General features: G+C 37.7%; 53 protein-coding genes and 1 tRNA gene (2 of these 54 cut by a window edge). 40 read left to right on the top strand and 14 right to left on the bottom strand.

The features are described 5' to 3' along the window. The 8 genes from AAA923_RS05160 to AAA923_RS05125 form a co-directional block, all read left to right on the top strand. Window positions 1-540 carry the 3' portion of a PTS transporter subunit EIIC gene (locus AAA923_RS05160; protein WP_338215167.1) on the top strand. Its footprint begins 909 nt before the window's first position, so the window shows 540 of its 1449 coding nt (coding positions 910-1449); its start codon lies beyond the left edge, outside the window; it ends in the stop codon at window positions 538-540. A gap of 12 nt (window positions 541-552) precedes the next feature. After that, entirely contained in the window at window positions 553-1608 is a 1056-nt protein-coding gene (locus AAA923_RS05155) for a MupG family TIM beta-alpha barrel fold protein (protein WP_338215165.1), read from the top strand. A 3-nt stretch (window positions 1609-1611) separates the two neighbouring features. Beyond that, window positions 1612-2511, top strand: coding sequence for an N-acetylmuramic acid 6-phosphate etherase (murQ, locus tag AAA923_RS05150; protein WP_338215163.1), 900 nt, complete (start codon window positions 1612-1614; stop codon window positions 2509-2511). Window positions 2512-2519: 8 nt separating this feature from the next. After that, window positions 2520-3392: a MurR/RpiR family transcriptional regulator gene (locus tag AAA923_RS05145; RefSeq protein ID WP_338215161.1), complete on the top strand. Its 873-nt coding sequence runs from the start codon at window positions 2520-2522 to the stop codon at window positions 3390-3392. 180 nt (window positions 3393-3572) lie between these two features. Then, a complete protein-coding gene (locus tag AAA923_RS05140; protein WP_338215159.1) occupies window positions 3573-4406 on the top strand; it encodes an ABC transporter ATP-binding protein in 834 nt (277 codons plus the stop codon). 1 nt (window position 4407) lies between these two features. Continuing rightward, window positions 4408-5280: an ABC transporter permease gene (locus AAA923_RS05135; protein ID WP_338215157.1), complete on the top strand. Its 873-nt coding sequence runs from the start codon at window positions 4408-4410 to the stop codon at window positions 5278-5280. An 18-nt stretch (window positions 5281-5298) separates the two neighbouring features. Continuing rightward, window positions 5299-5751, top strand: coding sequence for a LytTR family DNA-binding domain-containing protein (locus AAA923_RS05130; protein WP_338215155.1), 453 nt, complete (start codon window positions 5299-5301; stop codon window positions 5749-5751). 10 nt (window positions 5752-5761) lie between these two features. Continuing rightward, window positions 5762-6169 (top strand): DUF3021 family protein, encoded by a 408-nt coding sequence (locus AAA923_RS05125; protein ID WP_338215153.1) that lies wholly within the window; start codon window positions 5762-5764, stop codon window positions 6167-6169. A gap of 172 nt (window positions 6170-6341) precedes the next feature. Here AAA923_RS05125 and AAA923_RS05120 read toward each other — a convergent pair whose 3' ends face one another. Next, window positions 6342-6773: a MarR family winged helix-turn-helix transcriptional regulator gene (locus AAA923_RS05120; RefSeq protein WP_338215152.1), complete on the bottom strand. Its 432-nt coding sequence runs from the start codon at window positions 6771-6773 to the stop codon at window positions 6342-6344. Window positions 6774-6880: 107 nt separating this feature from the next. On the opposite strand from AAA923_RS05120, the gene AAA923_RS05115 reads away from it, so the two are divergent. From AAA923_RS05115 to AAA923_RS05080, 8 genes are all read left to right on the top strand, one after another. After that, entirely contained in the window at window positions 6881-7336 is a 456-nt protein-coding gene (locus tag AAA923_RS05115; RefSeq protein WP_338215150.1) for a hypothetical protein, read from the top strand. A gap of 159 nt (window positions 7337-7495) precedes the next feature. Continuing rightward, the gene (locus tag AAA923_RS05110) at window positions 7496-8191 is read left to right on the top strand and encodes a GntR family transcriptional regulator (RefSeq protein WP_338215147.1); all 696 of its coding nucleotides are present in this window, start codon (window positions 7496-7498) and stop codon (window positions 8189-8191) included. 283 nt (window positions 8192-8474) lie between these two features. Continuing rightward, window positions 8475-9752, top strand: a complete 1278-nt coding sequence (locus tag AAA923_RS05105) for a PTS sugar transporter subunit IIC (RefSeq protein WP_338215145.1) — start codon at window positions 8475-8477, stop codon at window positions 9750-9752. Window positions 9753-10021: 269 nt separating this feature from the next. Beyond that, the gene (locus AAA923_RS05100; RefSeq protein ID WP_338215143.1) at window positions 10022-11110 is read left to right on the top strand and encodes a DUF871 domain-containing protein; all 1089 of its coding nucleotides are present in this window, start codon (window positions 10022-10024) and stop codon (window positions 11108-11110) included. A gap of 4 nt (window positions 11111-11114) precedes the next feature. Continuing rightward, complete coding sequence (locus AAA923_RS05095; RefSeq protein ID WP_338215142.1) at window positions 11115-12227, top strand: amidohydrolase/deacetylase family metallohydrolase; 1113 nt, start codon at window positions 11115-11117, stop codon at window positions 12225-12227. A 1-nt stretch (window position 12228) separates the two neighbouring features. Then, the gene (locus tag AAA923_RS05090) at window positions 12229-13326 is read left to right on the top strand and encodes a DgaE family pyridoxal phosphate-dependent ammonia lyase (RefSeq protein WP_338215140.1); all 1098 of its coding nucleotides are present in this window, start codon (window positions 12229-12231) and stop codon (window positions 13324-13326) included. A 2-nt stretch (window positions 13327-13328) separates the two neighbouring features. Beyond that, a complete protein-coding gene (gene dagF / locus AAA923_RS05085; protein WP_338215138.1) occupies window positions 13329-14063 on the top strand; it encodes a 2-dehydro-3-deoxy-phosphogluconate aldolase in 735 nt (244 codons plus the stop codon). Window positions 14064-14073: 10 nt separating this feature from the next. After that, window positions 14074-15066: a sugar kinase gene (locus AAA923_RS05080; RefSeq protein ID WP_338215136.1), complete on the top strand. Its 993-nt coding sequence runs from the start codon at window positions 14074-14076 to the stop codon at window positions 15064-15066. Window positions 15067-15205: 139 nt separating this feature from the next. Here AAA923_RS05080 and AAA923_RS05075 read toward each other — a convergent pair whose 3' ends face one another. Beyond that, window positions 15206-16984: a glycerophosphoryl diester phosphodiesterase membrane domain-containing protein gene (locus AAA923_RS05075; RefSeq protein WP_338215134.1), complete on the bottom strand. Its 1779-nt coding sequence runs from the start codon at window positions 16982-16984 to the stop codon at window positions 15206-15208. Window positions 16985-17078: 94 nt separating this feature from the next. On the opposite strand from AAA923_RS05075, the gene AAA923_RS05070 reads away from it, so the two are divergent. After that, on the top strand, window positions 17079-17417 hold the full coding sequence (locus AAA923_RS05070) for an ASCH domain-containing protein (RefSeq protein ID WP_338215406.1): 339 nt from the start codon (window positions 17079-17081) through the stop codon (window positions 17415-17417). Between the two features lie 223 nt (window positions 17418-17640). Here AAA923_RS05070 and AAA923_RS05065 read toward each other — a convergent pair whose 3' ends face one another. The 5 genes from AAA923_RS05065 to AAA923_RS05045 form a co-directional block, all read right to left on the bottom strand. Further along, the gene (locus AAA923_RS05065) at window positions 17641-18630 is read right to left on the bottom strand and encodes a nucleoid-associated protein (protein ID WP_338215132.1); all 990 of its coding nucleotides are present in this window, start codon (window positions 18628-18630) and stop codon (window positions 17641-17643) included. A 146-nt stretch (window positions 18631-18776) separates the two neighbouring features. Next, window positions 18777-19382 (bottom strand): response regulator, encoded by a 606-nt coding sequence (locus tag AAA923_RS05060; protein WP_338215130.1) that lies wholly within the window; start codon window positions 19380-19382, stop codon window positions 18777-18779. A gap of 1 nt (window position 19383) precedes the next feature. Beyond that, window positions 19384-20481 (bottom strand): sensor histidine kinase, encoded by a 1098-nt coding sequence (locus AAA923_RS05055; RefSeq protein WP_338215128.1) that lies wholly within the window; start codon window positions 20479-20481, stop codon window positions 19384-19386. Beyond that, entirely contained in the window at window positions 20478-21239 is a 762-nt protein-coding gene (locus AAA923_RS05050; protein ID WP_338215126.1) for an ABC transporter permease, read from the bottom strand. The genes AAA923_RS05055 and AAA923_RS05050 overlap by 4 nt, the downstream gene beginning before the upstream one ends. Continuing rightward, window positions 21232-22116, bottom strand: coding sequence for an ABC transporter ATP-binding protein (locus tag AAA923_RS05045; protein ID WP_338215124.1), 885 nt, complete (start codon window positions 22114-22116; stop codon window positions 21232-21234). The genes AAA923_RS05050 and AAA923_RS05045 overlap by 8 nt, the downstream gene beginning before the upstream one ends. Window positions 22117-22345: 229 nt before the next feature. On the opposite strand from AAA923_RS05045, the gene AAA923_RS05040 reads away from it, so the two are divergent. From AAA923_RS05040 to AAA923_RS05030, 3 genes are all read left to right on the top strand, one after another. Next, the gene (locus AAA923_RS05040) at window positions 22346-22981 is read left to right on the top strand and encodes a pentapeptide repeat-containing protein (RefSeq protein ID WP_338215122.1); all 636 of its coding nucleotides are present in this window, start codon (window positions 22346-22348) and stop codon (window positions 22979-22981) included. 362 nt (window positions 22982-23343) lie between these two features. Next, window positions 23344-23715, top strand: coding sequence for a cupredoxin domain-containing protein (locus AAA923_RS05035; RefSeq protein ID WP_338215120.1), 372 nt, complete (start codon window positions 23344-23346; stop codon window positions 23713-23715). Window positions 23716-23740: 25 nt separating this feature from the next. Next, entirely contained in the window at window positions 23741-25666 is a 1926-nt protein-coding gene (locus AAA923_RS05030) for a copper-translocating P-type ATPase (protein WP_338215118.1), read from the top strand. Between the two features lie 217 nt (window positions 25667-25883). On the opposite strand, the gene AAA923_RS05025 is transcribed toward AAA923_RS05030, so the two are convergent. Continuing rightward, a complete protein-coding gene (locus AAA923_RS05025; protein ID WP_338215116.1) occupies window positions 25884-26390 on the bottom strand; it encodes a GtrA family protein in 507 nt (168 codons plus the stop codon). A gap of 92 nt (window positions 26391-26482) precedes the next feature. After that, entirely contained in the window at window positions 26483-27877 is a 1395-nt protein-coding gene (locus AAA923_RS05020; protein ID WP_338215115.1) for an amino acid permease, read from the bottom strand. A gap of 253 nt (window positions 27878-28130) precedes the next feature. Between AAA923_RS05020 and mmuM the strand changes: the two genes are divergently transcribed. The 4 genes from mmuM to AAA923_RS05000 all read left to right on the top strand — a co-directional run bounded on the left by mmuM (window position 28131) and on the right by AAA923_RS05000 (window position 33358). Continuing rightward, window positions 28131-29078, top strand: a complete 948-nt coding sequence (gene mmuM / locus AAA923_RS05015; RefSeq protein WP_338215114.1) for a homocysteine S-methyltransferase — start codon at window positions 28131-28133, stop codon at window positions 29076-29078. 325 nt (window positions 29079-29403) lie between these two features. Next, entirely contained in the window at window positions 29404-30993 is a 1590-nt protein-coding gene (locus AAA923_RS05010; RefSeq protein WP_338215113.1) for a cation:proton antiporter, read from the top strand. A 235-nt stretch (window positions 30994-31228) separates the two neighbouring features. Further along, complete coding sequence (locus tag AAA923_RS05005; RefSeq protein ID WP_338215112.1) at window positions 31229-31978, top strand: SLAP domain-containing protein; 750 nt, start codon at window positions 31229-31231, stop codon at window positions 31976-31978. Between the two features lie 822 nt (window positions 31979-32800). Beyond that, window positions 32801-33358, top strand: a complete 558-nt coding sequence (locus tag AAA923_RS05000; protein WP_338215110.1) for a 5-formyltetrahydrofolate cyclo-ligase — start codon at window positions 32801-32803, stop codon at window positions 33356-33358. Between the two features lie 270 nt (window positions 33359-33628). Here AAA923_RS05000 and AAA923_RS12320 read toward each other — a convergent pair whose 3' ends face one another. Next, a complete protein-coding gene (locus tag AAA923_RS12320; protein ID WP_366150647.1) occupies window positions 33629-33727 on the bottom strand; it encodes a putative holin-like toxin in 99 nt (32 codons plus the stop codon). A gap of 335 nt (window positions 33728-34062) precedes the next feature. Beyond that, a tRNA-Lys gene (locus AAA923_RS04995) sits at window positions 34063-34135 on the bottom strand. Window positions 34136-34658: 523 nt separating this feature from the next. On the opposite strand from AAA923_RS04995, the gene yycF reads away from it, so the two are divergent. The 7 genes from yycF (at window position 34659) to rlmH (ending at window position 43509) form a co-directional block, all read left to right on the top strand. Beyond that, on the top strand, window positions 34659-35360 hold the full coding sequence (gene yycF, locus AAA923_RS04990) for a response regulator YycF (protein WP_041501435.1): 702 nt from the start codon (window positions 34659-34661) through the stop codon (window positions 35358-35360). A gap of 660 nt (window positions 35361-36020) precedes the next feature. Further along, the gene (gene walK / locus AAA923_RS04985) at window positions 36021-37916 is read left to right on the top strand and encodes a cell wall metabolism sensor histidine kinase WalK (RefSeq protein WP_041499174.1); all 1896 of its coding nucleotides are present in this window, start codon (window positions 36021-36023) and stop codon (window positions 37914-37916) included. Further along, window positions 37906-39219, top strand: coding sequence for a YycH family regulatory protein (locus AAA923_RS04980; RefSeq protein WP_338215106.1), 1314 nt, complete (start codon window positions 37906-37908; stop codon window positions 39217-39219). The genes walK and AAA923_RS04980 overlap by 11 nt, the downstream gene beginning before the upstream one ends. Continuing rightward, the gene (locus AAA923_RS04975) at window positions 39220-40032 is read left to right on the top strand and encodes a two-component system regulatory protein YycI (RefSeq protein ID WP_338215105.1); all 813 of its coding nucleotides are present in this window, start codon (window positions 39220-39222) and stop codon (window positions 40030-40032) included. Beyond that, window positions 40022-40828 (top strand): MBL fold metallo-hydrolase, encoded by an 807-nt coding sequence (locus tag AAA923_RS04970; RefSeq protein WP_041499179.1) that lies wholly within the window; start codon window positions 40022-40024, stop codon window positions 40826-40828. Before AAA923_RS04975 ends, AAA923_RS04970 begins: the two co-directional genes overlap by 11 nt. Before the next feature lie 424 nt (window positions 40829-41252). After that, window positions 41253-42626: a S1C family serine protease gene (locus tag AAA923_RS04965; RefSeq protein WP_338215102.1), complete on the top strand. Its 1374-nt coding sequence runs from the start codon at window positions 41253-41255 to the stop codon at window positions 42624-42626. 403 nt (window positions 42627-43029) lie between these two features. Beyond that, window positions 43030-43509 carry a 23S rRNA (pseudouridine(1915)-N(3))-methyltransferase RlmH gene (rlmH, locus tag AAA923_RS04960; protein ID WP_041499182.1) on the top strand — a complete coding sequence of 160 codons (480 nt, stop codon included), beginning with the start codon at window positions 43030-43032 and terminating at the stop codon, window positions 43507-43509. Between the two features lie 303 nt (window positions 43510-43812). On the opposite strand, the gene AAA923_RS04955 is transcribed toward rlmH, so the two are convergent. Beyond that, the gene (locus AAA923_RS04955) at window positions 43813-44712 is read right to left on the bottom strand and encodes a PhzF family isomerase (RefSeq protein WP_338215099.1); all 900 of its coding nucleotides are present in this window, start codon (window positions 44710-44712) and stop codon (window positions 43813-43815) included. Between the two features lie 162 nt (window positions 44713-44874). Here AAA923_RS04955 and AAA923_RS04950 point away from each other — a divergent pair, with 162 nt between their 5' ends. The 5 genes from AAA923_RS04950 (at window position 44875) to argD (ending at window position 51149) form a co-directional block, all read left to right on the top strand. Next, window positions 44875-46215: an SLAP domain-containing protein gene (locus AAA923_RS04950; RefSeq protein WP_338215097.1), complete on the top strand. Its 1341-nt coding sequence runs from the start codon at window positions 44875-44877 to the stop codon at window positions 46213-46215. A gap of 743 nt (window positions 46216-46958) precedes the next feature. Then, on the top strand, window positions 46959-47984 hold the full coding sequence (gene argC, locus AAA923_RS04945; protein ID WP_338215095.1) for an N-acetyl-gamma-glutamyl-phosphate reductase: 1026 nt from the start codon (window positions 46959-46961) through the stop codon (window positions 47982-47984). Between the two features lie 17 nt (window positions 47985-48001). Further along, window positions 48002-49228 (top strand): bifunctional glutamate N-acetyltransferase/amino-acid acetyltransferase ArgJ, encoded by a 1227-nt coding sequence (gene argJ, locus AAA923_RS04940; RefSeq protein ID WP_338215093.1) that lies wholly within the window; start codon window positions 48002-48004, stop codon window positions 49226-49228. A gap of 27 nt (window positions 49229-49255) precedes the next feature. Further along, window positions 49256-49999 (top strand): acetylglutamate kinase, encoded by a 744-nt coding sequence (argB, locus tag AAA923_RS04935; RefSeq protein WP_338215091.1) that lies wholly within the window; start codon window positions 49256-49258, stop codon window positions 49997-49999. A 19-nt stretch (window positions 50000-50018) separates the two neighbouring features. Continuing rightward, entirely contained in the window at window positions 50019-51149 is a 1131-nt protein-coding gene (gene argD, locus AAA923_RS04930; RefSeq protein ID WP_338215089.1) for an acetylornithine transaminase, read from the top strand. 59 nt (window positions 51150-51208) lie between these two features. On the opposite strand, the gene AAA923_RS04925 is transcribed toward argD, so the two are convergent. Both AAA923_RS04925 and AAA923_RS04920 read right to left on the bottom strand, forming a co-directional pair. Next, complete coding sequence (locus AAA923_RS04925; protein WP_338215087.1) at window positions 51209-52147, bottom strand: nucleoside hydrolase; 939 nt, start codon at window positions 52145-52147, stop codon at window positions 51209-51211. 12 nt (window positions 52148-52159) lie between these two features. After that, window positions 52160-52582, bottom strand: coding sequence for a MarR family winged helix-turn-helix transcriptional regulator (locus tag AAA923_RS04920; protein ID WP_338215085.1), 423 nt, complete (start codon window positions 52580-52582; stop codon window positions 52160-52162). 830 nt (window positions 52583-53412) lie between these two features. Between AAA923_RS04920 and AAA923_RS04915 the strand changes: the two genes are divergently transcribed. From AAA923_RS04915 to AAA923_RS04900, 4 genes are all read left to right on the top strand, one after another. Continuing rightward, the gene (locus tag AAA923_RS04915) at window positions 53413-54057 is read left to right on the top strand and encodes an SDR family oxidoreductase (RefSeq protein ID WP_338215082.1); all 645 of its coding nucleotides are present in this window, start codon (window positions 53413-53415) and stop codon (window positions 54055-54057) included. A gap of 101 nt (window positions 54058-54158) precedes the next feature. Next, window positions 54159-55088, top strand: a complete 930-nt coding sequence (locus AAA923_RS04910; RefSeq protein ID WP_338215081.1) for a DUF7916 family protein — start codon at window positions 54159-54161, stop codon at window positions 55086-55088. Window positions 55089-55380: 292 nt separating this feature from the next. Next, window positions 55381-56244 carry a metallophosphoesterase gene (locus AAA923_RS04905; protein WP_338215079.1) on the top strand — a complete coding sequence of 288 codons (864 nt, stop codon included), beginning with the start codon at window positions 55381-55383 and terminating at the stop codon, window positions 56242-56244. Between the two features lie 629 nt (window positions 56245-56873). Then, on the top strand, window positions 56874-57671 hold the 5' portion of the coding sequence (locus AAA923_RS04900; RefSeq protein WP_338215078.1) for a DHA2 family efflux MFS transporter permease subunit. The gene runs 672 nt beyond the window's last position; the window shows 798 of its 1470 coding nt (coding positions 1-798); it begins with the start codon at window positions 56874-56876; the stop codon falls past the right edge of the window.

Below are 57671 nucleotides of genomic sequence, written 5' to 3'. Positions count from 1 at the left end.
ACAAAGTTGAGCGTCTTTGGTGGATTTATTCTATCATCAACATTCTTGGCTTTAGTATCTGTTGGTTTGCACCAAGCTTTAACTCCTATTCACGTTTTGCTAAACGATCCTGCTGGTCCTACACATGGTATTAACTACTTGCTACCAATCTTAATGATGGCCGGTGGTGGTCAGGTTGGTGCTGGATTTGCACTTTACTTCAAATCAAAGAACAAACGTTTTAAGAAAATGGTTATGAGTTCAATTCCTGTTGCTATCTTGGGTGTTGGTGAACCATTGATGTATGCTGTTACCTTGCCACTTGGTAGAGCCTTTATTACTGCCAGTATCGGTGCTGGTTTCGGTGGTGTCGTTGCTTCACTATTCCACTTGGGTGCTGTTTCTCAAGGTGTTTCCGGATTGTTCGGACTCTTGATTATGCAACCAGGTCAACAATTTACATACTTATTGGCACTACTAGTTGCCTATGTGGGTGGCTTTATCGTTACATGGTTCTTCGGTGTCGATGAGAACAGAATTGACGAAATTTATCCAGAATAAAGGAGTTTAATTATGTTAGGATTTTCGGCTTACTTGCACAGTTCATTGAAAAAAGCTGATTTAGTAATGTTTGATAAGTTTGTTAAAGCTGGCTTCAAGGGCGTCTTCACCTCCATAAATTTACCTGAAGATGATCCGAAAGTTTTGTTAGCAAATTTAAAATCTTTAGGTCAATTGTGTGCGGAGAATAAATTGGAATTGACATTGGATATTTCATCCAGTGCATTGAAGCGTCTCAATTTAGACTTACCACGCGATATTAAGACTTTCCAAGATTTGCACGTTACAATGTTACGAATCGACGACGGTATTTCAATTCAGGAAATGGCACAACTCTCTCAGAAAATGAAAATTGCTTTGAATGCTAGTACTATCGTCCAGTCAGAAATCGATGAACTCAAGTCAGATCAAGCCAATTTCGATAATTTAGAAGCCTGGCATAATTACTACCCACGTGAAAATACTGGATTAGATTTTAATTGGTTTAATGAAAAAAATCAGTGGCTGAAACAAAATGGTTTCAAAGTGATGGCATTTATTGCTGGCGATGAAAACCTGCGTGCCCCAGTGTACAAAGGTTTGCCAACTCTAGAAGAGAATCGCTATGAGAATCCACTTGTAGCAGCTTTAAATATGAATGAATTAGGTGTCGACCGGATTTATGTTGGTGATCCAGCAATTAAGTCGACTACCTTTGAACAATTTAGAAATTATTTCGTGGAAAATACTTTGCAAATTCGCGTCCATTTAAATCAGGCTCCCGATTATATTCAAAGTATTTTTCATCAACGAGCTGACGTTTCACGAGATGTTGTCAGATTGAAGGAAGGACGTTTGCTCAATAAAACTGAGGTTAAGCCGCTTAATAGTGGTATCAGACGTCGTGGCTCAATTACGCTTGATAACGTGTTAGCAGGTCGCTATCAAGGAGAATTACAATTAGTTAAATATCAATTGCCGGCCGATAATACTGTCAATGTCATTGGACAAATTGTTGACGCGGATATTGGTTTGATGAAATATTGCGTTGCTAATCAAGCAATTCAGCTGATTGATATTGAAAGTTAGGATATGAATGTTATGGACATAAAAAAATTATCAACCGAAGGTCGTAATCCCCAAACGACTGACTTGGATGAGATGAGTCCGTTAGAAATCGTCTCAGTCATGAATCAAGAAGATCAAAAAGTGCCAGCTGCCATTAAACCGGAGTTGCCACAAATAGCTACAGCCGTAGAGAAGATTTCGCAAGCCTTTAAAAAGGGTGGTCGTTTATTCTATGTCGGTGCTGGAACTAGTGGTCGACTAGGAGTTTTGGATGCTGCTGAATGTGTGCCAACTTTTGGAACTGAACCCGAAATGGTTCAAGGACTAATTGCTGGTGGTGGCAAAGCTATGACTTTGGCAGTTGAAGGTGCTGAAGATGATGTTGAACTCGGTGCCAGTGATTTGAAAGACCGTAATTTAACTAAAAATGATGTCGTGGTTGGAATTGCTGCTAGTGGTCGAACTCCTTACGTGGTAGGCGCTTTGGACTATGCCAAATCAGTTGGAGCTGATACAATTGCATTATCGTGCAATCAAGATTCAATCATCAGTCAACATGCGGAGACAAAAATTGAAGTTGTCGTTGGTCCCGAAGTTTTGTCCGGTTCAACTAGATTAAAATCTGGAACCGCTCAAAAGATGGTACTCAACATGCTGTCCACAGCCGCAATGGTCGGTGTCGGTAAAACTTATGGTAATTTGATGGTCGATGTTAAGCCAACTAATAAGAAGTTAGTTCAGCGCTCAATCAATATTATTGTGGAAGTTACTGGTGTGAAAGCGGATATAGCTCAAGCTACTTTAGAAGAAGCTAACTACTCAGTTAAAGATGCCATCGTGATGATTTCAAATAAGATGGATCAAGCTGAAGCCGAGCAAAAATTAACAGAGTCAGGTGGTTTCGTACGTCAAGCAATCAAGTGAGGTAGCACATGGTCAATACAATTTTATTAACAATTCGTTCGAAAATGGAGAACGCTAGTAAAGCTGAAAAAGTTCTAGGTGAGTACATTTTAAAAAATGTCCAATTGATTCCCGGGATGAGTGTGGCTGAATTGTCGAAGCAAAGTGGCGTTAGTCAGGCCACAATAGTTAGATTTGCCCAAAATTTAGGTGTGGACGGTTTTAAAGGTCTGAAAGTGGAATTGGCACGCTGTTCCATGGACGATGTAACTAATGGTCTATATGATGAAATTTCGCCAGATGATGGCATTGATGAACTGAAAGAAAAGCTAGTTATTCGGATTCAACATACGTTGGAAACAACTAGTCAGGGTCTGGATAAAGATATTTTGAAGAAGACTGTCGATTTACTTGTCAGTGTTAATGTCATTCAAGTTTACGGACTTGGTGCTTCTAATTTAGTTGCCGAAGACTTTACACAGAAGTTTTCTCGAATTGGTTTAAATGTGATCAATACACAAGATACTCACGAGTTGGCATCGAACTTTTTGACTCAACACAATAGTCAAGTTATCTTCTTGATTTCTGATTCAGGTGAAACTGTGGAGACTTTGACATTGGCTAAATTAGCTAGGAAAAAAGGCATTCCAGTTATCAGTTTGACGTCGAATACAAATAGTAGTTTGGCTAAGGTATCGGATATTCATGTTTTGACAAGTGATAGTGTGCCGAAGGATAAGGTTAGATCAGCTGCGACAACATCTCTTATCAGTCAGCTGTATGCTGTTGATTTGATATATTATCTCTACCTACAACGAGATTACGATAAAAATGTTCAAAGACTGAAAGAATCGAGTCTTTTAGTTGATGAATATTTTGCTAAGAAAACAAAGAAGCGTTAAAAAGGATTCAATCTCATTTACAGATTGAATCCTTTTTTGTGTCTCATCTCCGGAGACAACATCATACAATAGCTAAAAATAACCACTAATCCTCAAATATCGACCACTTATTGCAAAATCGAATACAAATGAGCCTTTCTGCATAAAATAATAATCATAAACACGAAAGAAGTGATTATTATGAAACTACTTCAAGCAATAAACCTAACTAAAAAATTTCCCAATAAATTAGCTGTAAATAATATCTCCTTAACAATCAATCAAGGTGAGCTGGTTGCCATACTAGGACCTAATGGTGCGGGTAAATCGACTACTCTCAATATGCTGATTGGTGTTAGCCAACCTACTAATGGACAAATAATTTTTGGTGAAAAATCTGCTAGTATCAAGGATTACAAAACTGAACTTGGTGTTGTTTTTCAGAGCAGCGTTCTAGATGTCAATCTAACTGTCAAAGATAACATTATGACACGAGCTAATATGTATGCAAAACCAGTACAACTAAATAGTTTGATTAAAAAATTTGAATTAGAAAGTATTTGGAAACAGCCTTACGGCAGTCTTTCAGGTGGACAAAGACGTCGAGTTGATATTGCCCGTGCTTTGGTCAGCAGTCCTAAACTATTGTTCTTAGATGAACCGTCAACTGGCTTGGATATTCAGACCAGAACTAAAATTTGGGAAGTACTGGAGCAATTACGAAAAGAAACCGGCTTGACCATTGTCTTTACAACGCATTACTTGGAAGAATCGGAAAACGCCGATTACATTTATATCATGGATCAAGGTCAGGTCATCGCTGAAGATACTGTGGCTGGTTTACAGAAAAAATATACTCAAAATGTTTTACAGCTGGATTATTTAAACGGCGAGTCAAAAATAGAAACACTTGATAATAAAGATGAGGCTATTAAGATTCTGACTGAAAATGCTAAATTACTAGCTGATTTTGAATATCGTCCGGGCACAATGGATGATGTCTTTATGAATTTGACAGGAAAGGAGATTCGTTAATATGAAAGGATTAATGTATCGTAACTTAAAAATTTATTTCTCTGATAAAAGTGGGGTCTTCTTTTCTTTGATGGGAGCGTTGATTTCCTTCGTCTTATATTTAATATTCTTGAGTCAAAATATGGTTAATAGTTGGAGCAGTGTGCCAGATACGAAGCTATTACTGGACCCATGGTTGATTGGAGGCACGATGACTATTACCGCTATCACCACTACCTTAAGTAGTCTGAGTCTAATGGTTCAAGACCGCGAGAAAAATATTTTGTCAGATCTCAGTTTGACTGATGTTAGTTATCTAGGCATCCAGTGTTCGTATTTACTAACTGCGATGATTGTCGGAACTATTATGCAGCTGGTGATGTATTTCATGATGGGCGGCTACTTTATGATTACCGACAAGAGTCCATTGAATATGGCATTTTTTCCACAAATCCTTGGTACAGCGGTATTGAGCAGTTTTATTTGGACGACTTTTAACTTACTTCTACTATCGTTTGTTAAAAAAATTGATACTTTGGGTAAAATTGGGACAATTGTCGGAACTGCATCTGGTTTTCTGGCAGGTGTTTATATGCCAATTGGAATTTTGCCAACCGGAGTTCAAGAATTTATGAAATACACGCCAGCACTGTATAATACAGCTATATACCGGAATATTTTGATGAATACTCAGTTGAAAAATTCGTTTAAAAATTTACCTGTTTCAATTGTAAATGAATTTAATGAAAAAATGGGCATCAGTGTTAAATGGGACAGTCAGATTCTGACAGTTCAACAAAATATCTGGGTAATTATTGGCTTTGCAATGGTAATCAGTTTGGTAGCAGTTCTTGTTTCCAAATTGAGTCAACGTGTGGTCATCAACAAAGCTTGATTTTAAGGGGAACTGAATATGAAAATAAACTTCAATCAAGATGATAAAATTCCCAAAAATGAAATAGATATAACGGTTAAAGCAGCTAATTTTTCGAATGAAGTTCAAGAGTTAATGCGAAAATTGGAAGAATTAAATGCCAAGTTTTCAGCTATTCCGTTGTCAGTCGATGATCGTGTAGTTATGGTCCAAATTGATCAAATCATTGCTGTAGAAGTATTTGAGAGTGAATTAACTGTTTATACGCATGAAAGGAATTATCGTTTGCGTGGTCAATTGAAGAAGATGACTGAACGAATCAATGACGGTAATTTTCTTCAAATATCCAAGAATACTGTGATCAATTTGAATCATTTGGATTCATTGGAAGCAGCTTTCTCAGGTAATATGACAGCTTTTTTAACCGATGATTTGAAATTTAGTGTCAGTCGAAAATATCTAACTGACCTGAAAAAACAATTGGGGATGTGAGGTGTTGAATATGGCTAATATATTAAAAGTTGTGAAGTATTTTGCGATTGGAGTTTTACTAGGTTCGTTCAGTTTCTTATTGATAATCCTGCTTGGTGGCGAGATGATAGTTAGTCCCAAGGGCGTTTTATCGTTGTTCTTTTTCAGTGGCTTAATTGGAATTGTTTCAATGATTTTTGAAGCCGAGTGGTTCAATTTTCCAATTAGATTATTAATACATTTACTAATTACGATAGTGATTGTTGGCATGATGATGTACTTTGCCGGTTGGTGGAATCAAGTCGTTGCAAAACACGTCGTCTCATTTCTAATTACTGTTGGTATAACATACATTGGCGTTTGGGTGATGTTATATTTGGCAGACGTTATTAATACTAAAAAAATGAATTCAGTGTTGCAGAAGAGAAAATCTAAATAGACAATAAAAAGGGACTATGGCATAGCTATCTTTTGTCCTAAATATGCAGCATAAACGTGCAACAAAACATAACTTTTTCCGCTTAAAACAAATATGGACTGTAATCTAAAATCGGATTACAGTCCATATTTGCCTTAATGCTCGAAAGTTGACCATGTTTTGTCGCACTCTCTTAATTAAAATTCTTTGCTGCTTCACTCCAGCTTTTCAATTGGTCGTAAACTGTCTTCAAATCAGTATCGGTAGTGTTGGTTTCTGTAAGTATTTGATCCCACAATTCCTCTTTAACTTTGCGAATTGTCTTACAAGCTGCCACTCCCTTAGGGGTGATAGTGATCCAAGTAGTTCGGTGGTCGCTGTCATCAGGTAATTTAGTTATATAACCAGCAGTTTCAAGATGTGTCATTTCACGACTAACCAAACCTTTATTGATAGCAAGTTCAGTCGTGATTTGTTTTGCGGTGATTTTGTCATGTTCACTGATTAGAAGTAGAAAATTAGCGTTACTAGCGTTGATTTCAGGTAGCGTAACTTCATGACTCATAGCAGTCTGAAAGCGACGATGTAGCGCTCCAATGAACTTTCCCAGTTTTATAATATCCAAGACAACGGCCTCCTTTTTGTTTTAGTATAGCATAAAATATAGTTGACAAATAAACTAAATGAGACTATATTCTACAATAGTTGCTTTATCAACTAATGGAGGACAAAATGGCTTTTAAACGACAAGTATTATTTATATTATTTATGTGTATCGGCATGGGTGGCAGTATGAGCTGGTTAAAATTGGCTACAAATCAAGGAATCAATAGCTCGATGTGGCGCATGTTTTTGATATCAGTTTTACCAACGATAGCATTTGCCTTTGTATTTAACTTTTTGATTGTCAGTAATGTAAGCAATTGGTTGGTTAAATTACTCACGAAGAATATAACCGATGAGAAAGTTATTGGTTTAAAAGCAGGGGCAATTCGTGGCTGGACAATGTTGATCATGATGAGTTTTACGATGAGTACGAGAGCTCTTTGGATCAGCGGAACACTTTCACATATGACAGTAGTGCAGTTTATCCTGGGATATTTTGGAACATTGACGATGGCATATTTTGTCCGTGATGTTGTTATCATGCCATTGGTTAGACGAATTCTATTTAGACCAGTAGTTTAAAAAATAATCAAGTTAAATAACTTACGGAAGGGCTGAATTCATAATAAAATTCGAGCCTTTTTGTTTAGTTTTCTGTTATCCGCTTACATAAATAACGAATTCTGTTAGTATAAGTATTGCTATAATAGATATAAATTACATTATTTGGAGAATTAGTTTATGGTTGCAGAAATTTTGTATCAAAAAGTGGCCGATGATATCAAGAAAAATATCTTGTCCGGTGTTTATGAACTAGATAGCTTGATTCCCACTGAAAATGACCTTGAAAAGAAGTATTCCGTCAGTAAAATAACCGTTCGTAAAGCAGTTGAACAGTTAGTTGCTGAAGGTTATTTGTTGAAGAAGAGTGGAATTGGGACAAGAGTTGTCAGTAATCACTTGTTCAATAAATTATCGAAGGCCAAGTCATATTCTACAATTGTCAGAGAAAATGATAAGTTGACGAAAAAAGTGCTAGAAGTTGCGAATGTGTCCGCTGAACAGACACCGATTGCGACTGAATTTGGTGACCAGAATATCGTTTATATCAAACTTTTATATTCCTTGGATAATAAACCTTTTATTATCGTGAACCATTATTTACCAAACGTAAAAGTTCCAACCGAAAAACACAATTTGAAAAACCAGTCATTGTACAAGTTTCTAAAAGACAGTGGTCAAGAAATCAACAATTTCAAAGATGAATTCAGCGCGGTCAACATCAGTGCTGCGGATCAAAAATTGTTAAACAAAGATGATACTTTAGCTTTGAAACGAATCAGACGAGGTTTTGATAATAAAGGTCATTTGATTGAATATACGGAATCCATCTATGACAGTAATAAAATGCCATACAAAATTGAATATGAAATTTAGTTGGAATAATAAGAGATTAATTAGTCGGAAGGGCTGAGAATATACACCCGCTGTGGGTGTGGCGTTATGGCTTTAGCCATTACACCACCGGGCGTGTTTGGAGACTTGCCGAACTGTGGCAAGGCTTCAAACCGAGGCTCGAGACCGTACTTTGGCTCGGGCCGTTCCGCATAGCAGGTGTATATTCTCAGCCCTGGAGACGGCTTCATTCAAGATTTTATTTAAGCGTTTACATCATAACATTATAATGTTATGATGATTGCGAAAAAAGAGGAGGGTACATATGGATAATTTTGTTAATTTTTTGAACGCCAAGATCTTGCCAGTTGCCAATCGAGTTGGGACACAACGACACATGATGGCAATCAGAAAGGGGGTTATTTCAACACTACCACTGACCATTGTTGGTTCATTCTTTACTTTGATCAATAATCCCCCCATTCAAGCGTGGGCTGATGCAATAGCTCCTTATAAGGAAATTTTAGATATACCGTTTCGTTATACTGTCGGTATTTTAGCCTTGTATGCCACATTCGGTATCGCATCGTCATTAGCTGACAGTTACAAATTAGATAAATTGAGCAACGGAGTTTTGGCTGTTTTAGCTTTTCTAGTTTCAACAGCTGCACCAATTCACATTACAGAAGATGTTAAAGGTGTGATTTCGGCGGGACGTTACATCGATATTTCTAATCTGAGTGCTTCATCGCTTTTCGCTTCTATTGTGACTGGACTTTTATCAGTTGAAATTTATCGTTTCTTCAAAGAACGGAATATCACTATCAAAATGCCGCAAGGTGTACCACCAGAGGTTTCTAATTCCTTTGTCGCCTTGATTCCGGCAGCGTTTATCCTAGTTTTCTTCTGGTTCATTCGTTACATTTTAAATTTCAATATTTCATCATTCTTGAGCTTGATCTTGATGCCATTAAAGGGTGTCTTAGTTGGTAACAGTCTCTTCGGTGGCCTACTAACAATTCTCTTGATTACTGGCTTTTGGACATTGGGTATTCACGGTGCAGCTATCATGGCGCCAATTACGAGACCTTTCTGGGAAATGTCAATCGCCCAAAATATGAGTGAATTTGCTGGTGGAACTAGTGCTAATCACCTTTCAACAATCTTCACTGAACAATTCTTACAATGGTTCCTCTGGATTGGTGGAGCCGGTGGTACTTTGGCCTTAGTTGTCTTGTTCATGTTCTCTAAGTCAGCATATCTCAAGGATTTGGGAAAACTTGCGATTTTGCCTGGACTTTTCAATATCAATGAACCAGTTATCTTCGGTGCACCAATTGTTATGAATCCAATCTTAGGTATTCCATTCATCGTGGCACCTTTAGTAACCGGAACACTCTCGTATTTCATGACAATCTGGGGCGTTGTACCAATGATGATGGCCCGTTTGCCATTCACCGTCCCAAGTCCATTAGGTGCATTCAGTAGTACAAACTGGAGTATTCCAGCCATGATTTTGGTGTTTGTTAACTTCTTAATCGACTTGGCAATTTACTACCCATTCTTCAAGATTTTTGAAAAACAACAACTAGAAAAGGAATAGGTGAGAATAATGGCTTTATTATTTTTAGCAATCTATTTTATCGCCTGTGAAATTCTGGTTCAAAAAGATATTATGCCTAAATTTTTAAAAAAATTGCACGCTGGAAAGTTAATTCTCGTTTCATTATCCGTAATTTTAACTTTAGCGGTGATTAGCTTCTACGTAAAATATGCCGTGATCCTAGTTATTCTAAGTACAATTTATTTTTCCGTTGTGATTTCGAATTACTACTTGAAAGAATTCCAGAAAATGGAGAGAGGTAAAAAAATATGACCAAGAGGACTTTAGGTATCTCGCTATATCCAGACCACAGTGATGTGAACGAAGATAAGCGTTATCTCGTACTTGCTAGTCAATATGGATTCACCAGAATTTTTATGAGTATGTTGGAAGTTTCAGAAGGCAAAGAAAAAGTTGCCCAAAAATTTACCGACTTGATTAAATTTGCTAAAGGATTGGGATTCTCAACAACTTTGGATATTGCTCCGAATATCTTTGATCAATTAGATATTTCATATGATGATTTGGACTTCTTTTCTGAATTAGGTGCTGATGCGATCAGACTTGATCAAGGATTCGATGGTCAAAAAGAGGCTTTATTGTCATTCAACCCTCAAGAAATTAATATCGAGTTGAACATGAGTAATGATGTGGCTTATCTGGACAGTATTTTGAGTTATTCAGCCAATCGACCTTTTATCTATGGTTGCCACAACTTCTATCCCCAACGCGGAACAGGATTGCCACTAGATTTCTTCATCAGTGCATCACAAAGGTTTAAGAATCAAGGTATTGAAACAGCTGCCTTTATTACTTCACAAGCTGGAACAATTGGACCTTGGGATATCAACGATGGCTTGCCAACTTTGGAAATGCACCGTGACCTGCCTTTGGATGTTCAAGCTAAACACCTTTTCGCTACTAACTTGATTGACTGTGTGATTATCGGAAACGCCTATGCCTCAGAAGATGAATTACGTCGTCTTGGCGAATTGGATCGTTATCAATTAGTTTTCAATGTGGCTTTGTCAGAAGGCATTACGCAATTAGAACGTGAAGTTTTACTTGATAATCAACATGTCAGACGTGGTGATATTACTGATTTAGTTATCCGTTCGACCGAAGTTCGTAAGAAGTATAAAGCCAACGATAATCCGGTTAATTCAGATACACATACCTTTGTCCGTGGCGATGTTGTCATTGGTAACGATGAATTCGGTAAGTATAAGAATGAATTACAAGTTGTTTTACGGGACCACAGTGATATGAGAAAGAATCGTGTCGCCCAAATTCCAACAGATGAATTGTTCCTATTAGATTATATCGGACCATGGGACAAATTCCGTTTTAGGAGATGATTTGGTGAATAGTCTCTATATAAAAAACGGTAAGGATATCAATGAACAGCCACTGGAATTGCTATTGGAAGATGGCAAAATCATCGACATGGCACCGCAATTAGATGTCGTCGCCGATGAAGTTATAAATTTGCAAGGTCATTCGTACGTTTCCGCCGGTTGGATTGACGATCATGTGCACTGTTATGAAAAGATGTCGCTTTACTATGATGATCCTGATTTTGTCGGATATCGTAACGGCGTTACAACAGTGATCGATGCTGGTTCAACGGGCGCTGACAATATCGGTGACTTCTATCATCTAGCTCAAGCAAAGAAAACTAACGTCTATGCGATGATTAATATTTCTAAAACGGGAATCTTGGCTCAAGATGAATTAGGCGATATGGATCGGCTTCAATTTGATGATTTACAACAGGCTATTAACGATTATCCGAACTTTATCATCGGTTTGAAAGCACGTATCAGTAAATCGGTTGTCGTCGGTAATGGAATTAAACCTTTAATAGTTGCTAAAGAGTTTCAAAAAAAGTTGTCTCAACGTTTGCCACTAATGGTTCACGTTGGAACTAATCCGCCAGAATTATCAGAGATTATGGATGTCATGAAATCCGGTGATATTATGACGCATTGCTTTAATGGTAAGGATAACGGCATTCTTAATCCGGATGGTTCAATCAAAGACTTCGTTCGAGATGGTCTCGATAAAGGCATTATTTTTGATGTCGGCCACGGGACGGAAAGCTTTAACTTTGAGACAGCTGAGGCGGCGTTCAAAAATCACATTTATCCGCAGAGTCTCAGCACCGATATTTACCACGGTAATCGTGAACATGGTCCAGTTTATAATCTGGCAACGTGTATCGAAAAAATGTTGTATCTAGGCTTTGATTTGCAAGAAGTTTTGCCAATGATAACTAGCGTTCCAGCAAATAATTATCACTTAACTAATAAAGGAAAGTTGGCAATTGGAATGGACGCTGACGTAACAATTTTCAATATCGAAAATTTTCCTAAAACGTTAGTTGATTCAGATGGCAACACTCGTAAAAGTACCAAGACTGTCGAACCAATCTATAGTATTGTCGGCGGCAACGCGTATCTGATTGGAGAATGATATGGATATCTATAAAAAATATAACTTGAAACACGTCATCAACGCTGATGGGAAAATGACTATCCTCGGTGTTTCCAAAGTCTCTGATGAAGTGGTTGAAGCACAAAAGCAAGGTGCTCAAAACTTCTTTGAAATGGGTGACCTATTGGTTCAAACAGGTAAGTATTTGGCTAAATTAGTTGATAGTGAAGATGCCTTAGTCGTTAACTCATCGTCTGCAGGTATTGCCGAAACAATTGCCGGAATTATTGGACAAGGTAGCCGTTATCACGTTTATCATCCATATACTGACCGAATTTCTAAACGAGAAGTTATTTTACCCATGGGTCACGACGTTGATTATGGGACGCCAGTAGACGTTATGCTTGGAGTTGCTGGTGCCAAAATGGTTCCAGCTGGATACGCCAATATGTGTACGCCTGAACATTTGGAAATGCAGATAACTGATCAGACGGCCGCAATTCTTTACATCAAGAGTCACCACACAGTTCAAAAGAGTATGCTGACGATTCCTGAAGCTATCGAAGTAGCTCACCATCATAATTTGCCACTAGTGTTGGATGCCGCTGCTGAAGAGGATTTATTGAAATATATCAAATTTGGCGCTGATGTAGTCATTTACAGTGGTGCTAAAGCCATTGAAGGGCCAGCTTCTGGGGTTATCTTCGGTAAAGAAAAATACATCCGTTGGGCTCGTATGCAAGGTGCCGGAATTGGTCGGGCAATGAAGATCGGTAAGGAAAATATTATCGGTTTAACGGCCGCTATTACTAAATATTTACGAGATGGTTCTGAATCTGGTGAATCGATGAAGGATAGATTACAACCATTCGTTGAGAATTTATCCGAAGTATCTGGCTTGAAAGTTGGAATTGTTCAAGATGCAGCTGGTCGGCAAATTTACCGTGCTGAAGTTACTCCAACTGGAGATTTGTCAGCTAAAGAAATTTGTGAACAGTTACGTAACGGCGATGTAGCGATTTATGCTCGTGAATATCGTGTTAATGAAGGCATTATCGAGTTCGATATTAGAGCGGTCGATGATGTGGAAATGTATCAAATTGTATCCAGTTTAAAGAAAATCGTTGGAGGAAAATAAAGATGAATTTACTACCTAATTATTTAGCAAATGGAATTTGTTTGAACGTACTAGCTAATTCAGTTCAAAACGCCAAAGATTGTTACGAAGCCGCTGAAGGTCACGTGGTGCTTGGTGTTTTAACTAAAAATTATCCAAGTGATGAAGCCGCAATTGCCGATATGAAATTGTATCAAGCAGAAATCGACAATGCCGTTTCAGTTGGTTTAGGTGCCGGAGATCCCAAACAAAGTGGCATGGTAACTCGAGTTTCAAAAGAGATTCAACCACAACACGTTAACCAAGTTTTCACAGGTGTGGGCGCTACTAGAGAAGCCTTGGGTCAAAATGAAACAATCATTAACGGACTAGTTTCGCCAACTGGTAGAGTAGGATTCGTCAACATTGCCACTGGTCCTTTGAGTAGCCAAACTGTTCCAACTGAAGTGCCAATTGAAACTGCCATTGCTTTGTTAAAAGATATGGGTGGTTCATCAATCAAGTTTTTCCCAATGAAAGGTTTAGCACACGTTGAAGAATTCAAAGAAGTAGCTCGTGCCTGTGCTGCCAATGATTTCGACCTCGAACCAACGGGGGGAATCGACCTAGAAAACTTTGAAACAATCGTCAAGATTGCAGTTGATGCTGGCGTTAAACGAATCATTCCGCACGTTTACAGCTCAATTATCGATAAAGAAACTGGCGATACTAGACCAGAAGATGTCGCTAAATTATACGAGATTATCAAGAAGTTTTAGAGGTTAGAGTATGAATATTTTAGCTTTTGGTGAGGTCATGCTACGTTTCACCGTGGCTGATAAAATGATGCTTGAGCAAAGCGATAATCTGACGATGTCGACTGTTGGAACTGGCGTGAACCTTTTGAGCAGTCTGGCACATTTTGGATATGAAACGTCTATGTTAACCGTCTTGCCAGACAATCCTATTGGGAAAAAAGCTGCGGCAGATGTGCGTAAATTAGGTATTTCTGACAAAAATATTCTCTATCGTGGGAAAAATTTAGGCAGCTTTTTTGTTGAATTAGGCCAAGGAGCCCGTCCGCAACGAGTGACCTATCAAGACCGCTTGTCGAGTTCTTTTTGTCTGATGAACGCTGACGATTATGACTTTGAAAAAGCATTGGTTGGCGTTGATATGGTCCATATTTGTGGGATTGCTTTGAGTTTGAATCGCCAAACACGTAAAGCAGCTTTACATTTGGCAGAATTAGCTCACGAACGTCATAAGACTGTTTGTTTCGATTTCAATTATCGGATGAGTCTCAATGAGGATAACAATCACGAGACGATGAAGAAACGTTACCAAAAAATTCTGCCATTCGTTGATATTGCCTTCGGTAGTCAACGAGATTTAACTGATTTATTGGATTATCAAGTCGAAGATGAAACAAAACTTTATCAAAAGTTCTGTCAGGATTATCAAATTAGTTTCTTTGCAGGAAGTAAACGTAATTTCATTGATAACCGCAAGTACTTTGAGGGTTTCTTGTTCCATCATGATAAGATTTATCGTTCTGCTGCTAAAGAATTGAATATTCTCGATCGAATCGGTAGTGGGGATGCTTTTGCCAGTGGCATTCTGACAGGTTTGATTGAGAAATGGGATTTTGAAGATATTCTAGAGTTTGCGATTGCCAATTCAGTTTTGGCGCAGGCTTCAATGAACGATTCTCCTATTTTTAGCAAGGCCGATGTATTCCATTATATTGATACCGAAGGCAAGAACGACCTAATAAGATAGCATTAATGTTTTAATTTTAGTTTCACCCTTCATAAATAAATAAAATAAGAGAAGATGATTTTTTCTACAATGTAGAATTATCGTCTTCTCTTATTTAGCTACTTTTGACTGCACCAATCTTTTTGACAAAATCGTATTTCTATTCGAATGGATCTTGCATCTGTGAAATATAGGCGGCCATGCGTTTAGTGTAGGTAGCGTGTTTGAATAAGTCGTCATTTTCCGTTTGCAATTCGGTTAAGTTATCCGTTATAACGCCATCAGTGCCCATAAAAATCATTCGATCCATGGATTCTTCATCGTTAGCGGTCCAAGCAAAGACTTTCTTTTGTTGCAAGTGAGCGTTGTCGACGAAGGATTGATTCAACGTTGTGTACTCCATGGTGAAAGCATTGGCATTGGTGAATGGAACGCCGAAAAGGTTGAACGGTAAGATATAACTTGTGGTGATCTTTGGCATCAGATTCTTAGCTTCTTCGATATAGTTGTAATTCAAAGAGTGAACCATGGCCTTGTTTTTTAAGAGTTGTTTTTGATATTTTTTAGCAAATAATTTTACGAAGTCCTTCTTATTGCCAGGAACAGCTTTCAATTCGACTAGCAACTTTTGATGTAGTCGAGTTGATGTTGCCAAGTAATCGTCAAAACTAGCGATGTGGGTGACTTTACCATTTTCATGAATCTGTGTCTGGGTTAATTCATCCAAAGTCATCTGGCTAGGACGTTTGTTGATACCTGCCAAACCTTTAAGCGTGTTGTCATGAAAGACGACAAACTGATGATCTTTAGTTTCTTGAACATCCATTTCAATATAATCCGGCTTTTCTTTGGCAGTGGTTTCAAGCGATTGAATGGTATTTTGGACACCATTGCCATCGTCAACACCACGGTGAGAAATTGTTAGTGGTGGAGTTAAAAACAAATCATTGAAGTAAAATGAATTGTATCCGATAAATGAAATTGCAAAAACTGTTCCTAAAATACCCCAGAACCACTTGTGACTACGATGTTTTTTGCGAGGATAAAAGTAATGTGTATGCGTGTGGCTGAGCAGAATCAAGACGGACATGCCAGCAGCGTACAAACTTACAACGTAATTTAGCAATCGAATGATAGTCATATTGATGACTGCCATTGGAAAATCGATAACTTTTAGGAATGAAAGATTGTCGACAATTGCCTGCATACCAACGAAAAAACCGTTACTAATCATGACGAAAAGGGCAACGATGACAACTAATCCTAAGAAAATCCCCAAGTAATAAAGCATTTTACCTTTAGTCATGTGCCAGCTACGTTTAATGGCATCTTTGATATCTTTATTTTCGAAAATCATCATTGGTAAAACGAAGAGCCAACGTAATCCGATATAAAAAATTACGAGATAGACGGCAATTAGAAGCAGTCCTAATGGTAAATGTTCCTGAAATAACCAATCAATAATAAATTGGGGAACTTTAACCTTGCTCAAAAGCGTGGAAGACATACCCATACTTCCGAATGGCGTGATAATTAGAAAATATAGTAGGAAGAATCCGAAAGCTTTGAAGGGAAGACCGAAGATATTTTTACTGACACTCTTGAGATAATCCCACCAACCCAAACTGGCATTGGATTTGATAGCCTGAAAACTGACTAGCATTAACGTGAACTGGGCGAAAACCAGTAATATTAAGATTAATAACACTAGAATCAGCCCGAGTACGACCAACGGCTTGTGAGTAATCAAGTTGATTGCGTTGCTATAAGAAATATAATTAACATTACCGAGATAATTAATACCATTAGCCATGGCATTTAAAGCCGGTACAAAAATAAAATTAATGCTTAATTGAATCAAAATAATAATTTGACCGTATTTCCAGAAATATTTCCAGAAATTACGGTTTTGATAACGTAATTCGCGAAGTGACCCCATATTTATACCCCTCTATACCTACTATATAATACATAATTATAGGGTTTTAGGAAGATATAAAATAATTAATTTAAAAGAATCGAGTGATAATTTGATGGACATGCATTTGAATCACCAGCCATTTATGGCAATTAAGAATGGAACTAAAACGATTGAAGTTAGATTGAATGATGAAAAGAGATCCAAATTACAAGTTGGTGAAGAGATTCGTTTTACTGATTTGAAAACTGACAAAACAGTTGTGACAGAAATTCTCAGCTTGGAACGATTCGCTAGTTTTAAGGATTTGTTCCGAAAATATTCTGGTGTAATTATTGGTAGTCCTGAGGATGAATCGATTGCTGAACTGGATCGAGAAAATCAGGAGATTTATTCACGAGAAATGGAAGAAAAGTATGGGGCATTAGCAATTAAGATTAAGTTAGTCAATTAATCTTCCACAAAAACTGGTTTCATAGCTTGATAGCCGAAAAATAGTATGAAACCCATATCATGTGAATAATTCACTTGTTTTTTCAATCAATAACCTGTTATTTAAAGTAATTAAGCCATCAGGCAACTGACGGCCGAACAGTTACTTATCAAAAACGCTAAAAATCGAATAATCATCATTCGATTTTTAGCGTTTTATTCATAAATCTATTTTACTCACACATCTAAAACTTACTCTTCAAACTCCCAATATTCTTAATCACCACCGAAGTACTGCCATCCGGATTCGTTTCAAACTCAATCGCATCCCGGTTCTTCAACAAGCTAATCGGCACGTTGATTTCAATTCCATTATCTAACTTGATCTTTTGGCGCTCATATTTCTTTTCAAAATAATCCGCGTTGGGGACGGTAACGACTGGTTCAATCGCCTTTTTGGACAGTTGGTCCTTAAATTCTGCTTTAGCTTCTTCTTTCTGGTCAAACACCACGTTGGCGATATAATCATTATCGATGACGCCATCCGTCTCGATACTGTCATGAATCGCCTGTTGCGTCTTGGACGTGATGGTGAAGTCATCCCCGTCATCGTACTTTTCTGAAATTTTTTGAATCGATTTTTTGATCTGCTTAACGTTGTTCGAAACTTTGATGGGAACCGCCGCAACGTTAAGAAAATCTCGCGACATCAGCCACTTACCACCGGCACCTGTGTACTGTTGTTCGCGTAACTGAACTTTATCGCCATCAATCAGGAGCATGTTCTTAACCCCCTGACTAGGTGATGGCAGGATACTATTGTTTTGAACGATGTTATTAACCAAAACATCCTCGTCATACTCAACGTTATGGATATAGCGCTGGGTGTAATCCAACTTGGCAATCCCAATCATCTGGCTCAAGTCTTCTAGTTCGACGTTAAAGAATAACAAGTCGCCACCGGGAATTTTTTCATTGACCTTGATACTGTCAAAATAATCCAACGCAAATTTTTCCGTCAGTTTTTGAAAATCGTCACGCCCATTCCAGAACTGTTCGAGTATCGGAACCCGTGATAGCTCCAACTCTACATATTCACTTTTTTCAAATTTATCAATCACTTTTTCAACGTACTTGGAAATTTCAAGGTTATCCTTAGCAATCTCTTTTTGCGACAAAACAACGTTGCCGGAGTCCTTATCCAAGATATGGTCAATCACATTTAGAATTCGCATTACTTTTCCCCACTATGCATACCGGTATTGAAATACGGTTTAGTTGCTGGTAAAAACCATCTAATATCATTATATATAGTGTTGACTACGAAAGCTATTGCCATCAGACACCCTTATTCTGTCAAAACAGAGTGACACTTATTTTTTTAAATCCATTTATTCTTCTCAGCGACATTCAAAGCTTCAATTCGTGACGAAGTTCCTGTCTTACTAAGAATAGAAGAAATATAATTTCTAACTGTTCCTTCTGACAAAAAGACTGCTTTAGCAATATCCTTACTGCTTTTTCCAGTTTTAATCTCTTTTAGAACATCTAATTCACGTTTCGTTAAGGGATTTTTTTCAGCTGAAATAATCGTCGAAACCAATTCTGGCGAGAAAATTGTTTTCCCGTCTAGGACCTCATGAATTGCTTTGACCAACTGTTCAGTCGGATTATCTTTCAATAAATATCCGTTAACGTCCGCCGCAACGGCTTGGGCAAAATATTGTGCATTAGCAAATGTCGTTAAAATAATGACTTTGATTGGCAGTTTGAGTAAATGGATTTGTTGGGCAACGTCTAATCCAGATAGTTTAGGCATCTCGATATCAAGAATAGCAACGTCAGGATTTTTAGTGATGATTGATGATAAAGCAATCTCTCCGTTTGTAGCGGTGCCAATGACTTCGAGGTCATCTTCTAAACTTAGTAATGTTGCTAGTGCGGTATTCAAAAGTTTTTGATCTTCTGCCAGAAAAATTGTTGTCATTTTACTTGTCCTTTTTAATCTGGATTTTTAAGGTGATGCCTGAACTTGATACAATTGTGATTGTGCCGTTAATGTTAGCTAACCGTTGTGCCATACCTTGGATACCAAATGAGTCTTGTTGATTTTTTTGATAGCCAATGCCGTCATCTTTAATAGATAGATAGTAATTATCATCGTCTTCATTAAAATTAAATGTAGCAATATGAGCTTTGCTATAACGAATAATATTGGTTGATGCTTCTTTAATAATGGCTGCTAAAACGGTTTGAACTTTGATGGGCCAGTCGATGGAGATTTTTTCGTTATTCGAGCTTTGCATGATATTGATTAGACGTAGGTTGCGCTCCTCTTCAATCATTGCTTCAGCAATTGACTTCTGATTCAAATTACTGACAATTTTTCGCACCATAGTTAGGCTTGCTCTTGAAGTTGTTGCGATATCTTTAATTTCTTGTCGTGCTTGATTAGGACTTTTATCTATTAATTTGTCAGCTAATTCAGCCTTCAAAGTAATCACGGAGAAAGATTGGCCGAGATTGTCATGTAAATCTTTGGCAATTCGTTCACGTTCTTGCTGTTTAATAATAGTCTCCAAACGCTTATTGTTTTGTTTTAAACTATACAAGCGGCGGTAACTGTTTCCTAGTGAGCGTGCGGCAAAAGGAGATCCAATAGCGAAAAACATTGTGATAATAATTCCGAAAAATTGGTATTGCTCAAAATTATAGATTATGTCGATGAGGATACAAAATACGCTGAAGAACAAATAGAGGGCAGTATATTTGTAAAATTGACTTTTTTTGAATGGTAATGAACCAATCTCCCAGGCTGTATAAATAAAAAGGGTTCCTAAGCCATATTGGTAGACTAGATAGGTCGTTATAAGTAATTGACCAGTTATTTGAACTGGTAACCAGCGGTTTATTACATAACCATCACGGTATAATTTCAAAAAAAGCAATAATAACGAAAACAAAATCCAATCAAACCCATGTTTAAGTAAGGTTTCACTGGATAATGTTATCAAAGAAAATACCCAAAAGTAGGGAATAATACCGAATCGTTTAGGAAATAAAATATGTTTTTCCAAAAATTTCATGCGAAGGTCAACTCCCGATGTTTTTGATACTTTATTACTAGTAAGGTTCCCACAATTAGAACAAGGAACCAAAGTATAATGCCCATAATGGATGAAATGTCTATTGATTTACTATTAAGCAGGGCTTTATCAATATTGGATAATTGAAAAGTGGGGGTTAATTTACCAATACTTTGAAGCCATTTAGGCATGGCGTTTATAGGCATCCATAGTCCACTAATAATGGCTAAAGGGAAGGTGACCAGATTATTTAGTAAGTTCACAGTTGCTGGATTTCCCGATAGAGAAATGAGAATACCGATAAAGATAAGTGGAATAGTGCCAATAATTGTTGCTAAGATGATGAAAGACCAAGTTTTGATTGGTAATGATAAATGGTTAATTAAAATTCCAGTTATGCAAATACCGACAGCAGCAATCAGATTCAATAGTAGAAAAATAATCACACGTGACAAATAATATTTCCATCTAGGCAAGGGTGTTAGGCGAGAGAGCGTATCAAAATGACTAGTCTGATCCTCCAGTAGCGTATTAGCAACGGTGATTGTGGAACCTAGTAAACAGCCGTAAATAATCATGCTGATAAGATAATTTAATTGCCAGACTTTCAATTCAGTTTGAGCAGTGTTTCCGACAAATATTTTGGAGTACAAAATATAGAATAAAATTGGCAGAACAATATCAAAGAAAAAAAAGCGCTTGTTACGAAGGATGATACGCTTAAAATTTATTTGAACTTGATAAATAAAACTACTCATGTTGAACACCTTCCTTATTAAAGTTGATAAATAGTGAATCAAGTGAATTTTGTTTAACTTGTAGATTTTTGATGGCAGTTAAATATGGAGTTAATTCTTTAATTAATGATTCGGCAGTTTTAGTTGTCAGTTGATAATGGTTTCCCATATGTTTGAAAGCAATAATTTCTGATAGGGATTGGAAAATTTCGGGTGTCAATTCACTATCAAATTCAATTAGTTTTTCGCCTTCTAAATTACGTAAATCAGCTAAAGTTCCATCAAAATTAATCGATTTATTTTGTAAAATCATAATCCGGTCAGCTACCGACTCTAATTCAGTTAGGTAATGGCTGGTTACAAAGATAGTTTTGTGTTGGCTTTTCATGTCCATAATAATTTGCCAAAACTTTGTGCGACTTTGACTATCCATACCGGCCGTTGGTTCATCGAGAAATAAGAGATCGGGATTTCCCGCAACTGCTAAAGCAAAAGATAATCGTCGCTTTTGCCCACCTGATAATTTGGGCATTTCTGAATTTTCTAAATCTTTTAAATCAGCTAATTTAATTAGGTCTTCGTAAGGGTATGGATGTTGATAATAACTTTGTGTTAGTTTCAAAATTTCCTTCACGGTAATTCGTGTAATTGAAATATTTTGTTGCATCATAACACCGATATGTTCATGTAAATCTTTTGAAGAATCTAAAAGATTAACCGTTCCAGAGCTGGCAGAAATTAAGTTAAGCAAGATATTGATTAGGGTTGATTTACCAGCACCATTTTCACCAATTAAAGCGATAATTTGTTGATTAGAGACATCAAAATTAATATCATGTAAAACTTCTTTTTTACCATAGCTTTTGTTTAAATGATTAACACTGATTAATGAGGTCATAATTTTTTCCTCCTTTATTTATGAAACAACGTAAGTTTAATTCTTGGGGTTGTTAATAAATAGTGGGGGATGTCATAACCTCATATGACATTTGTCATGGACTGCTTTCAGGAGCAAGAAATTTAAATCATTATGGGGACCGACAAAAGCCAAGGCCGTTTCTTATAATTTATTGAATTGGAATATCTGTTATTATGCTTTATATACAAGTAACTAAGGAGCTAAAATTATGGATCATCCAAAGATTGCTGAAGATTATTTGGAGTCAGCCTCATTTTTCGACATTTTTAATGAGGAAGACTATTTCTTAAATAACAAAACCATTGAAGGTGAGTTTGTTGAGAAACAAATTATTAACCACCCGATTATTGAACAGACCATTTTTGAACACGTTACATTTAGTGAATGTGATTTTGATAAGCTGGAATTGACTGATGTTATTTTTAAAGGCTGCGATTTATCAAACTGTCTGTTGACTGAAGCTAGTTTATATCGTGTTGAATTCCAGAATTGTAAGATGATTGGCGTTAATCTGGATAAATCCTACTTTAATAATGTTTTGTTCAAAAATTGTTTGATGGATTTGGGTAATATTAATCAGGCTAACTTGAAAGAAACTAGCTTTGAATCAAGCAGTCTGAAAGATATGAGTTTTAACGAAAATAAACTGAAGCAAGTGTTTTTTAACGATTGTGATTTAAATAAAATGACAATTCTTAGCACTAAGTTAAAAGGTGTGGACTTCAGTAGTTGTCGCTTTGAAACCATTGATATTGAAGAATTTGGTATTAAAGGTCTCAAGGTTAACACCGAACAAGCAACCTTTTTGGCCCGATATTTCCTAGGAATCAAGGTATCTTATTGATGAGATACGTGTGGTGCAAGTTAAATATGCCGTCTACAGAGCTGGGAAATATTCACAAGCTGTGCGGAACGGCTCGAGCCAAAGTGCGGTCTCGAACCTCGGTTTGAAGCCTTACCAAAGACCAAAGACCGGTAAGTCTCCAAACACGCCCGGTGGTATAAGTACGGGAGTTTCTCCCGTACTTATACCACTACCACGGCACACAAATATTTCCCAGCTCTTCCGACTAATTTAATCGTTATTAACTAGCACTATTGTTAGTTGATACCTTTTTTCATTTTAATTCAGTTGACAAATGTAAACTTTAACGATAATATACTTTAAGTAGATTACATTTGTAAACAAGGAATGGGGATAACATTATGGCAAGAATTTTAGTTTTGATAATTTGTTTAGCAATGATTGGTTTTATTTTCTGGTGGTTCTTCGGTAAGCATGAAGTTGCCAGTGCTACAGCAGCAGTTGACGACAATAAGCAAAGTATCGATGTTGAAGTTAAGGGTGGTTATTCACCTGAGGTTGTTACTTTGAAAAAGGGTGTTCCAGCAACGTTAAATTTCACGAGAAAAGATGCTTCTAGTTGTTTGGATCGAGTTGTCTTTTCTGATTTCGGTATCAATCAGGAATTGCCACAAAATGAGCAACAATCGATTGAAATTGATACAAGTAAGCCTGGCGAATATCAATGGGCTTGTGGAATGGATATGTTCCATGGAAAAGTTATCGTAAAGTAATACTGCTTTGAGGAAGGACCTAGATATGACTATTACAAAACGTTTTTGGATTTCATTAATTTTTTCAATTCCGATGTTAATTGGAATGATTTTGATGCCTTTTGGAATTATGGTTCCGGGTAGCGAGTGGATTCAGTTTGTTCTAACAACCGTCGTTATGGCAGTTGCTGCTCGTCCATTCATTGATAGCGCCTGGGCATCATTTAAAAAGCATCATTCAAATATGGATACTTTGGTTGCTATTGGGACAGCCACAGCTTATCTTTACAGTATTTACGCAATGATTACCCGTCAGCCAGTTTTCTTCGAAAGTGCAGCTTTTGTTGTCACATTCGTTTTATTGGGACAAGTTTTTGAGGAAAGAATGCGTAACAATGCTTCCAATGCAATTGAAAAATTAGTTGATTTACAGGCCAAAGATGCGGAAGTTATGCGTGATGGTCAAATTGTTAAAGTACCTCTATCAGAAATTGTGGCTGGTGACATTATTCGTGTTAAACCAGGTCAAAAGATTGCCGTTGATGGTGAAATTACTGAGGGTAGTTCAACAGTTGACGAATCGATGGTTACCGGTGAGAGTATGCCAGTTGCCAAAAATATCGGTGATAAAGTTATCGGTTCAACTATGAACAGCAATGGAACTTTTATGTTCAAAGCTGAAAAAGTTGGTTCAGATACAATGCTTTCCCAAATTGTTGAATTGGTTAAAAAGGCTCAAAATAGTCACGCTCCAATTCAAAATTTAACCGATAGAGTATCGGAAATCTTTGTGCCAGTAGTTTTAAGTTTATCAATTTTAACATTCTTAGTTTGGTACGTTTTCCTTGGGGCTACCGTAGCTAATGCTTTGATTTTCGCAGTGTCCGTAGTGGTCATTGCTTGTCCATGTGCGTTAGGCCTAGCAACTCCAACAGCATTAATGGTTGGAACTGGTCGTGGTGCCAAAATGGGAATTTTGATCAAGAATGGTGAAGTTCTTGAAGAAGTAAATGATGTTAAGACAGTTGTCTTTGATAAGACTGGAACAATTACTAAAGGTAAGCCTGAGGTAACTGATATTGTCGGTGATAAGAAACAAGTTTTGAGTATTGCGGCTGCCCTTGAAGAATCTTCAGAACATCCATTAGCTACGGCCATTTTGGACAAAGCTAATGCAGACAAAATTGAAGTTGCAGCAGTTAGTGATTTCCAAGCTATTGAAGGTAAGGGAGTTTCTGCCACAATCGATGGACAACAAGCCTTTGTCGGAAATGATAAATTATTAAATGATATTAAAATTGATTCTGAGCTAAATGAACAGATGATCCGTTTACAAAATGAAGCTAAAACAGTTGTCTTTGTCGGGATGGATCAAGCAATTATCGGTTTGATTGCCATTCAAGATGCGCCGAAAGAAACATCTAAGTCAGCTATTGCCGCTTTGAAAGCTCGTGGTTTGAGAACCGTCATGTTGACGGGGGATAATAAACGTGTTGCCCAAGCAATTGCACAAGAAGTTGGCATCGATGAAGTGATTGCGGACGTTTTACCTGGTGATAAAGCTGATCATGTCGAAGCTTTGCAGAAGAATGGAAAAGTTGCCTTTGTCGGTGATGGTATTAATGATGCGCCTGCTTTAACAATGGCTGACGTCGGAATTGCCATGGGTTCAGGAACTGATATTGCGATTGAATCTGGCGGAATCGTCTTGATGAAGAATGACTTGCATGATGTTGCGAAAGCCTTGGAATTGAGCCGAAAGACATTTAACCGTATCAAGTTAAACTTGTTCTGGGCATTCGTTTATAACATTTTGGGAATTCCTGTTGCTGCCGGAATTTTCTACGCTATCGGATTGACGCTCAGCCCTGAATTAGCTGGATTGGCTATGGCTTTCAGTTCATTGTCAGTTGTAACTAGTTCGGTGCTTTTGAATAAGGCTAAGATTTCTAGCGATGTTGAAACTGCATAGAGTAAAAGAGACTTCCATTTTTTATTTTTATGGAAGTCTCTTTTTTTTTGCTTTTTTTAATTTATATATATAGGCAGTGGCTCTGAAACGAGCTACACAAGGGCAACTCCTTCCGCTTTTCATAAATAAGTAAATCGCCCGCTAAGTTCGGCGTGCAATTCACTTATTTACGAAAATGCTCAGGAGCTGACCGCCCTTGTTCCGCTCTCTGCACTCTCTACTTTTTATTCTTAAAAATAAAGAACTTAGACAACACATAATTACCAACAATTGCCAAAATCTGTCCAACGATCTTTGAACCTGTACCATCGGCGCTGAGTACGGAAATTCCGACCCATAGTGTTGCTGTTTCGATTAAGAATGTTAAAATTCTAGTTCCATAAAAAGCCAACATTTCTCTGAATGCAGTGCTTGATTTGTGGCGGAATACGATGATACGGTCAACCCAAAATCCAACTTGAACTCCTAAGAACCAAGCTACGATATTTGCGAATTGATAGTTTAGATGCATTGCATGATACAAGAGGAAGAATGTTCCAAAGTTTACAACTACTGATAATAATCCCCAAAGTAAATAACGAACGGCTTCCTTACCATTGCTATCTTTAATTACAGGTGTTTCTTCAGAGTTGAAAACAGTTCCAGCATCGTTGATACCTTCTGAAACGTCATCAATAACTTTTGTTAATGGATCTTCTTTGTTAAGATCTGTTTTTTTATTCATAGTGTTAATCTCTCCCAAATTTAGTGCTTATACCTTTATATTAAACCTTTTTATTCGGCTCAGAACAAATCTTGTATATGAAGGTGACAATTTCAATTCTTAATGCGATGTTTCTTGAGATATTCTTTCCCATAATAAACTGCATAACAGAGTATCAAAAATGGAATCATGTAGAAGAGCGCAGAACGTTGGTTGGGGTCGAATACGATTAGGACACATGATAAGAGACTCATAATAAACGCTGCCCAAGGAACGAACGGGTACCATGGAGTTTTGAACTTCAATTCGTCGAGCTTATGACCGGATTTTAGAAAGTTTTTACGAAAGTTGATTTCCGATAGAGCAATAGCCATCCAGACGATTACCACGGCTAAACCAGAAATTGAAACTAGGACTAAATAAACGGTTGAGGCGGCGACAACACTGGAAACTAAGGCTAAAACTCCACCGACCATGCTCAAGCATAAAGCTGTCATTGGCACATCTCGAGAGTTAGTTTTGGCATATTTTAAAGGAATCATGCCTTCGTGGGCGAGTGACCATAACATTCTAGTTGATGCGTATAATCCAGAATTGGCGGCCGAAAGGATGGCTGTGAGGACAACGAAGTTCATCAAATCTCCGGCAAATGGAAAGCCAATACTTTTGAAAACAAGCACGAATGGACTTTGGTTAACGCCAGCTTTTTGCCATGGAATTAACGCTGACATAACAACGATACTGCCGATGAAAAAGATGATTAATCTTAGTAAAGTAGTGTGGATTGCGCGCGGTATATTTTTGCTTGGATCCTTTGTTTCACCAGCTGTCACACCAATTAACTCAGTTCCTGAAAAGGCGAAGTTTACGGTCAACATGGTCGTAAAGACAGCTTTAAATCCGTTGGGAAAAAGTCCATCTTTGAATAAATTGGTAAACATTGGTGCTTGAGTTGTACCTTTAATATGAATTACTCCAAAGATTGCCAAAAAGCCAATGACGATGAAGAGGACAATAGCGATAACTTTAATACTGGAGAACCAGAACTCGGTTTCGGCAAAAAATCTAACTGATAAGGCATTAGAAATAAAAATCACCGCCATGAACAGGGCACTCCAGATCCAGGTTGGTGAATGTGGGAACCACTGTTGCATAATCAATCCGGCAGCGGTAAATTCTGACCCTAGTGCGACCGTCCATGTTAACCAATAGAGGATAGCAACGGTAAAACCAGTTCCCGGGCCAATGTATTTGTCAGCGTAAACGTGAAAAGAGCCAGTTTCTGGCATCGCAACTGACAACTCTCCTAAACAGAGCATGACCAGATAAACGACGATTGCTCCAATTCCGTAAGCCAAAATTGTTCCGATTGGACCAGCTTCATGAATCGTATAACCCGAACTCAAAAAGAGTCCTGTTCCAATGACTCCCCCAAGGGAAATCATAAACAAGTGGCGAGATTCCATATTTCGTTTCAATTTAATGTGAGTATTGTTATTATTTTCCATAGGTAAGCACCTTGTGTAATGAGATATGTGTGATGCGAGTTAAATATGCAGTCTCCAGCTCTTCCGACTAATTAATCGTTATTGATTGAATGTAAAAAGTATTCAAATATTTTTACATTATGAAATATTTGCAGTCATCAACTGGCACCATATGTAATAAGAAAAATTAGAATAAGATTAAAAAAGTTTAATTTTTATGATAAACTACATTATTATAGAAGGCAAGTTACGTTAGAGTATAGGAGGTAACAATTTGAGCGATTTGATTGCAGCAGATTTGAAGAACAGAAAAGGGCTAGTGGTCGACGGTGCCATGGCTACGGAATTGGAAAAGCATGGCGTTAATACTGACAGTGATCTTTGGTCAGCCAAGGCTTTAATTGAAAATCCCGAAGCAATAACAGCGGTTCACGAAAGTTATTTCCAAAATGGGGCAGATGTTGCCACAACCAATACTTATCAGGCTAATGTTTCAAAATTTATGGAATTAGGATTCAGCGAGTCCGAAAGTGAAAATTTAATAATTAAAGCTGTGGAATTAGCCAAGAAAGCTCGTAGCAATTATTTCGACTCTTTGCCTAAAGACGTTCGTCAAAAACGTGCACCGCATCCTTTAGTCGCCGGTAGTGTAGGACCTTATGGTGCATATTTGGCCGATGGTAGCGAATATACTGGTGATTATAATTTGAGTAAATCAGAGTATCAGGAGTTCCATTATTCGAGAATGGAGTTGCTAGATCACGCTGGAGTTGATTTGTTTGCGTTTGAAACTCAACCAAATTTTGATGAGGCTAATGCGTTAGTTGACTTATTAATGGATAAATTTCCGGAGCAACATGCTTGGTTAACTTTCAGTGTTAAAGATGATTCGACTTTGTGCGATGGAACATCTTTGTCTGAAGCTGTGAAATACTTTAACGGTGCTGACCAGATTTCAGCGATTGGCGTCAACTGTACGACTTTAGAGAATATTCACGAAATTGTCCGTAATGTTAATCAAGTGACCGATAAGCCAATTATTGTTTATCCTAACAATGGTGATATTTATGATCCAGTTACTAAAACTTGGCAAGCAAATTCCCAAGCAGACACCTTTTCTGACCTGGTGCCAGAATGGCTTGAAGCGGGTGCCAAGTTGATTGGTGGATGTTGCCGAACAACTCCAAATGACATCAAAGAAATAAGTAATTATATCAATTAATATTCCAATACCATATATAGTGTTTTTGTGATGTGAAAATACCATATGTTCCATGTGAAACAAATTGAAATTATAATGCCAAAGAGCCGTTATTCTTATTAAAAAGAATGATGGCTTTTTTTGAACTGAAATAACAAGTTCAGAATGCCATATCTGTGTGGGAGCGGGGTTATGAACGTGGGATTTCAGCGTAATGTGATATATTTATGTTGGTTAAAAATTAAAAGGGATAAGTAGGCTGTAGGAATTGATAATTAAGGGCCACTTTAATTAAGAATATAGCAACTGGAAACAGTGGCTTTACAAACAATGAGGGGGCATTGCTATGAGTCTGATGGTTTCGACCTTTGTTTTATCTTTGGCAGCTATTGTCAGCATTTTTTTGGCACAGGTATTTTCAAAAATATCGGTTAACTATATCAGCATGATTATTGGGGCGGGAATTTTTTTAATTCCTAGTTTAGGTAGTCATGTTGAAAATTTTAATTCGGATATTTTTATTGGCTTGATTGTGGCACCGTTACTGTTCTTTGAGGGTCAATCAACACATTTGAATTCTGTTGGTAAAGAATTTAAACATATCGTCCAAACGGCGGTCATGCTGGTTATTTTGTGCATGATTTTTGCGGGCTTTGGTGTGTGGACAGCTGCGGGTGTCAGTTTACCTTTGGCATTTATTCTGGCCGCAATTAGTACTCCAACTGATGCCACAGCTGGGGAATCGGTGACCAATGGTCTTAAAATGCCCAAAAATGAGGGTACTTTTTTAAAGATGGAATCCCTATTCAATGATGCTTCGGGAATTATCCTCTTGAATATGGCAACGCTCTGGTACATTAACGGGTATATCAATTATCAGGAAACGATTCTTGACTTCATTATTTCAGCTGTCGGTGGTATCGTGGTCGGCTTTGCTTTTGCTTGGGTAATGGTTTTATTTCGACAAATTTTGATACGGACATCTTATAATTCACTCAATGCTCAAATTCTACTGTATGTAGTTGAGCCATTTGTCCTGTATTATTTATCTGAACAAATTCATATTTCCGGTATTATTGCGGTTGTCTGTGCAGGTTTAGTTTCCAACGCAGAGTCGCAACGAAGCCGCTTGACGAATGCTCCTCAAGTGCATTTGGGGGATGATATCCAAAAGATGATCACAGAGATTTTCAATAGTGTTGTGTTTGTTATTTTAGGATTTATGTTTACTAAAATCATTTCAGATGAACACTTCTCAATGAGCTCGTTGACGTGGTTAGTCATTGGTGTGGTGTTATATGTAATCAATGTTTTAACACGTTATATTTATGGAAGAATGCGTTTGGAATTTAATAATCGTTCTGGCTGGACATTTGCTTTAGGGGGAGTTCACGGGGCGGTTACATTGGCCTTGGCGTATACGTTGGCTGAGTACCATGTGAAAAGCTCAGATTTTAATTTAGTTTTGATGTCGGAGAGCGTTTTAATTATTTTGAGTTTAATTGTTCCGACAATTGTTTTTCGATTTATTTTGAAACATGATGTGCAAAATAGTGAAATTGATGAAGAAGTGGCGCAGATCCGTGTCAATATGGTTCACCAAGCGATTGATACCATTAATAAGATGTATTTGCCGGATAATGTTAAAAAATCCGTTATCTTTGACCTCATGGCGCAAAAACAACGGACGAGAACTCGTGATTTTGTCAAAGAATGGGTAAATGTTGTGAAGCATCCCGAATTTACAGGTGCTGAAAAAGAACTGGAAATGCGGGCTTTTATGAATGCCTTTAATCAAGAAAGACAATATTTGGATATGATTTCTCAAAGTGAGGTCAAGTATCAAGATTACGTCTTCGAGATGTATAACGATATTCTGATGGCCGAATCGCTGATTATTGGACCAACTGTTACTGAGGAGGACGAGGAGTCTTAAATACTTAATAAAAGTCCTAATATAGTTTGTTTAAAATACAAAGCTATATTGGGGCTTTTTTTTAGTTGCGTAAATAATTTTAGTTAGCACCATTAAATTTTGGAGAGTACTCTAGCCGGAGGCGGCCATATACTAAATGACTAGCGTTAATTGATACCCAAACTCCAAAACCTTGCTAATATACAGGCTGATAACAAAGTATGTTATTGATTTTCTTAAAGAAGATGAGTTTATTATGAAGAGATTTACACAAGGTTTATTATTTTCTTCATTACTAGCACTTAGTGTCGGATCAACAGCCATTGCTGGTCCAACAACTGTCAAAGCTGACGATAATTATTACGGCTACACGGCAATTGCTACGTCGGTTGTAACGGTTAGAGATACAGGTGCGCAAATTTATAATGCTTACGGAATTCCAACTGGCAAGTATTTACCAATGAATTCACAGTGGCAGACTAATTTGGAAAACACACTCTATAATGGTTCGTACTATGGCATTGGCGCTGACGAATATGTTAAAGCCACCGATGTGCGTTACGAAATGAAAGCTGGATTTCACGGCTATGGTGTTCAATCTCCTGGAAATTATGATGGTGTCGTGGTAACTTCTGATTATGGTGCGGCACTTTATAACGCTGCCGGATCTCCGATTGGGAAAACTTTGCCTGACGGTTCAGTTTGGAAAATTGATCAGATAAATAATGTTGCCAGTGGAACTTATTATCGTGTTGGTCTAGGTGAATACGTTAGTGCTATAGACGTCCGTCTTTATGAGGCTGGATTTATCAAAGCTATTAACGAAGTTGTAACAACAAGACCTGGTCAGCCAACTTCACTATATGATGTTAACGGTCAACTTATTACTGATCGTGCTCTAGCTCCAAATACTAAATGGTATACTGATGAATTCTCAAGTAATGGTGGCGTAGGATACTTACGTGTCGCAACTGACGAATATGTTATCGCTGCTGATGTATATTAAAATATAAAATGCCTTGATAGTCTTCTTAGATTATTGAGGCATTTTTGTTTGGTAAATAATTACATAAGTTTGCTTATAATTCGAATTTCGCTTTTTTAAGAAGTTTGGCTTTTCGGTTAAGGTCATATGATGCACCCAAACAGTAAACAAAGAAACCGACATTTGCGAGTGCTACAAAAATTAGTTGGTTGGACAGAACAGTTGAATGTATGGAGTGAATTAATAGAAATAAATTAGTGACAAATAGAAGAAATAGTATAAGTGTTTCTAAGTACAGGTGACTTTTACCTATTTCTAAGTCGAATGAACCTGTCCTTAAATTGGCGATGTCTATCAAAGAATCAATTGGGTCTTCGTGTTGAATAATCGGCTCAACCTTTTTTTTATAAACTTCAGAGTATTTTGAATTGAACAAATACTCGATTATAATCCCAAGATTTATTAAGACAAAAGAGGTAAAGAACAAAATAGCTTGCATAATTGGATACTTCCTTCGGAGTTTTTATGGGTTTCGTTGGTTCAGCCTATAAACTAATAATCCATAAGCATCATGAGAAGATATATACGTTCTTTTTAAAATAGTTGAATAATACAGCAAAATAATACAATGGAATCATGAATGCTAGCAATTCTAAAATCAAGAAAAATAAATTTTCTTGGGAACCTGCCATATTAAATAAGGATTTGTTGTAGATGGAGAAAAGTGGATTAGTCTAATTAAGGGGGAACCTGATATTATTGGGTTCTTTTTTTATTTATCAGGCATATCAGTTTTAACTTTGGAGAACTTAACTGTAAACTACTAGATAGTAAATAACGGTTTTGGAGGGCAAGCTTATCGATAAGAAGGAATTACGTAAACAACAGACTAAGAAATTGCATAAAAATAAGGCACTGACTCGCACTGAGGGATTACAGTTATTGAAAAAGTTACAGGAGACTCCTGAGTGGAAGAATGCAAAGACTATTGCAACGACAGTCAGTTCACTTATCGAAGTTCCCACGACACCGATAATTGAGGCCGCTCAAGCAGAGGGCAAGCAAGTTTATCTACCAAAAACAATGCCATATCGCCAAATGGCATTTCTACCATTCACCAATAGCGATGATTTGGTAAGAAGTGATTACGGCATACTCGAGCCAGTCTATAATGAAGATTTGGTCAATCAGACACCTGATCTAGTCATTGTTCCCGGATTAGCTTTCGCGGAAGATTCAAATTATCGAGTTGGTTTTGGTGGCGGTTATTATGACCGTTTCTTGGCAAAATATCCTGGTAAAACCGTGGCTTTGGTCCCATCAGCAATGCATTTTGATACAGCGGATTGGGAAATTGAGGATTATGATATTAAGATTCAACGCTTGATCTGTGTGGATTAAAAGACGCATCATAAATATGAAATTTTAAGATGTTTAATATTAGGCCAGTTGACTGGACTTTTTAATCCCCCTTGTTATAATGAATTTGTGATTTGAATCTCCTTACAATATAAGAAGGTTTGACATTTTCAGCAACAAAAAAAGAGATGTTCTCAGCATCCCTTTTCCTGTAAAACTTGATAGCCCGTTAAGACGGTAGCTACTGATTAAATTATAGTGTAACTAAAATAACCGTAAACTATCCGAAGTTTAAGACGGTTATTTTTTTGTTCACTTTTTGTCGCTACGTATGTATGTCAACAGGGCAATTAAGAATATACCGAAGGTCAACATCAAACTAATAGTGTCAAAAATAGACAAAAAAGGCATCCTCCTTTCCTCGAAATGTAGGGAACTCATGTGTAAAAAACCATAAGCATCACTTCTTTCGATATAAGCCACCGTCGTTAACTTACTATCAGTTATTATTATCTACCAAATATTTTTTTCTAGATATCAATAAAGGCAGGTTACTCGAGATTAATATTTTCTTTTATTATTGAGATTATGTAAAAAGTCATTGTGGATATAGGCTAGTTCTTAATTCAAATTATTGTACTAGATAATCCAAAGATGTTAAGATAACTACTTGCTGGAAACAATTGTAGACACTAAAAAACCGATCATGATTTTCATCATAATCGGTTAAGCGATAATCGCATTTATGGGTGGTTGGGGGATCGAACCCCAGACCCACGGATTAAGAGTCCGTTGCTCTGCCAGCTGAGCTAACCACCCATGTATCTGTAGTTGATTGCGCATCTCTCTCAACCAACGAAATATATCATACCATAAGCTCCAAATTTATGACAAGCTTTTTTTTGAAAAAAATTCAAAAAATTTAACGTAGCTTTAAGGTGGCTTTATTAGGGTTGAAAGATGAGTGTTTAAAATAACCTATTTTGTAAGATTTCGGTTGTAATAAATTATCAATAGTACCATTTATTTGAAATAATAAAAATCTATGTAGTTATTCATTTCATAAAAAATAAATTAGTTGGAAGAGCTGAGAGTATTTATCCGCAGCGAAAGTGGCGTTATGGCTTTAGCCATTACGCCACCGGACGTGTTGGAGACTTTTCGGGCTGTGGAAAGGCTTCAACCGAGGTTCGAGACCGCACTTTGGCTCGGACCGTGCCGCGCAGCAGATGAATACTCTCAACTCTGGAAACGGAATACGCCAATAAACCCTCAATCTCATGGTGCTTTTGTTTTAATAACTAATAACTTGTATAATATTCACGTCAAGGAGATAAATTATATGGCTAAAAAAATTCTAGTAGTAGATGATGAAAAACCAATTTCCGACATTGTTAAATATAATTTGGAAAATGAAGGCTACGAAGTCATAACTGCTTTTGATGGACAAGAAGCTTTGGATAAAGTAGATGAGGATGATCCAGACCTTATTTTGCTTGACCTAATGCTTCCGGTTATTGACGGTCTTGAAGTAGCAAGAACTATCAGAAAAACTAAAGATACTCCAATTATTATGTTAACGGCCAAGGATACCGAAATTGATAAGGTTATTGGCCTAGAACTTGGGGCAGATGATTATGTCACTAAGCCATTCTCTAATCGGGAATTAGTTGCCCGTGTTAAGGCACGGTTAAGAACCCAAACACACGCTCGCAGTGAAGATACTAAAACTAGTGAGATTAAAATTGGTGATTTAACTATTCTTCCCGATGCTTATACTGTCACAAAAAATGGTAAGGAAATTGAATTAACTCATCGTGAGTTCGAATTGTTACACTATCTAGCTCAACATATTGGACAAGTAATGAAACGTGAACACTTGCTTCAAACAGTATGGGGCTACGATTATTTTGGTGATGTCAGAACAGTTGATGTTACCGTTAGACGTTTACGTGAAAAGATTGAAAATAATCCTAGTCAACCAGAATGGTTAATGACAAGACGTGGCGTTGGTTACTATTTAAGAGACCCAGATAGTGAGTAGATAGGAAGAATTCCGTCTCCAGAGCTGAGAGTATTCTTCTGCTGTGCGGACCGATCCGAGCCAAAGAGCGGTCTCGAATCTCGATTTGAAGGCTTACCATAGTTCGGTAAGTCTCCAAATTCGCCCGGTGGTGTAAAGGCTAAAGCCTTAACGCCACTTTCACTGCAGGTAAATACTCTCAGCTCTTCCGACTAGTTTAACTGATGGCTTAAATATTATATTTGAATTTGAGCTAAATTTTAAATTCTAAGGAATATTTTCTTCACACTACTTGTATGTTGGTAAGTCTCTAACTGTTAATATAGGTTCCATTTTAAAATAGAAATTCTAAAAAACTGATAAGCTGAAAATGTGAGTCAGTTTTTTTGTTATATTTATAATTAAAAAGTGAAGTAACTTATAAATAGTATGTTATTTTAGTCGGAGGTCAGCAGTGATTTTTGCCCGCTGTGGAGGTGGCGTTAGTGCTTTAGCACTTACACCACAGGACGACTTTGGAGACTTGCTGAACTTGCAAGGCTTCAAATCGAGGTTCGAGACCGTACTTTGGCTCGGACCGGTCCTCATAGCGGGCAAAAAATCACTGTTGACCGGAGACGGCATATTTACCTTGGAAGCTGTATAATATACATAAGTCTGTACAATTTAGGTGGAAATATTTTGAAAAATAGATTTGTCTTTTTACATTCGATTAACTTCAAAATCGGATTGTCTTTTATTTTAATTTTAATCGTCACAATTGAGATCATTGGGGCCTATTTTGTGCGTCAGTTGGAAGATCAAAATGTTGCTAATTTTGAAACTTCCGTCCAGGTGCCGGCTTATACAATTAATCAAATTTCGGAAAATTTAACGGATAATGATCAACATACCCGTGAAAATATTGGAAATGCGATTCAAGATTATTCACGTGTCAGCACAGATATTACCGACGTACAAGTAATTGATCGTAGTGGCATTATCGTGGGGGCCAAGGATTCGGATGGCGCCAATATTGTCGGAACCCAGACTTTGAAAGATAACATCAAACAAAGTATTCGGACTGATAAAAAAATTACTCAGATTTACTATGAAAAGCAAAATGGTAGTTCTTACGAGTCAATTGTGCCAGTAACTTCGCCGGATAATAGTACGGTTGTCGGAGCTATTTATGTTCGTGCCAGCATGGAATCAGTTTATACCGGTATCAACAGTATTATTCTGATTTTCCTAACAGCGTCCTTGGTAGCTGGTTTGTTGGGTGCCACAATTGCTATTTTCATTTCACGAGCGATTACTCGACCTATTGATGAAATGAAGCAGCAGGCGGTCAGAATGGCTGAAGGGGATTATTCCGGACAAGTTCGTGTTTACTCTCCTGATGAGTTAGGACAATTGGCTATGGCTGTTAATGACTTGTCAGTTAAAGTCGAAGAGGCCACCGAGAACTCGGAGTCTGAGCGACGAAGGCTGGACAGTGTTTTGACCCAAATGTCGGATGGTGTTATCGCCACGAACCGTTTGGGAAATATTACTGTTATCAACGAAATGGCTCAAGAGTTTTTGGAAAAGGACGAAGATGAAGCCATCGGTCAACCATTGGTAGAAGTTTTGGGTATTAAGGATCGGACGAGTTTTGATGACTTGTTGGAAAATCCTGACCCAATGGTTATTGAAACGAATGATAACAATGATGATTACGATGAAACCGACGATAATTCGTTGATTTTAAATGCTGATTTCTCGTTGATTCAAAGAAATAGTGGCTTTATCAGTGGTATGGTTTGTGTTCTACATGATGTCACTGAACAACAAAAAATCGATAGTGAACGTCGTCAATTCGTTTCCAATGTTTCTCATGAGTTGAGAACGCCTTTGACAAGTATCAGTAGTTATATCGATGCTTTGAACAATGGTGCTTGGAAAGATCAGAAGCTGGCACCACAATTCTTGGGCGTTACAGCTGAAGAGACTGACCGAATGATTCGTATGATTAAGGACCTTTTGAGTTTGTCACGAATGGACCAAGGTCGTTCGAAACTTGATAAAGAGCTAGTTAACTTCAATGAATTTTTCTCATACATATTGGATCGTTTTGATATGATGCTGAAAAAGGAAAAGGCTGATGCTAAAGAAGATGATACGAAGGTTGTTAAAAACTATCGTATCAAGCGTATTTTCACCAGCAAGGACCTTTGGGTCGAAATTGATACTGATAAGATGACTCAAGTTATCGATAATATTATGAACAATGCCATCAAATATTCACCAGATGGGGGCGTCATCACTTGTCGTCTGTTGGAGACTAATAAGCACATTATTATTAGTATTTCCGATGAAGGCCTTGGTATTCCTAGAAAGGATATTAAGAAAGTCTTTGAACGTTTCTACCGTGTTGATAAAGCGCGTTCTAGAAAACAAGGTGGTACTGGACTAGGTCTATCCATTTCTAAAGAAATCGTTGAGCAACACAAGGGTAGAATCTGGGTCAACAGTGCTGAAGGTAAGGGATCAACATTCTACATTTCCTTGCCATTTGATCCTAACGAGACAGGAGGAGAATGGGATGAAGTTTAGTCGATTAATTGTCCAGGTATTTTTGGCCGTGGCAGTGATTACCAGTATTGTCCTATCCTTCTTCATCTGGACTAATACTGCGCGCTATCAACGAGGCAGAAACATTGATGTGACGTCCGCTGAATCAAATAAGAATGAAATTCCGATGAACCAAGTTATCAGTCCAACTTCGGTAATTTGGCACGATGAAGATGACCAACATTTGATTTATAACAGTAATGAAAATATCTCGCTAAGTATCCAAAAAGTTATGCAAGATTGGAAAATTAGCGAACCTAAACAAGTTTCCTCAAAAGATGGTGCTTATTACCAAAAGATTATCCAGGGTAAAAATATGTTGCAGATGGTCTATCCAACCGCAATTTCCATCAATACTTTTGGTTACTTGCTGAATAATGACAGTTTGAAAAATGATAAGTCCAATCAATTTAACCGAATTTTGGTTAATTTAAAGGATAAGAAGGACCCTAATATTTACTTGGCCAATGACAGTAACTATGCCGTTTATAAAGCCAAGTTGAAGAATGCTTCGTCGATGCCTTTAAAGAAATTAGTTAAGAAGGCAAATATTGACTTAAAAGTTCGTTTAAATATTATGAAACATGGTGTCTTCACGTTTTATATTGAGCCTATCAAGTTGAAGACCTACTCATATGTCATCAGTGGTAAACAAGATGGCGAGTACACAACTGCTTTGTTTGATACCAATACGAATGGTTTAGTAACTTCAGAAGATAATGGCGTTTATACATATAATTACGGAGAATCAAAACGTTTAATTTCTGATCACAATACCGATGAATTAACGTTTGAAGATTATACTGATACATCTGTTCCAAAGACACAGTTGGCGTTTTTGCAACGAGGTTATCAAAAGATTACTAATCTCCAAAATTCAATTTCCAACCTGCGCCTTTACAGTGCCAATTGGGATGACAAGGATTTAGTTTTCCGCGAATATGTTGAAGGTTTCCCAATCTTTAAGAAGAGCCAGTTTGGTTCTATTCGCATTAAATTTAGCCGTAAGGGCAGTACCGAACATTTCTTGAATAAAGTTCTTGAAGTGCCTGTGCCATCTAACCAAACGGCCACTAAATTGAAGTCAACGAATGCCATCTTCAAAGGCTTGCAACGAGCTGGTTATTCTCCTAACGATGTGGAAGATATTGAAGTTGGTTATCAGTGGGAAGCTGAGGCTGACAATGAGAAAGTTGTCGATTTGAAACCTACTTATTATGTTAAAATCGATAGTCATTGGAAGTCATATGATGAGTGGACAAATGAAAGTGCGGAGGAAGATTAAATGGATTTTAGAAGAATTGAAGTTATATTCTTAGTAGTTTTTTTCTCACTAGATATCTTTTTGTTCTTGTCATTCCGCAACAGTCAACAACTGGTCAGCAGCACTAGTACCAACACGTCAACTGTGACCGAAATGCGTAAACGTAATATCAGTTTTGGAAGTTTGGATACCAAGAGTGGCAATGCTTATTATTTAGGCTCACAACCAGATGAATCTTTGGCTCAAAATCTTCAAAATTTGCGTAACCAAAAAATTAATTATGAAGACGTTAACCACATGGTATCAAGCACTTTGGATGATCCTATTACAGTTACAGACGCTAATAGAAAAACAATTATGAACAATTTTGTTAAAAAAGAAAGCAATATTTTGTTTGGGAAACATTATAAATATGCGCCACAACTTTCAACCAATTCGCAAATGGTTTACATTGAAACTGGTTCGTTAGGTGATGTTTATGATAAAACAGCCCAGCTAATCTTTTCTATTTCCGATGACGAAGTGGTAGGTTATACTCAGACTTATGTTAAAAAGTTGATTGTCTTGCATGAAAAGCAACCAATCAAGAGTGAGAAAGATGTCATTACTAATTTGTATGCCAATTCGGAAATCCCTAACAATTCTAAAATTTCATACGCTAATTTAGCTTATACGAAATTGTTAGAAGCCAAGGATAGTACCATTTATATTCCGGTTTGGTTCGTAACGATTAAGAATAAAGATAGTAAAGTTTCAGCAACGAAGAAAGTTAACGCCTTTACAGGCAATATTATAAAGAGTTCAACAAACGGAGATAATTACAGTGCCCAATGATGATAGTTTAAAAATCAGTGTCTTAGCCAGTAGCAGTTCTGGAAATGCCACTTATATCGAAACGCCCAAGCGCCGTGTCTTAGTCGATGCCGGATTGTCTGGTATCAAAATCAAACGTGCTATGGATAGCATCGGTAAGGATATTACGAAAGTCGATTCCCTATTTGTGACCCATGAACATACTGACCATATTCAAGGTGTCGGTGTTTTAGCCCGCCGCTATGGATTAAGTGTCTATGCTAACGAAAAGACTTGGGAAGCCATGTTGCCAAAGATTGGTAAGGTTTCTGAGGACCAGATAAATATCTTCAATCACAACAAAGTTATGTCTTTAGATGATTTGGATGTCGAAAGTTTTGCCGTTTCTCACGATGCGGTTGATCCACAATTCTACAAGTTCTATCACAATGGCAAGGAGTTTGTTATCTTAACTGATACAGGCTACGTGTCTGATCGGGTTCAAAAGACGATTGAGAATGCCGATGGTTATTTGATGGAATGCAACCACGATGTTGAAATGCTGCGTGAAGGTATCTATCCATGGCCTTTGAAACAACGTATTCTTAGCGAAAAGGGCCACTTATCGAATGAAGATGGTGCCAGAACGTTGATGGACGTTATCGGTAATAATACTAAACAAATTTTCTTGGGACATTTGAGCCACGAAAACAACACCAAAGCGGCGGCCAGACAAGAGGTTACTCAAGTCTTGGAAGACCACGATTTTGGTGTGGGTCATGACTTTAAAATCAACGATACCGACCCAGCAGTGGCAGATCCGTTGATTGCATTGTAAAAAGTGAACAATTTAATCATAAGTCGTTCATAATTTTTTCATATTTCAACGGTATATTATAGTTAGTAGATGTGGGGTGCTTAGTTAATGCCGTCTCCAGAGCTGAGAAATATTCACTGGCTGTGCGGACCGGGCCGAGCCAAGGTCTCGTCCCTCGGTTTGAAGCCTTGCAAAAGGCGCAAGTCTCCAAACACGCCCGGTGGTGTAATGGCTAAAGCCATAACGCCACTTCCACTGCCCATAAATATTTCTCAGCTCCTCCGACTAGAGTTACTTAAAATTTTGAATGTTCAATAAAATTGATTTATTAGCCTCTAAATCTATAAAATAATTGGTTAAGAGATATAAAGATATTTCGAACGTATTTCAAGGGACTTATTAACTAGCACGATGCATTAGTAAATGTGTGGGGAAGTGAAAATGTATGAATAATGACAATAACGACAAGTCTGAATCAAGAGTAGAAGAAAAGAAGCGTGGTTCCACTAAGAATTCTGGTAATAATTCTTTGCTTAAGACGGGAATTGTAGCATTTATCTCCGCCGCTTTAGGTGTGGTAATTGCTTTTGCAGGATTCACATATTTCGGCAATAACTCTTCCGATACAGCTAGTGTCGGCAATACCGCCGGAACAACTCAAGTTAGCAATACGAAGGTAAATACATCCAGTTCCATGTCTGGAGCTTACAAGAAGGTTAACGGGGCTGTCGTTTCCGTTATCAACTTGCAGAAACAAAAGGAACAGAGTTCTGGTGATGGCAGTATTTCATCCATCTTCGGTGATTTGTTTGGAGATAGCGGTTCTTCGTCAGACAGTTCTTCATCAGATAATGCTCAAGGGCAAGCTGATGAAAGTGGCAACAGCAGTGATTCTAACTCAAGCTCTTCAAATAACAGTAAATTGCAAGAATATAGTGAAGGTTCTGGTGTAATCTATGCTAAACAAAATGGTAAAGGTTATATCGTAACTAATAACCACGTTGTTTCTGGTTCTGATTCACTAGAAATTATTTTGGAAGATGGTACAAAAGTAGCCGCTAAATTAGTCGGTACTGATACAGCAACTGACTTGGCTGTCTTGGAGATTCCTGGCAGTAAAGTGCCCGCTACAGCCTCATTTGGGAACTCTGACAACGTTTCACCTGGTGACCCTGTAATTGCTATTGGTTCGCCATTAGGTAGTGAATACGCAACGACAGTTACTCAAGGTATCATTTCAGCTACCAACAGAACTGTCACAACTCAAGACCAAAATACTGGCCAAGCAACCGGACAAGCAACTGTTTTACAAACTGATGCTGCTATTAATCCTGGTAACTCTGGTGGTCCGTTAGTTAACGCAGCTGGTCAAATCGTTGGTATCAACTCAATGAAGTTGGCTTCAAGTACTGATGGCTCTTCAGTTGAAGGTATGGGATTCGCTATTCCAAGTAACGAAGTGGTTAAGATTATCAATCAATTAGTTGCCAATGGTAAAGTTGAACGTCCATCACTTGGTATCAAAGTCTTAGACCTTGATCAAATTACCGATGACTCACAATCAAGCTTGAAGTTGCCAAGCAGTGTAACTAAAGGTGTTGTGGTTTACAGTACAACCTCAGGATCAGTCGCTAAAGCTGCTGGTATGAAGAAGTACGATGTAATCGTGAAATTAGGTGACAAGACCGTAACTTCTGTTGCAGACTTGCATACAGCCTTATATGCACACTCAGTTGGTGATACTGTAAGCATTCAATATTACAGAAATGGTAAATTGAATACAGCTAAGGTTCACTTAACAAAGCAAACTACAGAATAAAAATTATTTAAGTAAAATAGAAGCGTGAAACCGTACAATAAGGGTTTCACGCTTTTTTTTGAACTTTAATGTACAATTTGGATATTTATTTCGACTTTTCAGAAAACTAATGAACAAGAGTTTTCCACAGATGTTAATAACTTGTGTATAAGTACCGAAAAATAAGAAAAACCGTTGTAGAAAAGTTATCCACAGAATTACCCACAGCTGTGGATAGATTTTTTAAGGTTGCCCATCTGTTAGTAGCAATTACTGTCAAACTAGGGATGATAAGTGTTACACAAAAACAGACAAACTTTTATTTTTCTGTGCAAAAATAAAAACTCATGATAATTCGTATTTTGAAAATTAATTTGGAAATTAAACGATAGTTTCGTATGATAAATAACGAGGAGATTTTGTTATGAATATTAAAATTGTTACTGTTGGAAAGTTAAAAGAAAAGTACTTTAAAGCCGGTATAGCAGAGTATGCCAAGCGTTTAGGCGCCTTTTGTAAGTTTCAAATTGTTGAGTGTCCTGATGAAAAAGCTCCTGAAAGTTTGAGTGAAGCTCAGGATCTCAAAGTGAAACAAATCGAAGGAGAACGAATATTAGGAAAAATTAAGGATAAGGAATATGTGATTTTACTCGATTTACGTGGAAAAGAACTCACTTCTGAGGAAATGGCCAAAAAGATCGACGACTTATCCACATATGGAACTTCTGATATCACTTTTGTAATTGGTGGATCATTAGGAGTTAGTCCTGAAGTTACTAAACGAGCTGATTACAGCATTTGTTTTGGTAAGTTTACGTTGCCACATCAGTTGATGCGCTTGGTATTAACTGAACAAATATATCGTTCATTCATGATTATTAATCATCGAACATACCATAAATAAAAAATCCGCCAGAGACCGACAATAATGTGGTTCCGCTATGGGGACCGGTCCGAGCCAGAGTGCGGTCTCGGGCCTCGGTTTGAAGCCTTGACACAGTTCGTCAAGTCTCCAAACATGTCCGGTGGTATAAGGACGGGAGATTCCTCCCGTTCTTATACCACTACCACGGCACACAAATATTTCCCAGCTCTTCCGACTAATTAATCGTTATTAATTGAATGTAAAAATATTTAATTATTAGAAAAACAAGACAGACAATCCGATTTTGGGTTGTCTGTCTTGTTTGGTATTTAGGGATGTAAATTATAAATAAATATTAGTATAAAAGGCAATCACAGCATCGCCAACAATCTGAATTTTTACTGGTTGACCATGATCCAAGTAGACTCGAACCAACATGGTTCCGGGTCTTTTTATTTTCTCACCTTGAACGATTGAAAATTCAAAGGTATCGCCGTGTGTTTCGACTAAATTATATTTGACGAGATAAGCACCTAAAGGTCCATTGGCATTGCCGGTGACGGGATCTTCGTTGATACCACTGGCTGGAGAAAACATGCGGCTATGGATTAATTCCTTTTTATTTGGTGTGACGAAAAAAACGTAATAACCGTTGCAATTAATATCAGGTGTGATAGCTTTTAGTGCTTCTAAATCAGGAGTCAAATTGTCGAGTGTTTGTTGATTATCGATTGCAATCATGACTTTAGCAGCACCAGTTGAGGCGATTGCCATCGGAAATTCAAGATTGCGTTGTTGTTCAGAAATTCCCAGCGCTTTGAGAATTCGTAATTGAATATCAGTAGCTAGAGGCTCATCAATCGATATTTGACCTTGAGTCATAGTGATTTGATAGGTGTCGCCATTTTTCAAAATATCGATTGGAAGGTTACCAGCACCAGTTTCCTGAACGATAGTTTGTGATGGTAAATTGTTTTCGACTGCCCAAGCAAAATTAGCGCCAATCGTGGCATGACCGCAGATTGGGACTTCAGTTGTAGGTGTGAAAAAACGAATTCGGATGTCAGCATCATCAGTTGTTGCGGGAAGAATAAAAGCAGTTTCCGAATTATTCATTTCCCGAGCAATTTGTTGCATCTGTTTTTTGGTTAATCCATCGGCGTTTGTGACTACTCCAGCAGGGTTACCGGCTAACTTAGTTTTGGTGAAGGCATCGACTTGATAAACGTGATAATTTTTCATAATTTCTGACTCCTTAAAGAGAAATAAATGGACCACTATGTAAATAAATTATAATTGTAAAGGTTTCGTAATATTTACGAAAATTCGTTGCTTCCTTATATGTATGAATTATAAACTTAACATGAATATAAGTAAGAATATTCTTCAGTGGAGATGGATATAATGAAAAAAAGAAATAATATTTTAGTAGCATCAGCAGTTGCCATCATGCTAGCACCAGCTGCTTTGAATGCTCTACCACAACAAACAGTGGATGCCAGTGCTGTGGGAACTGTCGCCACTACAACGCCAGTTTATAACGCAAGTGGTAAACAAACAGGTCAAACTTTGCCAAGTGGAAGCAAGTGGCAATTAGGTCAACAAGAAACAATCAACGGAGTAGCTCACTACTTAATTGGTACGAATGAGTATATTCCAGCTTCAGTTGTTACAAATGTTACTGGAGCAACAAATTCTGTTGATCCTGAATTTGGACCAGCTATTACATATAATACTAATCCCGATGCTGGAAAAACTGTTACAGCCAATCAAGCTTTAGCAGTCGTTGACCGTTATGGTAACGAAACAGGAACTTCTTTACCAGCTGGTAGCCGTTGGGTTATTGGTGAAGTAATGCATGCCAACCGTATGGTTTATTACCAAGTCGGAAATAATCAATACATTCAATCACTTGATGTAACAATTGATGGTGAAAATGACAATAATAATTCAAATACTGCTGCTGATAATTATGTTGAAACAGACGGTAACTTTGGCAAGACTGGTACCATAACTCAAGTCGCTGCTGTAGTTAATGATCAAGGTACAAATACCGGAATTGTTTTGCCAGTTAATAGTTCATGGAAGCTTGGAAAAGCTATGCACCGTGACAAGCAAACATTCTATCAAGTTGCTACTAACGAATGGGTCTCATTTGCCGATATGTCAGTTGCTAGTTCAACAACTACAAATAACAATACAGACTATTCTGGAAATGGTAGTTACATCACGTCTGGCTCAACAGATGCTGGTAAGACCGGAGCAGTTACGGTAACAACTGACATCGTAAATGGTCACGGCGATAATACTGGAAAGACAGTGCCAGTAGGTAGCAAGTGGATCCTTGGTGGCGATATTTTGCACTATGACAAGCAAACATACTATCAAATCGCTACAAATGAATATATTTCAGTTGCCTATGTAAATATTGCTGACAATACAACAACATCTACACCAACAACAAATACAAATTCAAGCATGCCAACACCTGGCAATGGTTTGATTGCTACAACAAAGAAAAATATCCAAACATATAACACTGCAACTAATAGATATGATCAAAGTTTACCAGCTAATACATCATGGAAAATTAGTAAATTAGTTGTTAATAAATATGGTTCATATTGGGGTCAAGTTGGAACAAACGATTGGGTTTGGATCTCTGACGTTAACTTGAACAGTGGATTGAATTTGAAATCAAATTCATATTACGAACCAGAATTCGCTACAGGCATTAGTAAGTAATATATTTATTGAATACATCTTCAGAAATGAAGGTGTATTTTTTTTGTGTTCTTTTCTTGCCGCCGGGGATTGCCAGAGAATTTTCACCTGCTATGGGACCGGCTCGAGCCAAGGTCTCGACCCTCGATTTTGAGCCGAAGTTCGCGTCTCAAAAGTCGTCCTGTGGTGTAAGTGCTGAAGCACTAACGCCACCTCCATTGCGGGTGAAATTCTCTGACAATCTCCGGTGTTTCTGTTAATTTACTGCTAATTATTGCTAGTTATCTGTTAGTTTCGAATTCAAAAAATTCCAAATATTAATTAGATAGTTAAAAAGGTTCCAACCAAACATCAGATAAAAAAACACTCTAGTCTTCGGTTGTCAGTAATACAGACCGCAGTGCAAGTGGCGTTATAGCAACGGTTTTCTGCTATTACACCACCGACGTATTTTGAGATTCGCGGTCTTTGCGAAGCTCAAAATCGAGGTTCGAGACGCAAGGCTTGCACCGGTCACACAGCAGGCTGCATTACTGACAACCGGAGGCGGCAATTAAAAATTAATTTCAATAATTAAGATTTTTTTTAAATGTTTTTAACCTTTATCTATCAATATTGGAAACGATTTCCAGCCAAAGATAACATTAAAAAAATAATTACTTAATTAGAAAAGCACTTGTTATTTCTAATAATCAGGCGTACTCTAACTATTAATTTCTACGAACGAAAAAGTAGAACAGAGACATCAAGAAAGGATGATACGTATGAATGTTGGTCTTGTCGGCGTTACTGGTTATAGCGGTAGCGTCTTGTACGAACTATTATTGCATCACCCAGAAGTTGATTCGGTCAACCTCTATGGGCATGCACAATCGGAAATAAAATCTTTAGAATCGGTCCTACCTCAACTACGACGACGAGCTAACATTTTGCCTTATGATCCTGCTGATATCATGAAGAACAATCAAATGGTATTTTTCGCAACATCTGCTGGTGTTACCACTGAATTAGCCAAGCCGTTTATTGACAAGGACTTTCCAGTGATTGATCTAGCCGGAGACTTTCGATTGAAGTCACGTGACGTATACAAGAAATGGTATAAGAAGGATGCTCCAGAAATGAAGTATCTTGAAAAGTCACATTATGGATTAGCTGATTTTACTAGCTCGAAGGGTGCAACTTATGTTTCTAACCCTGGATGCTACGCTACTGCAACAATTTTAGCTTTAGCGCCGTTAGTTAAAAATCATCTGATTGATCCAACTTCAATCGTAGTGGATGCCAAATCTGGTACATCCGGTGCGGGAAAGAAATTGAGTGAATTAACTCATTTCAGCCAAACAAATGAAAATCTGCAACTGTATAAGGTAAATCAACATCAACATATTCCAGAAATCGTTCAACAATTAAAACTTTGGGATGCGGACGTACCTTATATTCAGTTCACAACAACTTTATTACCACTGACACGTGGAATAATGGCCAGTTGCTACATCAAGGCTAAGCCTGAGATAACTGAAGAGGATGTCCGAAAGTCCTTTAATCAAACTTACTCAGCTGATACCTTTGTGAATGCTACTGAAGGAGTTTTCCCAACACTTAAACAAGTTGTCGGAACTAACTTCTGTGACATCGGTTATCAATTAAACCCTGTTACCCATCAAATTGTCGTAGTCAGTGTAATTGATAACCTCCTAAAAGGTGCAGCCGGGCAAGCAATTCAAAACTTTAACCAAATGTTTGAATACGAGCCAGGTCTAGGATTGGATTTAATTCCAACCTTGCCATAAATTAGGAGGATTTTTTTATGCAATCATTTATCAAAGAAGAAGAAAAAAATTATGAAGTAGTACCCTTTACATGGCCTAAGGGTTACAAAGCCGATGGAGTTTACGTAGGATTGCGTAAGAATCCTGAGAAAAAAGATATGGGCTGGCTTTATTCAGAAGTCCCCGCTCAAGCTGCTGGAACTTATACGACTAACCAATTCCAAGCTGCTCCTACAAAATTAACTAAACAGACAATCAATAAAGAACATCTTTTACAAGGAATCGTGATGAACACTGCCAATGCTAATTCCGTAACTGGTAAGCAAGGTATGATCGACGCCTTACAAATGCAGGCTTGGGCCGCTGAAAAAATGGCTGTCGACAATGATTTAGTTGGCGTTGCTTCAACCGGAGTTATCGGTGAACCATTGCCAATGGATTTGATTAAAAAGGGTGTCGATAAGTTACAGCTATTAGACAATTTCTACGTAACTGAAGCTGTTCTAACGACTGACAAACATACTAAGACTATCTCAACTCAAATCGAATTAGACGGCCAGACAGTAACTATTAGTGGCTTTTGTAAGGGTTCAGGGATGATTCATCCGAAGATGGCAACAATGCTTGGTTTTGTTGTTACTGATGCTAAGATTGCCGATGGAGCTTTGCAGGAAATGTTGAGCCAAGAAGTTGATTCGACTTTCAACCAGATTACCGTTGATGGCGATACTTCTACTAATGACATGGTTGTAACGATGGCCAATGGTCTAGCTGGAAATGAACCGATTAAAAATGATGACAGCACCAATGCACAGACTTTTCTCAGTGCGTATAACGCCGTTTTAACACAATTGGCTCAGGACATTGCAGCTGATGGTGAAGGATCAACGAAACTAGTTGAAGTTAACGTTGAAAATGCGGCTAACCATGCTGATGCTCAGAAGGTTGCCAAAGCAGTTGTTGGTTCTAACTTAGTTAAAGCAGCAATCTTTGGTGAAGATGCCAACTGGGGTCGTATTATCGCAGCTATTGGACAGACAAATGCCCAAGTTGATATCGATCATACGTCAGTTTGGTTGAACGATTTACCACTCGTTACTGACAGCCACAGTGCTGACTTTGACGAAGCAGTTATGAAACAGACTTTATCCGAAAATAAGATTACGATTTTGGTCGATCTTCATTCCGGCAATGCGACTGGTCAGGCCTGGGGCTGTGATTTAACTTACAATTACGTCCGAATCAACGCCACATACAGAAGCTAATTAAAAAATACGTATGAGGTGAAGATTATGAAGGAAACGATTGTTGTAAAAATAGGCGGCAATGCGAGTGATCAGTTACCAGCGACTTTCTTTAAACAGCTGAAAACTTGGTGGCTAGAAGGTAAACAAATTTTGATTATCCATGGTGGCGGTCCACAGATCTCACAATGGAGTGAGAAATTACAGTTGCCTGTGAAGAAAATTAACGGTATCAGAGTGACGAATGATGAAACTTTGAACGTTACCAAGGCTGTTCTATTAGGTTTAGTTCAACCAAAACTTTGCCAGTTTATCGGTAATGCTGGTTTGCCTGTTATTGGATTGAATGCTAGCGATAATCACTTGTTAGAAGGTAAGTATTTAAACCAAGCTGAATATGGTGAAGTTGGACAAGTTACTAAAATTAATAAAAAATGGTTGCAGGAAGAATTACAGAATCAGATTGGGATTTTAGCACCATTAGCCCAGACCCATGAAGGTCAGTGGTTGAACGTTAATGCGGATATGGCTGCTGCGACAATTGCCATTCAGTTGCACGCTGAATCGTTAGTTTTGTTGACAGATGTACCAGGAGTTCTGAATTCTGGTAAAGTCGTTCCACAGTTAACTGAGACAGTCGCCGATGATTTATTCCAACAGCACATTATCAAATCAGGGATGATGCCCAAAATTAAGGCTTCGTTCAATGCCTTGAGAAATGGCGTTAACCAAACTTTTATCACCAACGATTTAGGACGACCGGGAACACAGTTCCAATACGTCGAAAAATAAAAATTTCTGGAGGTTCATCATGGAACATGTATTCCCAACGTACGCGCGTTTCCCATTCGATTTAGTTAAAGGCGAAGATGTCTATTTAACTGATAATCACGACAAAACTTACTTGGATTTCACTAGTGGTATTGGTGTCTGTAGTTTTGGCTATAGTAACGAAATTATTCAAAATAATGTTCAAAATCAATTAGGTAAAATTTGGCATATTTCTAACTTGTATGAAAGTCAGATTCAAGACGATGTTGCCGCAATGTTATGTGACGATGATCAACTAGCTTTCTTCTGTAATTCAGGTACTGAAGCTAATGAGGCAGCATTCAAGCTGGCTCGTAAATATACTGGTAAAACAGCAGTTCTAGCATTCAACAATGGTTTCCACGGTCGGAGTTATGGTTCAATGTCATTGACCGGCAATCCGGATATTCAACAAGGCTTTGGTCCATTAGTTCCGGATGTAGAATTTGCGGACTATAACGATAACAAAGCGCTGGAATTGATTGACTCTCATTTAGCAGCTGTGATTTTAGAAGTAATTCAAGGTGAGGGTGGCGTTTATGTAGCTGACCAGCAGTGGTTGACCGATATTCAACAAGCTTGCCATGATAACGGCGTTTTACTGATTATTGATGAAGTTCAGAGCGGAATCGGTAGAACAGGTAAGAAATTTGCCTTTGAAAACTTTGGCTTGAAACCAGATATCATTACTTTAGCAAAAGCTCTAGGTAACGGTATTCCGATTGGCGCAATGATTGGTAAAAAGGAAATGGTCGGAGCCTTTGGCCCTGGATCACACGGAACAACATTTGGTGGTAATAAGTTAGCTATGGCATCTGCCCAAGGAGTTTTACAACAGTTAACACCAGAGTTTTTGGCAGAAGTTCAAGCTAAGTCAGCTAAAGTCTGGCAGAAACTAGAGACAGAAATTCTACCATTGTTATCTGTAACCGAAGTAACTGGAATGGGTCTGATGATTGGGATTCATTTGGATACGACATTAGATGTCAATGAAGTGATAACTAAATTGCAGAATAAAGGTTTGTTGACGTTATCAGCTAAGCACAATACTTTACGTTTGTTGCCACCATTGATTATGGATGATGATAAATTAAATGAAGGTTTAGATATTATCAAAGAAATTTTACAGTAAAAAAAAGGGTCAGATAAATTCCATGTTTGGAATTATCTGATCCTTTTGAGTTTTAATATTTATTTTTCATAACTTGCTAATGAATCAAAAATGAATTTAACAAATGCTTCACGGTCAACATCTTCAAGAACTTTGATATTGTTCTTTTGTGGAGCATCTGTACGACGGTCGGGATATGTCATACCACGATATTGGTCGTTAGTTAGGCAAACATCCATTGAATAGTTTGTGCTCTTAGTGAATAATTCTGGGGCAATCAAACTGATAACGGCACAGGCATCGTGAATTGGAATCTTTGTCATGCCTTTTGCTAATTCAGCTGAGGCATAGAAATCTAAGATTGAGCTAGCCATTTTACCAACGCGACCGAGATCTTTAATCTTGCCGATTTCATCCATTGTTAGATAGGCTTTGTTTTCGGTTAAGTTTAAACCTGATAAAGTAATTGGTAATCCTGAGTTGAAGACGATATCCATAGCTTCTGGATCAACGTAGGCGTTGAATTCGGCAGCCAATGTGATATTACCTTGAAGAGTTGAGCCACCCATAATATAGATGTGTTCAATGTTTTTCTTAACATCAGGGAAAGTCTTCAATAGAAGGGCAACGTTTGATAATGGGGCAGTGGCAACTAAGTTGACCTTTTCGTCACTCTTAGAAATGCGGTCGTACATGTAAGTAACGGCATTGTCGCTTGTCAAAGGATAGTCGAGACTGTTTTCTGGAAAATCATAGCCCTCCATACCAGTCTTACCGTGGATTTCACCAGCAGTTTCGATTGGTTTTACTAGTGGGGATGCTTGACCAGATGCAAGTTCTGCATTTGAGCCTAAAAATGTTAGTAGTTTCTTAGCGTTTTGTGTAACATATTCAAGTTTAACGTTACCACCAACAGTAGTAACACCCATCAAATCAGCTTTTTCGGGATGTGCAAGTAAAACTGTTAGAGCAATCGCATCATCAATACCAGGATCACAGTCCATAATTACTTTTGTCATTAAATCCTTACCTCACTTTTTTAATTTTAAGGGAATCTTTTTGAGAGCGCGAACAAAACTGTGTCGTTCCAATGTGCCTAAAGTCGAGAGAATTTTCTGATCATTATCGGTCATAAATTTATCGATAGCATCTTGCATTTCTTTAGACTTGTCAGACAACACAATTCGTTTCAAACGTGAGTCACTTTTAACGCTACGTCGAATAATTAATTCATCTTTTTCCATAGTCTTCAAAATATTAGTCGCAGTAGAGCGGCGAATATTGAATTCTTTCTCAATATCTTTTTGGTAAATCTCGGTATTATGATGGTCAGCCAAGTAATGAATAATCTGTACCTGAGTACCAGTCAGTCCATATTTAGCCGCAAAAGTATTGATACCACGGGAAATTTCATTCGATGCAACTTTGATCAAATGAGCCACGTCACTCGCCATAAAAGATCCTCCTTAGAGCATTGTATTACTCAATAATTATAACATCATGTATTTGTTCTATCTTCAATGATTGTAAAATTATTCACATTTAAATATGCCGCCTCTGGGTGTCAGTAATGTAGCCTGCTGTGAGACCGATTCGAGCCAAGGTCTCGAATCTCGATTTTGAGCTTAGCATAAACCGCAAATCTCAAAATGCGTCAGTTGTGTAATAGCAGAAAGCCGCTGCTATAACGCAACTTTCACTGCGGTCTACATTACTGACACCCGGAGGCTAGGAGATTTCTTGATGTTTAGTTGACCTTTAAATCAATAAGGTATGTATCAAATAATCTGAATAGAAATCTCTTAAAGTGATCAATAACACTAATTATTAATAGTCTGATAATTTAATATTAATACGTAATATTATTTGGTTCTGATTTTTGTACTTTTTTGAATTGAATCAAGATATGAAATAGAAGAAGACGTTCAATATTTTTGTATTATTTATGTTCTTAAAGGAAGAAATACACAACATTTTACCAATATATTAGCCTGAGGATGACAGTGATTTTTGCCTGCTGTGGAGGTGGCGTTAGTGCTTTAGCACTTACACCACAGGGCGAATTTGGAGACTTGCCGAACTGTGGCAAGGCTTCAAATCGAGGTGTGAGACCTCGGCTCACGCCGGTCCTCATAGCGGCAAAAAATCACTGTCATCCTCAGGCGGCCCCCCAACCAGACTTATAATTTTTAGTTCTTTCACTCTCCCTCGAGAAACATTCTTTGTATTAATTTCAAAACTCTCCTATATTGGACTGTAGAAACTAATACAGGGGGAAAAGTAAATGGCTAAAGTTTTAATTTTAGGTGCTAACGGGAAAATTGCTCGTTTAGCTGAACATATTTTTGTTGATACAACTGATGCAGATTTGAGATTATATTTGAGAAATGCTGGACGTTTAAAGGATTTCGCTGATTCACACAAATTGGTTGAAGCCGTTGAGGGTGACGCCACTGATGTTGCTGGATTAAGCGAATCAATGTCAGACGTTGATATGGTTTACGCAAACTTAGCTGGTGGCAATATTGAGGATGAAGCTAAGGCTGTCGTTGAAGCTATGCATGCCGAGAAGAAGACACGTCTAGTTTGGATTTCAACTTTGGGTATTTATGATGAAGTACCCGGCAAGTTTGGTGAATGGAACAACAAGACTTTGGGTAACTACATTACTACATATGCTGCTGCAGCTAAAGTTATTGAAGATTCAGATCTTGACTACACAATCATTCGTCCCGCTTGGTTGACTGACAAGCCAGAAGTTGATTATGAAGTAACGCAAAAGGGTGAAGCCTTCAAAGGAACTGAAGTTTCTAGAAGATCCATTGCTCAAGTTGTTGTCGATATTTTCCAAGATCCTGACAAGTTTAAACGCGAGTCAATTGGTGTTAACAAACCTAATACTGACGGGGATAAGCCTGCTTGGTATTAAAAAATTAAATGCGTGTGATAGCGCATTTTTTTTGTGGCTGAAATTGCGTAAAAATGATATGGTGAATTTGTAATCGCTTGCAAGTAAAAGGAGAAAAATAAATGGTTAAACGTTTAATTAGTGCTAATTCGAGTGAAATGTTGGCAATGAATGGTGCGGAATTGAAGCAAAGTATCAAGGCCAGTGAAGGTCGTGTCGTTTTGAGTGAAAATGTCGTCGTTCATGAACCTTTGGATGGCATTACAACTTCAGAAATTGCGGCCGCTTTTGGAGCTGATTTGATTTTATTGAATGCTTTGGATGTGTTGAATCCATTGATTTTAGGACTTTATGACGGAGAAGAAACCATGGCAACGGCTAGAGCTCATCATGATGGTGAGTCAATCCATCGTTTGCAAAAATTAGTTGGTCGTCCAATCGGAGTTAACTTGGAACCAGTTGACCCTAATGCCAAAATGGCTGAGGACCGATTGGTTATTCCTGAAGGACGTATGGCTAGTGAGAAAATTTTAAAGGAAGTTGAGAAGCTTGGCTTTAATTTCGTAGTTTTAACTGGTAATCCCGGAACTGGAGTAACCAATAAGCAAATCGCTGCTAATATCAAAGTTGCTAAAAAGGTTTTCTCTGGTTTAGTAATCGCTGGGAAAATGCATGGCGCTGGGGTTGACGAAGCTGTTGTCAGTCCTGAATCTGTTGAAGCATTCTTGGATGCTGGAGCTGACGTTATTTTGGTGCCAGCAGTTGGAACAGTTCCTGGTTTTGATGATGCTGAATTGAAGGAAATTGTTAAATTAGCTCACAATCGTGGAGCTTTGGTGATGAGCACAATTGGAACTAGTCAAGAAGGATCTGGCAGCAGTTTCATTCAAAATGTGGCTATACGCAACAAAGTTGCTGGCGTTGATATTCAACATATCGGAGATGCCGCATGGGGAATTCAATCACCAATTGAAAATATTTATGCGTTGAGTAAAACCATTCGTGGTGAAAGACATGCGATTGCCAGAATGGCTCGTTCTATCAATAGATAATAAGAAAATCAGGCAATCCTTAATAGGAAGACCTGATTTTTTTGATAATAGACTTAATTTATAAATATATTTAGATTTAATACATGTTAAAAGTGCATGGCCTGTTTTCCGTATCAATTGAAGTTTTGAAAACTCTAAAGATTAATTAAAGTAAATTATGCTATAAAAATATCAATTTGAATAATAACTCATTTAGCTAAAATGTTGGTCATGGTCCATTTTATATACAAAAAATACATAATCGTTTGATAATTTCGTTTTCTGAAAGTAATTATCAAGTGAGGTAAAACGAGTGAAATTATACGTTGAAGCAGGTCAAGCATTTCGGATAGGACAACTAACCGATATTCACATGGGCGAATATCCTTTGGAAAGAACCGATGAAAAGATGATTGACCAGTTACGAAATGTTTTGGAAAATAATCATTTTGATTTGTTGATGTTGACAGGAGATCTGATTTGGGGCGAATACAACGAAGATCCGCACAAGAGTTTACAAGTGCTCTTCGATTTATTGAACGAGTTTGAGACGCCAGTTGCCATAACTTATGGTAATCATGATACCGAAGGACGCTATGGCAGAGCTTATATCCGTGCTTTTGAAAAAGAATTAAAGAATTTAGCTGATAAAACACATATTTTTATGTCTGGTGAACACGAAAATTATATGTTAGAAGTTTTAGATAAAGCGACTGGTGAAGTAGTGAATAAAATTTTTGTTTGGGATAGTGGCGCATATTCAAAATGGCCGGAAGTCAGCCTCTATGCGGCAATCGATCTCGACCAAATCAATTGGTATGTTGATACATCAAAATCATATGCGCACAAGACGTTTGATGTTGGATTCATGCATACACCATTGCCAGAATATGGGAAAGTTGATCCTGAAAGAATAACCGGTAGTTTTGGCGAGCCAGTTTGTTCAGCTGACCTCAATTCAGGACTATTCCATGAGATTTTAAAACAGAACAATATCAAGGCATTATTTGCCGGTCATGATCACTATAATAATTTCTCGGGATCATACGCCGGAGTGCACCTAAATTATGGCAACGTTACAGGCTATAACTGTGGCAGTGACTTGACTAGAGGCGTTACACAAATAGACTTGTATAACGATGGATTACAAAGAAGAAACTTACTTTTCACAGAATAAATGTTAACCGTCTACAGGTATGAGAATATTAACCTGCAGTGCGGACCGGCCCGAGCCAAAGAGCGGTCTCGAACCTCGGTTGAAGCCTTTCCAAAGACCGGAAAGGCTCCAACACGTCCGGTGGTGTAATGGCTAAAGCCATAACGCCACTTTCGCTGCGGATGAATATTCTCAGCTCTTTCAACTGATTTATTTTTTGTTGTTTTTTTGAATAATCTAATCAAGAAAATATATTAAAAAATTGCAATTAGAACTGTTATATCAAGTTTCTGTATATAAATAATGCATAAAACTAGCCCTATAAAATAAGTAGGGACTAGTTTTTTTTGTCTTGGTACCATGTTATGAAAAACTGAATTAGTCGGAGGTTGCCAGAAAAATGAGCCAGCAGTTAAGGTGGTGTTATTGCTTTAGCAATTACACCACGGACGTGTTTTGAGACGCGGTTTTCGGCTCAAGACCGAGGTACGAGACCGCATTCTGTCACAACAGGTTCATTTTTTCTGGCAAACGGAGACGGCAATATAACCAAATTTATTGAAAACAAAAAAATAATTTCAGAAAAGACTTACGAAGAAGGATTTTTTCTGGTATATTAATCCACTGTTGCAACAATTTGGAGGTAACTTATGAGTCAAGCTCAAAAAATTAATACAAAACCTCTTCATCCATTATTGTCACTAATGGGTGTTCTTATCGGTGGATTCGTCGGCATGTTCAGTGAAACTTCATTGAATATTGCTCTTCCATCTATTATGAAAGCTTTTAATATTGAAACAGGTACTGCTCAATGGTTAGTTACTGGCTACATGCTAGTTATCGCTATCGTCTTGCCACTTTCAAGTTTATTGACAAAACATTTCTCAACTAGGGGATTAGTTAGATTTGGTTTATTAGATTTCATCGTGGGTTCAGTGATCGCAGCTCTTGCTATCAGCTTCCCAATGCTATTAGTCGGACGTATGATCCAAGGTATTGCCACAGGTATTATCTTGCCATTGATGTTCTCGATTGCGATGAGAATCTTCCCACCTAATAAGTTAGGTGCAGCACTTGGTATGGCAGCTCTTGTCATCATGTTTGCCCCAGCTATCGGACCTACAATTTCCGGTATTATCTTGGGAGTTTCATCATGGAGATTTATTTTCTGGTCATTCAACATTTTCTTATTGATTGGTTTAGTAATCATGGAAAAGAATTTAACGAATGTCTTTGAAGTAACTAAGCCAAAAGTTGACTGGTTAGCTATTTTACTTTCAACGATTAGTTTTGGTTTAATCGTATTCGGAGTTAGTTATTTAAGTAAAAGTATCACATTAGCTTTGATTTCCTTAGTCGTTGGTCTAGTGCTATTGGTTGTTTATATCAGACAACAATTGCACGCTGAAACACCAACTTTGGATTTCGCCGTTTTGAAGAACCCTGAA

Source organism: Companilactobacillus muriivasis (assembly GCF_036246245.1).
GTDB lineage: Bacteria > Bacillota > Bacilli > Lactobacillales > Lactobacillaceae > Companilactobacillus > Companilactobacillus muriivasis.
The sequence above is the reverse complement of the archived record's forward strand: the minus strand, read 5'-3'. Positions and strand labels throughout refer to the sequence as shown.

Coding starts and splice junctions, on each gene's coding strand:
- AAA923_RS05125 (WP_338215153.1), top strand. CDS start 5,762: ATGGCTAATATATTAAAAGTTGTGAAGTATTTTGCGATTGGAGTTTTA.
- argD (WP_338215089.1), top strand. CDS start 50,019: ATGGAACATGTATTCCCAACGTACGCGCGTTTCCCATTCGATTTAGTT.
- AAA923_RS05065 (WP_338215132.1), bottom strand. CDS start 18,630: ATGCGAATTCTAAATGTGATTGACCATATCTTGGATAAGGACTCCGGC.
- AAA923_RS05110 (WP_338215147.1), top strand. CDS start 7,496: ATGGTTGCAGAAATTTTGTATCAAAAAGTGGCCGATGATATCAAGAAA.
- AAA923_RS05130 (WP_338215155.1), top strand. CDS start 5,299: ATGAAAATAAACTTCAATCAAGATGATAAAATTCCCAAAAATGAAATA.
- AAA923_RS04920 (WP_338215085.1), bottom strand. CDS start 52,582: ATGGCGAGTGACGTGGCTCATTTGATCAAAGTTGCATCGAATGAAATT.
- AAA923_RS04955 (WP_338215099.1), bottom strand. CDS start 44,712: ATGAAAAATTATCACGTTTATCAAGTCGATGCCTTCACCAAAACTAAG.
- AAA923_RS04910 (WP_338215081.1), top strand. CDS start 54,159: ATGGTTAAACGTTTAATTAGTGCTAATTCGAGTGAAATGTTGGCAATG.
- yycF (WP_041501435.1), top strand. CDS start 34,659: ATGGCTAAAAAAATTCTAGTAGTAGATGATGAAAAACCAATTTCCGAC.
- AAA923_RS05025 (WP_338215116.1), bottom strand. CDS start 26,390: ATGAATAAAAAAACAGATCTTAACAAAGAAGATCCATTAACAAAAGTT.
- AAA923_RS05045 (WP_338215124.1), bottom strand. CDS start 22,116: ATGACCTCATTAATCAGTGTTAATCATTTAAACAAAAGCTATGGTAAA.
- AAA923_RS05060 (WP_338215130.1), bottom strand. CDS start 19,382: ATGACAACAATTTTTCTGGCAGAAGATCAAAAACTTTTGAATACCGCA.
- AAA923_RS05155 (WP_338215165.1), top strand. CDS start 553: ATGTTAGGATTTTCGGCTTACTTGCACAGTTCATTGAAAAAAGCTGAT.
- dagF (WP_338215138.1), top strand. CDS start 13,329: ATGAATTTACTACCTAATTATTTAGCAAATGGAATTTGTTTGAACGTA.
- AAA923_RS05040 (WP_338215122.1), top strand. CDS start 22,346: ATGGATCATCCAAAGATTGCTGAAGATTATTTGGAGTCAGCCTCATTT.
- AAA923_RS04925 (WP_338215087.1), bottom strand. CDS start 52,147: ATGACAAAAGTAATTATGGACTGTGATCCTGGTATTGATGATGCGATT.
- rlmH (WP_041499182.1), top strand. CDS start 43,030: ATGAATATTAAAATTGTTACTGTTGGAAAGTTAAAAGAAAAGTACTTT.
- AAA923_RS05070 (WP_338215406.1), top strand. CDS start 17,079: ATGGACATGCATTTGAATCACCAGCCATTTATGGCAATTAAGAATGGA.
- AAA923_RS05145 (WP_338215161.1), top strand. CDS start 2,520: ATGGTCAATACAATTTTATTAACAATTCGTTCGAAAATGGAGAACGCT.
- AAA923_RS05005 (WP_338215112.1), top strand. CDS start 31,229: ATGAAGAGATTTACACAAGGTTTATTATTTTCTTCATTACTAGCACTT.
- AAA923_RS05030 (WP_338215118.1), top strand. CDS start 23,741: ATGACTATTACAAAACGTTTTTGGATTTCATTAATTTTTTCAATTCCG.
- argB (WP_338215091.1), top strand. CDS start 49,256: ATGAAGGAAACGATTGTTGTAAAAATAGGCGGCAATGCGAGTGATCAG.
- AAA923_RS04980 (WP_338215106.1), top strand. CDS start 37,906: ATGAAGTTTAGTCGATTAATTGTCCAGGTATTTTTGGCCGTGGCAGTG.
- AAA923_RS05105 (WP_338215145.1), top strand. CDS start 8,475: ATGGATAATTTTGTTAATTTTTTGAACGCCAAGATCTTGCCAGTTGCC.
- AAA923_RS04975 (WP_338215105.1), top strand. CDS start 39,220: ATGGATTTTAGAAGAATTGAAGTTATATTCTTAGTAGTTTTTTTCTCA.
- AAA923_RS05080 (WP_338215136.1), top strand. CDS start 14,074: ATGAATATTTTAGCTTTTGGTGAGGTCATGCTACGTTTCACCGTGGCT.
- AAA923_RS05115 (WP_338215150.1), top strand. CDS start 6,881: ATGGCTTTTAAACGACAAGTATTATTTATATTATTTATGTGTATCGGC.
- AAA923_RS04950 (WP_338215097.1), top strand. CDS start 44,875: ATGAAAAAAAGAAATAATATTTTAGTAGCATCAGCAGTTGCCATCATG.
- AAA923_RS05140 (WP_338215159.1), top strand. CDS start 3,573: ATGAAACTACTTCAAGCAATAAACCTAACTAAAAAATTTCCCAATAAA.
- argC (WP_338215095.1), top strand. CDS start 46,959: ATGAATGTTGGTCTTGTCGGCGTTACTGGTTATAGCGGTAGCGTCTTG.
- AAA923_RS05050 (WP_338215126.1), bottom strand. CDS start 21,239: ATGAGTAGTTTTATTTATCAAGTTCAAATAAATTTTAAGCGTATCATC.
- AAA923_RS05100 (WP_338215143.1), top strand. CDS start 10,022: ATGACCAAGAGGACTTTAGGTATCTCGCTATATCCAGACCACAGTGAT.
- AAA923_RS04965 (WP_338215102.1), top strand. CDS start 41,253: ATGAATAATGACAATAACGACAAGTCTGAATCAAGAGTAGAAGAAAAG.
- AAA923_RS05090 (WP_338215140.1), top strand. CDS start 12,229: ATGGATATCTATAAAAAATATAACTTGAAACACGTCATCAACGCTGAT.
- AAA923_RS05010 (WP_338215113.1), top strand. CDS start 29,404: ATGAGTCTGATGGTTTCGACCTTTGTTTTATCTTTGGCAGCTATTGTC.
- AAA923_RS04915 (WP_338215082.1), top strand. CDS start 53,413: ATGGCTAAAGTTTTAATTTTAGGTGCTAACGGGAAAATTGCTCGTTTA.
- AAA923_RS05055 (WP_338215128.1), bottom strand. CDS start 20,481: ATGAAATTTTTGGAAAAACATATTTTATTTCCTAAACGATTCGGTATT.
- argJ (WP_338215093.1), top strand. CDS start 48,002: ATGCAATCATTTATCAAAGAAGAAGAAAAAAATTATGAAGTAGTACCC.
- AAA923_RS05035 (WP_338215120.1), top strand. CDS start 23,344: ATGGCAAGAATTTTAGTTTTGATAATTTGTTTAGCAATGATTGGTTTT.
- AAA923_RS05075 (WP_338215134.1), bottom strand. CDS start 16,984: ATGGGGTCACTTCGCGAATTACGTTATCAAAACCGTAATTTCTGGAAA.
- AAA923_RS12320 (WP_366150647.1), bottom strand. CDS start 33,727: ATGCCTTTTTTGTCTATTTTTGACACTATTAGTTTGATGTTGACCTTC.
- AAA923_RS05135 (WP_338215157.1), top strand. CDS start 4,408: ATGAAAGGATTAATGTATCGTAACTTAAAAATTTATTTCTCTGATAAA.
- AAA923_RS05020 (WP_338215115.1), bottom strand. CDS start 27,877: ATGGAAAATAATAACAATACTCACATTAAATTGAAACGAAATATGGAA.
- murQ (WP_338215163.1), top strand. CDS start 1,612: ATGAATGTTATGGACATAAAAAAATTATCAACCGAAGGTCGTAATCCC.